The organism is Ruegeria sp. SAZA006 (genome assembly GCF_059613465.1).
The window spans coordinates 112,008-167,766 of record NZ_JBXWSO010000016.1; the positions used below are offsets into that span (position 1 = coordinate 112,008).

55 protein-coding genes, 2 tRNA genes and 1 riboswitch (2 of these 58 only partly in view) are annotated in these 55,759 nt (G+C 61.8%); of the genes, 22 read left to right on the plus strand and 35 right to left on the minus strand.

Features of this window, described 5'->3' with window-relative positions:
- A protein-coding gene (locus tag AC2FNZ_RS15680; RefSeq protein WP_496841196.1) for a leucyl aminopeptidase family protein crosses the window boundary here: on the minus strand, positions 1–237 show its beginning. It extends 1,146 nt beyond the left edge of the window; only the first 237 of its 1,383 coding nucleotides appear in the window; its start codon is at positions 235–237; its stop codon lies off the left edge, out of view.
- A gap of 61 nt (positions 238–298) precedes the next feature.
- On the minus strand, positions 299–688 hold the full coding sequence (locus tag AC2FNZ_RS15685; RefSeq protein ID WP_496841197.1) for a hypothetical protein: 390 nt from the start codon (positions 686–688) through the stop codon (positions 299–301).
- Positions 689–830: 142 nt separating this feature from the next.
- Here AC2FNZ_RS15685 and AC2FNZ_RS15690 point away from each other — a divergent pair, with 142 nt between their 5' ends.
- From AC2FNZ_RS15690 to AC2FNZ_RS15710, 5 genes are all read left to right on the plus strand, one after another.
- Positions 831–1,481 (plus strand): carbonic anhydrase, encoded by a 651-nt coding sequence (locus AC2FNZ_RS15690; RefSeq protein WP_093963954.1) that lies wholly within the window; start codon positions 831–833, stop codon positions 1,479–1,481.
- Between the two features lie 61 nt (positions 1,482–1,542).
- Entirely contained in the window at positions 1,543–2,520 is a 978-nt protein-coding gene (locus AC2FNZ_RS15695; RefSeq protein ID WP_170340783.1) for a sodium-dependent bicarbonate transport family permease, read from the plus strand.
- A gap of 4 nt (positions 2,521–2,524) precedes the next feature.
- Positions 2,525–2,836 carry a P-II family nitrogen regulator gene (locus tag AC2FNZ_RS15700; protein WP_093963956.1) on the plus strand — a complete coding sequence of 104 codons (312 nt, stop codon included), beginning with the start codon at positions 2,525–2,527 and terminating at the stop codon, positions 2,834–2,836.
- 144 nt (positions 2,837–2,980) lie between these two features.
- A complete protein-coding gene (locus AC2FNZ_RS15705) occupies positions 2,981–5,080 on the plus strand; it encodes an acyltransferase family protein (protein WP_496841198.1) in 2,100 nt (699 codons plus the stop codon).
- Positions 5,081–5,242: 162 nt separating this feature from the next.
- A complete protein-coding gene (locus AC2FNZ_RS15710; RefSeq protein ID WP_496841199.1) occupies positions 5,243–7,162 on the plus strand; it encodes a DUF3604 domain-containing protein in 1,920 nt (639 codons plus the stop codon).
- 52 nt (positions 7,163–7,214) lie between these two features.
- Here the strand turns inward: AC2FNZ_RS15710 and AC2FNZ_RS15715 are convergent, their stop codons facing one another.
- The 4 genes from AC2FNZ_RS15715 to AC2FNZ_RS15730 all read right to left on the minus strand — a co-directional run bounded on the left by AC2FNZ_RS15715 (position 7,215) and on the right by AC2FNZ_RS15730 (position 11,476).
- Positions 7,215–7,637, minus strand: coding sequence for a hypothetical protein (locus AC2FNZ_RS15715; RefSeq protein WP_496841200.1), 423 nt, complete (start codon positions 7,635–7,637; stop codon positions 7,215–7,217).
- 488 nt (positions 7,638–8,125) lie between these two features.
- A complete protein-coding gene (locus tag AC2FNZ_RS15720; RefSeq protein WP_496841201.1) occupies positions 8,126–9,148 on the minus strand; it encodes an aspartate-semialdehyde dehydrogenase in 1,023 nt (340 codons plus the stop codon).
- 103 nt (positions 9,149–9,251) lie between these two features.
- The gene (locus tag AC2FNZ_RS15725; protein ID WP_496841202.1) at positions 9,252–10,283 is read right to left on the minus strand and encodes a glycosyltransferase family 4 protein; all 1,032 of its coding nucleotides are present in this window, start codon (positions 10,281–10,283) and stop codon (positions 9,252–9,254) included.
- A gap of 20 nt (positions 10,284–10,303) precedes the next feature.
- Positions 10,304–11,476, minus strand: a complete 1,173-nt coding sequence (locus AC2FNZ_RS15730) for an MFS transporter (protein WP_496841203.1) — start codon at positions 11,474–11,476, stop codon at positions 10,304–10,306.
- A gap of 147 nt (positions 11,477–11,623) precedes the next feature.
- On the opposite strand from AC2FNZ_RS15730, the gene AC2FNZ_RS15735 reads away from it, so the two are divergent.
- Positions 11,624–12,766: a DUF3095 domain-containing protein gene (locus AC2FNZ_RS15735; protein WP_496841204.1), complete on the plus strand. Its 1,143-nt coding sequence runs from the start codon at positions 11,624–11,626 to the stop codon at positions 12,764–12,766.
- A 7-nt stretch (positions 12,767–12,773) separates the two neighbouring features.
- Here AC2FNZ_RS15735 and AC2FNZ_RS15740 read toward each other — a convergent pair whose 3' ends face one another.
- Positions 12,774–13,541: an HpcH/HpaI aldolase family protein gene (locus AC2FNZ_RS15740; RefSeq protein ID WP_496841205.1), complete on the minus strand. Its 768-nt coding sequence runs from the start codon at positions 13,539–13,541 to the stop codon at positions 12,774–12,776.
- Entirely contained in the window at positions 13,541–14,974 is a 1,434-nt protein-coding gene (locus AC2FNZ_RS15745) for a pyridoxal phosphate-dependent decarboxylase family protein (RefSeq protein ID WP_496841206.1), read from the minus strand. The genes AC2FNZ_RS15740 and AC2FNZ_RS15745 overlap by 1 nt, the downstream gene beginning before the upstream one ends.
- 776 nt (positions 14,975–15,750) lie before the next feature.
- On the opposite strand from AC2FNZ_RS15745, the gene AC2FNZ_RS15750 reads away from it, so the two are divergent.
- Complete coding sequence (locus AC2FNZ_RS15750; RefSeq protein WP_170370348.1) at positions 15,751–16,449, plus strand: fumarylacetoacetate hydrolase family protein; 699 nt, start codon at positions 15,751–15,753, stop codon at positions 16,447–16,449.
- A 25-nt stretch (positions 16,450–16,474) separates the two neighbouring features.
- Here the strand turns inward: AC2FNZ_RS15750 and AC2FNZ_RS15755 are convergent, their stop codons facing one another.
- Together AC2FNZ_RS15755 and AC2FNZ_RS15760 are read right to left on the minus strand one after the other, a co-directional pair.
- On the minus strand, positions 16,475–17,719 hold the full coding sequence (locus AC2FNZ_RS15755; protein ID WP_496841207.1) for a winged helix-turn-helix domain-containing protein: 1,245 nt from the start codon (positions 17,717–17,719) through the stop codon (positions 16,475–16,477).
- Positions 17,694–18,719 carry a LacI family DNA-binding transcriptional regulator gene (locus AC2FNZ_RS15760; protein WP_170342776.1) on the minus strand — a complete coding sequence of 342 codons (1,026 nt, stop codon included), beginning with the start codon at positions 18,717–18,719 and terminating at the stop codon, positions 17,694–17,696. Before AC2FNZ_RS15760 ends, AC2FNZ_RS15755 begins: the two co-directional genes overlap by 26 nt.
- 114 nt (positions 18,720–18,833) lie before the next feature.
- Between AC2FNZ_RS15760 and AC2FNZ_RS15765 the strand changes: the two genes are divergently transcribed.
- A tRNA-Arg gene (locus AC2FNZ_RS15765) sits at positions 18,834–18,910 on the plus strand.
- 586 nt (positions 18,911–19,496) lie between these two features.
- Here the strand turns inward: AC2FNZ_RS15765 and AC2FNZ_RS15770 are convergent.
- Both AC2FNZ_RS15770 and AC2FNZ_RS15775 read right to left on the minus strand, forming a co-directional pair.
- Positions 19,497–20,882 carry a peptidase M16 family protein gene (locus AC2FNZ_RS15770; protein WP_496841208.1) on the minus strand — a complete coding sequence of 462 codons (1,386 nt, stop codon included), beginning with the start codon at positions 20,880–20,882 and terminating at the stop codon, positions 19,497–19,499.
- A gap of 1 nt (position 20,883) precedes the next feature.
- Entirely contained in the window at positions 20,884–22,173 is a 1,290-nt protein-coding gene (locus tag AC2FNZ_RS15775) for a M16 family metallopeptidase (protein ID WP_496841209.1), read from the minus strand.
- 317 nt (positions 22,174–22,490) lie between these two features.
- On the opposite strand from AC2FNZ_RS15775, the gene AC2FNZ_RS15780 reads away from it, so the two are divergent.
- Together AC2FNZ_RS15780 and AC2FNZ_RS15785 are read left to right on the plus strand one after the other, a co-directional pair.
- A complete protein-coding gene (locus AC2FNZ_RS15780) occupies positions 22,491–23,816 on the plus strand; it encodes a sensor histidine kinase (RefSeq protein WP_496841210.1) in 1,326 nt (441 codons plus the stop codon).
- Positions 23,813–24,475: a response regulator gene (locus tag AC2FNZ_RS15785; protein ID WP_496841211.1), complete on the plus strand. Its 663-nt coding sequence runs from the start codon at positions 23,813–23,815 to the stop codon at positions 24,473–24,475. Before AC2FNZ_RS15780 ends, AC2FNZ_RS15785 begins: the two co-directional genes overlap by 4 nt.
- Before the next feature lie 54 nt (positions 24,476–24,529).
- Here AC2FNZ_RS15785 and AC2FNZ_RS15790 read toward each other — a convergent pair whose 3' ends face one another.
- From AC2FNZ_RS15790 to AC2FNZ_RS15800, 3 genes are all read right to left on the minus strand, one after another.
- Positions 24,530–25,270, minus strand: a complete 741-nt coding sequence (locus AC2FNZ_RS15790) for a hypothetical protein (protein ID WP_496841212.1) — start codon at positions 25,268–25,270, stop codon at positions 24,530–24,532.
- 201 nt (positions 25,271–25,471) lie between these two features.
- Positions 25,472–26,380, minus strand: coding sequence for a c-type cytochrome (locus AC2FNZ_RS15795; RefSeq protein ID WP_496841213.1), 909 nt, complete (start codon positions 26,378–26,380; stop codon positions 25,472–25,474).
- 13 nt (positions 26,381–26,393) lie between these two features.
- Positions 26,394–26,861: a c-type cytochrome gene (locus AC2FNZ_RS15800; protein WP_170370342.1), complete on the minus strand. Its 468-nt coding sequence runs from the start codon at positions 26,859–26,861 to the stop codon at positions 26,394–26,396.
- An 86-nt stretch (positions 26,862–26,947) separates the two neighbouring features.
- Between AC2FNZ_RS15800 and AC2FNZ_RS15805 the strand changes: the two genes are divergently transcribed.
- Complete coding sequence (locus AC2FNZ_RS15805; RefSeq protein ID WP_170582329.1) at positions 26,948–27,793, plus strand: LysR family transcriptional regulator; 846 nt, start codon at positions 26,948–26,950, stop codon at positions 27,791–27,793.
- Between the two features lie 2 nt (positions 27,794–27,795).
- Here AC2FNZ_RS15805 and urtE read toward each other — a convergent pair whose 3' ends face one another.
- The 6 genes from urtE to AC2FNZ_RS15835 form a co-directional block, all read right to left on the minus strand.
- Positions 27,796–28,503, minus strand: a complete 708-nt coding sequence (urtE, locus tag AC2FNZ_RS15810) for an urea ABC transporter ATP-binding subunit UrtE (RefSeq protein ID WP_496841214.1) — start codon at positions 28,501–28,503, stop codon at positions 27,796–27,798.
- On the minus strand, positions 28,493–29,233 hold the full coding sequence (gene urtD, locus AC2FNZ_RS15815) for an urea ABC transporter ATP-binding protein UrtD (protein WP_093964004.1): 741 nt from the start codon (positions 29,231–29,233) through the stop codon (positions 28,493–28,495). Before urtD ends, urtE begins: the two co-directional genes overlap by 11 nt.
- Entirely contained in the window at positions 29,230–30,483 is a 1,254-nt protein-coding gene (gene urtC / locus AC2FNZ_RS15820; RefSeq protein ID WP_437342538.1) for an urea ABC transporter permease subunit UrtC, read from the minus strand. The genes urtD and urtC overlap by 4 nt, the downstream gene beginning before the upstream one ends.
- Positions 30,484–30,493: 10 nt before the next feature.
- Positions 30,494–32,449, minus strand: a complete 1,956-nt coding sequence (gene urtB, locus AC2FNZ_RS15825) for an urea ABC transporter permease subunit UrtB (protein WP_496841215.1) — start codon at positions 32,447–32,449, stop codon at positions 30,494–30,496.
- Between the two features lie 67 nt (positions 32,450–32,516).
- Entirely contained in the window at positions 32,517–33,791 is a 1,275-nt protein-coding gene (gene urtA, locus AC2FNZ_RS15830) for an urea ABC transporter substrate-binding protein (protein ID WP_093964383.1), read from the minus strand.
- Positions 33,792–34,078: 287 nt separating this feature from the next.
- Positions 34,079–34,387, minus strand: coding sequence for a hypothetical protein (locus AC2FNZ_RS15835; RefSeq protein WP_170340832.1), 309 nt, complete (start codon positions 34,385–34,387; stop codon positions 34,079–34,081).
- A gap of 289 nt (positions 34,388–34,676) precedes the next feature.
- On the opposite strand from AC2FNZ_RS15835, the gene AC2FNZ_RS15840 reads away from it, so the two are divergent.
- A complete protein-coding gene (locus AC2FNZ_RS15840) occupies positions 34,677–36,188 on the plus strand; it encodes an FAD-binding domain-containing protein (RefSeq protein WP_496841216.1) in 1,512 nt (503 codons plus the stop codon).
- Positions 36,189–36,194: 6 nt separating this feature from the next.
- Positions 36,195–36,347 carry a DUF2256 domain-containing protein gene (locus AC2FNZ_RS15845; RefSeq protein WP_496841444.1) on the plus strand — a complete coding sequence of 51 codons (153 nt, stop codon included), beginning with the start codon at positions 36,195–36,197 and terminating at the stop codon, positions 36,345–36,347.
- Here the strand turns inward: AC2FNZ_RS15845 and AC2FNZ_RS15850 are convergent.
- From AC2FNZ_RS15850 to AC2FNZ_RS15885, 8 genes are all read right to left on the minus strand, one after another.
- Complete coding sequence (locus AC2FNZ_RS15850) at positions 36,344–37,888, minus strand: cryptochrome/photolyase family protein (RefSeq protein ID WP_496841217.1); 1,545 nt, start codon at positions 37,886–37,888, stop codon at positions 36,344–36,346. The two genes, AC2FNZ_RS15845 and AC2FNZ_RS15850, sit on opposite strands and share 4 nt — an antisense overlap.
- 135 nt (positions 37,889–38,023) lie before the next feature.
- Positions 38,024–38,099 (minus strand) — tRNA-Thr (locus AC2FNZ_RS15855).
- A gap of 196 nt (positions 38,100–38,295) precedes the next feature.
- Positions 38,296–40,224, minus strand: a complete 1,929-nt coding sequence (gene dxs, locus AC2FNZ_RS15860) for a 1-deoxy-D-xylulose-5-phosphate synthase (protein ID WP_496841218.1) — start codon at positions 40,222–40,224, stop codon at positions 38,296–38,298.
- Positions 40,225–40,239: 15 nt separating this feature from the next.
- Positions 40,240–41,106 carry a polyprenyl synthetase family protein gene (locus AC2FNZ_RS15865; RefSeq protein ID WP_093964011.1) on the minus strand — a complete coding sequence of 289 codons (867 nt, stop codon included), beginning with the start codon at positions 41,104–41,106 and terminating at the stop codon, positions 40,240–40,242.
- Complete coding sequence (locus AC2FNZ_RS15870; RefSeq protein WP_005979588.1) at positions 41,106–41,348, minus strand: exodeoxyribonuclease VII small subunit; 243 nt, start codon at positions 41,346–41,348, stop codon at positions 41,106–41,108. The genes AC2FNZ_RS15865 and AC2FNZ_RS15870 overlap by 1 nt, the downstream gene beginning before the upstream one ends.
- Complete coding sequence (locus AC2FNZ_RS15875; RefSeq protein WP_170588259.1) at positions 41,345–42,271, minus strand: histone deacetylase family protein; 927 nt, start codon at positions 42,269–42,271, stop codon at positions 41,345–41,347. Before AC2FNZ_RS15875 ends, AC2FNZ_RS15870 begins: the two co-directional genes overlap by 4 nt.
- Positions 42,272–42,341: 70 nt before the next feature.
- Positions 42,342–43,043: a response regulator gene (locus tag AC2FNZ_RS15880; protein WP_093964013.1), complete on the minus strand. Its 702-nt coding sequence runs from the start codon at positions 43,041–43,043 to the stop codon at positions 42,342–42,344.
- Positions 43,040–43,552, minus strand: a complete 513-nt coding sequence (locus AC2FNZ_RS15885; protein WP_093964014.1) for a MarR family winged helix-turn-helix transcriptional regulator — start codon at positions 43,550–43,552, stop codon at positions 43,040–43,042. The genes AC2FNZ_RS15880 and AC2FNZ_RS15885 overlap by 4 nt, the downstream gene beginning before the upstream one ends.
- A 158-nt stretch (positions 43,553–43,710) precedes the next feature.
- On the opposite strand from AC2FNZ_RS15885, the gene AC2FNZ_RS15890 reads away from it, so the two are divergent.
- From AC2FNZ_RS15890 to AC2FNZ_RS15900, 3 genes are all read left to right on the plus strand, one after another.
- Positions 43,711–44,577 (plus strand): branched-chain amino acid aminotransferase, encoded by an 867-nt coding sequence (locus AC2FNZ_RS15890; protein WP_170340845.1) that lies wholly within the window; start codon positions 43,711–43,713, stop codon positions 44,575–44,577.
- Between the two features lie 108 nt (positions 44,578–44,685).
- Positions 44,686–45,636: an AraC family transcriptional regulator gene (locus AC2FNZ_RS15895; RefSeq protein ID WP_496841219.1), complete on the plus strand. Its 951-nt coding sequence runs from the start codon at positions 44,686–44,688 to the stop codon at positions 45,634–45,636.
- Between the two features lie 109 nt (positions 45,637–45,745).
- Positions 45,746–46,111: a hypothetical protein gene (locus AC2FNZ_RS15900; RefSeq protein ID WP_170340849.1), complete on the plus strand. Its 366-nt coding sequence runs from the start codon at positions 45,746–45,748 to the stop codon at positions 46,109–46,111.
- Between the two features lie 397 nt (positions 46,112–46,508).
- On the opposite strand, the gene cobO is transcribed toward AC2FNZ_RS15900, so the two are convergent.
- The 5 genes from cobO to AC2FNZ_RS15925 all read right to left on the minus strand — a co-directional run bounded on the left by cobO (position 46,509) and on the right by AC2FNZ_RS15925 (position 50,426).
- Positions 46,509–47,108: a cob(I)yrinic acid a,c-diamide adenosyltransferase gene (cobO, locus tag AC2FNZ_RS15905; RefSeq protein ID WP_496841220.1), complete on the minus strand. Its 600-nt coding sequence runs from the start codon at positions 47,106–47,108 to the stop codon at positions 46,509–46,511.
- A 56-nt stretch (positions 47,109–47,164) separates the two neighbouring features.
- Positions 47,165–48,100 carry a DMT family transporter gene (locus tag AC2FNZ_RS15910; RefSeq protein ID WP_496841221.1) on the minus strand — a complete coding sequence of 312 codons (936 nt, stop codon included), beginning with the start codon at positions 48,098–48,100 and terminating at the stop codon, positions 47,165–47,167.
- A 32-nt stretch (positions 48,101–48,132) separates the two neighbouring features.
- Positions 48,133–48,807: an HD domain-containing protein gene (locus tag AC2FNZ_RS15915; RefSeq protein ID WP_496841222.1), complete on the minus strand. Its 675-nt coding sequence runs from the start codon at positions 48,805–48,807 to the stop codon at positions 48,133–48,135.
- On the minus strand, positions 48,791–49,891 hold the full coding sequence (gene aroC / locus AC2FNZ_RS15920; protein WP_496841223.1) for a chorismate synthase: 1,101 nt from the start codon (positions 49,889–49,891) through the stop codon (positions 48,791–48,793). The genes AC2FNZ_RS15915 and aroC overlap by 17 nt, the downstream gene beginning before the upstream one ends.
- Before the next feature lie 94 nt (positions 49,892–49,985).
- A complete protein-coding gene (locus AC2FNZ_RS15925) occupies positions 49,986–50,426 on the minus strand; it encodes a 6,7-dimethyl-8-ribityllumazine synthase (protein WP_093964022.1) in 441 nt (146 codons plus the stop codon).
- 117 nt (positions 50,427–50,543) lie between these two features.
- Positions 50,544–50,698, minus strand: a riboswitch (FMN riboswitch).
- Positions 50,699–50,752: 54 nt separating this feature from the next.
- Between AC2FNZ_RS15925 and AC2FNZ_RS15930 the strand changes: the two genes are divergently transcribed.
- Positions 50,753–51,367: an FMN-binding negative transcriptional regulator gene (locus AC2FNZ_RS15930; protein WP_496841224.1), complete on the plus strand. Its 615-nt coding sequence runs from the start codon at positions 50,753–50,755 to the stop codon at positions 51,365–51,367.
- Between the two features lie 17 nt (positions 51,368–51,384).
- On the opposite strand, the gene AC2FNZ_RS15935 is transcribed toward AC2FNZ_RS15930, so the two are convergent.
- Positions 51,385–51,828 (minus strand): c-type cytochrome, encoded by a 444-nt coding sequence (locus AC2FNZ_RS15935; protein WP_170340860.1) that lies wholly within the window; start codon positions 51,826–51,828, stop codon positions 51,385–51,387.
- Positions 51,829–52,289: 461 nt separating this feature from the next.
- Between AC2FNZ_RS15935 and petA the strand changes: the two genes are divergently transcribed.
- From petA to AC2FNZ_RS15960, 5 genes are all read left to right on the plus strand, one after another.
- On the plus strand, positions 52,290–52,850 hold the full coding sequence (petA, locus tag AC2FNZ_RS15940) for a ubiquinol-cytochrome c reductase iron-sulfur subunit (RefSeq protein ID WP_093964025.1): 561 nt from the start codon (positions 52,290–52,292) through the stop codon (positions 52,848–52,850).
- A 12-nt stretch (positions 52,851–52,862) separates the two neighbouring features.
- Positions 52,863–54,194 carry a cytochrome b gene (gene petB / locus AC2FNZ_RS15945; protein ID WP_093964026.1) on the plus strand — a complete coding sequence of 444 codons (1,332 nt, stop codon included), beginning with the start codon at positions 52,863–52,865 and terminating at the stop codon, positions 54,192–54,194.
- A gap of 18 nt (positions 54,195–54,212) precedes the next feature.
- A complete protein-coding gene (locus AC2FNZ_RS15950) occupies positions 54,213–54,998 on the plus strand; it encodes a cytochrome c1 (RefSeq protein WP_093964027.1) in 786 nt (261 codons plus the stop codon).
- Positions 54,999–55,205: 207 nt separating this feature from the next.
- Positions 55,206–55,457 carry a PepSY domain-containing protein gene (locus AC2FNZ_RS15955; RefSeq protein ID WP_496841225.1) on the plus strand — a complete coding sequence of 84 codons (252 nt, stop codon included), beginning with the start codon at positions 55,206–55,208 and terminating at the stop codon, positions 55,455–55,457.
- A 6-nt stretch (positions 55,458–55,463) separates the two neighbouring features.
- A protein-coding gene (locus AC2FNZ_RS15960) for a cytochrome b/b6 domain-containing protein (RefSeq protein WP_496841226.1) crosses the window boundary here: on the plus strand, positions 55,464–55,759 show its 5' portion. 280 nt of this gene lie beyond the right edge of the window; the window shows 296 of its 576 coding nt (coding positions 1–296); the start codon lies at positions 55,464–55,466; its stop codon lies beyond the right edge, outside the window.

Here is a 55,759-nt window from a genome sequence, read left to right on the forward strand (position 1 = left end):
CGGAAAGCGTACCCGAGCGCGCCGGGTGTCGGTTCCATAGCCTGCCAGCGCGAATTGCGGCGCGCCCGTCGGTCCGGGAACCAGCAGAACCTGCCCGATTGCGCCGGTGAATCCGCTCGCGGCTACCCAGGCCTGTGTCTCATCGGGCTGAGACTTCAGCCAAGGCTCGAGCCCGTCCTGCGCAAGAACATGCAGATCAATGGCAGGGGCATCGGAAGGTGCAAAAGACAGGGACATGGGCGCCTCGGACTGTTCTGGTGCCGCCTACACTAGCCGCCTGTTGTTCGCCCGCAACCCGTCATATCGAAAGATTCTGTTGATCCCAAACGGCGGTCAGCGACCGCTCGCCCACCCGGATCAGTCGGCTGAGCGTGGCTCCGGTCGCCACTGCATCGCCGGCATCTACCGTCCGGGCCACGTCGCCGGCGACCCGGGCCAGCGCCGTCATGCCGACCTGTTCGGATATTGCGACCAGAGACTTGGCGCATTTGCGAAGCCCCGCCCAGTCACGTTGACGCCAGAGCCGTTCACAATTCGACAGGCGTACTGCCAGCTCCTCGACCGTTCGGCACAGAACGTCGACCGCGTTCGTGTCACCCAATTGCCGATACAGCCCGTTCAACCGGTCCGGATCCAGGCTCACGGACTCCTTCTGTTCAAGCGAGACGATCTTGTCCACCTCATTCACCCCAATCTTTCTGCCCCCACGGCATCTGCGAACCTGTCACAAAAGACCTTTGCAATTCCTTTCGGCCAATCGGGATAATGTCTCGAATTTTGTTCGAACTTGCGTTAGATCGGCGGTCGAACCGCAAATTTGGGAAAACGCGATGCACCACGCCAAACCTCTGCCGAGCTATCTGGTCAAACGGTACCACGGTTGGAAAGCCACGTCCTATTCCGAGAACCAGGCCTGGTACCGCCGGCTGGCGACCGAGGGGCAGCGTCCGCGTGCGATGGTGATTTCCTGCTGTGACAGCCGGGTCCATGTCACCTCGATTTTCGGGGCCGACCAGGGCGAGTTTTTTATCCACCGCAATATTGCCAACCTGGTACCGCCCTACGAACCGGACGGCGAGCGCCACGGTACCAGCGCAACCATCGAGTATGCGGTGACGGCATTGAAAGTGGCGCATCTGATCGTGCTGGGACATTCGCAATGCGGCGGGGTGCAGGGCTGTATCGACATGTGCAAAGGCGAAGCGCCGCAACTGGAAGCCAAAGAGAGTTTTGTCGGACGCTGGATGGACATCCTCAAACCGAAATTCGATCTGGTCTCCGATGTCGAAGATCCCGCGGAACAGGCGCGCCAGTTCGAGCGTCAGGCGGTTGTCGCGTCGCTCGAAAACCTGATGACCTTCCCGTTCGTGGCCGAGGCCGTACAGAACGGCTCGATATCGCTGCACGGCTTGTGGACCGATATCGGCGAAGGTGGTCTGGAGTATTATGATCCGTCAGGAAAAAAATTCCTGCCGGTTTAGTCTTTAAATCGGAGAAACGCACCCTAATTGAACGCTAGTTCAATTAGGGTGCGGTGACTGTATGGAAAACCTGTTGTCTCTGGCGGCCGACAATCTGGTCTCGCCGATCATTCTCAGTTTTGTGCTTGGTCTGTCAGCGGCATTGGCCCGATCTGACCTGACCATTCCCGAGGCCATCGCCAAGGCGATGTCGATCTATCTGCTGTTTGCGATCGGCTTCAAGGGTGGGGTCAGTGTTGCCGCACACGGGATCGACGCCACGCTTGGCTTGTCCCTCATTGCAGGTGTCATTCTGTCCGCACTGCTGCCGCTGGTGGCGTTTGGCCTGTTGCGGGTGCTGACCAACTTGGACCATGTCAACGCCGGAGCGGTCGCAGCACATTACGGCTCAATCTCGATCGTCACATTCGTGGCCGGTACATCGGTTCTGGAAAGTCAGGGCCTGATGTACGAGGGCTATATGGTGGCTGTTGCGGCCGCGATGGAAGCGCCGGCGATCCTGTCCGCTCTGTGGCTGATCTCCCGCGGTGGCGGAGCTCGCCGGATGGACTCGGATCTCTGGCGCGAGATCGCCCTCAATGGTTCGATCGTTCTGCTTGTCGGGTCGTTTGCAATCGGCTGGATCACGGGCGAGGACGGTCTGGCCGAAATCAGCAGCTTCGTGGTCGCACCGTTCAAGGGGGTCCTGTGCCTGTTCCTGCTGGACATGGGTATCGTCGCGGGGCGCGGGTTGCGTGCCGGGCGCGGGCTGATCACGATGGGTCTGCTTGGCTTCGGCGTGCTGATGCCGCTGATCGGGGCTGGTGCCGGGTTGGTGGCCGCGCTCCTGTTGGGTCTGTCCACCGGTGGAGCGGTGTTGCTGATGGTGTTGGGCGCCTCCGCCTCGTACATCGCGGTTCCTGCGGCGATGCGCGTGGCCGTGCCCGAGGCGAACCCGTCCATCTATCTGACCCTGTCTTTGGGCGTCACATTCCCATTCAACCTGGCGCTGGGCCTGCCGATCTACGTCTCGGTCGCCCGGGCCGTTACCGGAGGATAAGACGATGCAGACACATGACGCCAAACGGGTCGAGATCACCATCGAAGCCATCGTGAAATCCCGTCTGACGGATGCTCTGGTCGATCAAGGTGTGACCGGGTTCACGATCCTGCCGGTGCTCGGCGGATCGGGACGATCGGGTGAATGGAGCCGATCGGGTCAGGTCAGCCGCGCCAGCGGAATGGTTCAGGTCATCTGCATCATTCGCCCCGATCGCTTGGACGGGCTGCTGAGCGCGATCCTTCCCGTGCTTGATCGCCATATCGGGGTTGTAAGCGTCACCGACTGCCAAGTTCTGCGGGCCGAGCGTTTCTGACCCGGCACGCTTGGGATCCGATGCGCGCCTAACCTCGGGAGTCATGGCGTGGACCCATGCACGATGTGCGGAGCGAACAGGCAAACCCCTGTTCGCAAAACCACACATTTTCCTTCAGAGCGGGCTGACTGACAAACATCGTTGATGGCAACCGGGACGGGCGCTAGCATTTCAGCCAGCATCTTGAGGTTGGCCGTTTTGAGCATCGCCTACAGAAGGGAAATTGACGGCCTTCGGGCAATAGCTGTGTTGCCAGTGGTCTTCTACCACGCCGGATTGTCATGGCTGTCCGGCGGGTTTCTGGGTGTTGATGTCTTTTTCGTCATCAGCGGCTACTTGATCACCTCGCTTCTGATCGGGGATATTCAACGCGGACGGTTGTCCATCGTCGATTTCTACGAAAGGCGAGCCAGGCGGATTCTTCCGGCCCTTTTCGTGGTTCTGGCCGTGACAACCTGCCTGGCGTGGATCTGGATGCTGCCGGCCGATCTCAGGGTCTATTCGCGAAGCCTGTCATCCGTCGCGGTATTCCTGTCGAACGTCTTCTTCTTCCGGAACAAGGACTATTTCGCGGATGAATTCGACATGCATCCGCTGCTCCACACATGGAGCCTTGCGGTGGAAGAACAGTTCTACCTGCTGTTTCCGCTGCTGCTGCTGTTTCTGTTTCGAAGAGGGACCCGGACCTGCATCCTTGGCCTGTCGGTGATGCTTTTGGCCAGTCTGTTGCTGGCGCAGTGGACATCGGAAAACGAACCCAGGGCAGGGTTCTACCTGATCTATACCCGCGCGTGGGAGCTTTTGGCCGGCGCGATATGCGCCTTCGTTCCGCGGCAGGACAAGGGGCGGTTCTCGACGGTGCTGCCGCTGCTGGGCATGGTCGGGCTGCTGGTGTCCTACGTGATGTTTGACCGGTACACGCCGCACCCGTCATTCCTGACGGTCGTGCCCGTTTTGGGAACCGTTCTGGTCATCGTTTTCGCCAGCCAACGAGACCCGATAGGGGCGCTGTTGTCGTCGCGGATCATGGTCTGGATCGGCCTGATCAGCTACAGCCTTTACCTGTGGCACTACCCGTTGTTGGTCTTTGCTAAGATCCGGAGTGTTCCGGCGCCAACACCGCTGACCATCGCCAGCCTTGTCGTGCTGGCCTTTGTGCTGTCAGCCTTGACATGGCGCTTCGTCGAGCAACCCTTTCGCCGTCATAGGGAAGGTCTATTCAGCCGCCGGGGGATCTTCATCGGAAGCGCCGCGATATCGGCTTTGGTGTTCTCGGTCGGGGTGGCGATCTTCGCAACCGATGGCGCGCCCGATCGTAAGGCGCTGCGCAATATCGATCTGCCGAGACTGACCGAAAGCCTGGCTCCGAACCGGGGTTTGAGCAATGCGTGCAACGGTCGAATGCCGGTGCCTGACAGCTGCGCGACTTCCGAGTCCCCCAAGGTTGCGGTTTGGGGGGACAGTTTCGCCATGCATCTGGTGGTCGGCCTGACCACGGCCTACCCCGAGCTTGGGGTCGTTCAGCTGACCAAGTCGCTCTGCGCGCCGATCGCCGGTATCGCCTTTGCCGATCGCGGCCGGACCGGAGAATCCCCGCAGGCCTGTCTGGATTTCAGCGACCGGGTGCTGGATTATGTCACTTCGACCGACAGCATTGACTATGTCATCGTCTCATCGCCGTTCTACTATTTGTTCGAGCCGGGCGGACTCGCGGCCGTTGACGGCGCAATGGACCCCGAAGGCCCGCAGAGCACAGTTCTGCGGAATCTGGAAAAAACGCTCGAACGGCTTGTGTCTGCCGGTAAAACCCCGATCGTCGTGTCTCCGCCCCCCTCGAATGGCCAAAACCTGGGCTATTGCGTGGTGAATGCCGAACTCCGAGGCGCTGACCCGCATCTGTGCGACTATCCGTTCGCGGACATACAGCCGGAGCTTCTTGAGGTTGGTGAGATGCTGCACCAGCTCGAGGGCCGCCACAAAGTCGTCTGGCTGGATCGGATACTCTGCGATGCCGACGGCATGTGCCGCGCCAGCGACGGCTCGACGGCATACTATCGGGATGGTCGCCATCTCTCGAAAGAAGGTTCGCGCGAACTTGGGTGCCGCACCGGTGGATGGTTCCTGTTCGGGGACGAACCTAATGGGCCAGCCGACACTGGTGCTGTGGGTCCTGCTAATGACCGTACCTGCAGCCAGTTTCAACAGAACGCCGACCTGGCCCAGAGAGACTCGAACGGAGAGTGATTCCTCAGCCTTGCATTGGTCTGCCGCCCGCGCGCTGAACCACTGCAGCGCGAGGTCCGGGTTGTGTCGATAGTAAATTTTATTCGAATATCCAAATCCGTGATAGGCTACCGTCATTTCCGGAACCAACCGAATGGAAATGACACACCTGGGAGGGATTTCATGACCAAGTCTTTCGCAATCGTTTTACAACGTCCTTTGTGGACGTTGGCCTGTCTGGTCGCGCTGACCGCCACATCCGTGTCCACGCAGGAGTTCCAGACCGAGCAGGGCAGCACGGATGTCGTATTGGCGCCTGATGATTTCTCACCCTATGCGGGGCGGAACTTTCCCCAGCGGCCGCTGTGGGGAGACTCGCATCTGCATACTTCGGTTTCGGTAGACGCCGGCACGATGACCCGGCTGACCCAGGAACAGGCGTTTCGCTTTGCCCGCGGCGAAGAGGTCACGACAACCCACGGCCTTCGGGCCAAGCTGTCCCGTCCGCTCGATTGGCTGGTCGTCTCGGACCATGCCGAGATGTACGGGCTGATGCCGCAACTGCTGGCCGGAGACGCCGAGGTTCTGGCGACACCCCAGGGCAAGGCCTGGTACGAGGCGCTGACGGCGGGTGACAGCCAGCTTGCGTTTGACACGGCAATGGAGATCGTCGCCTCGTTGTCGGATGACGTCCCGCCCATCGACAACCCGAAGGCCATCAAGCATGCGTGGGAGGCGTACACGGCCCTCGCCGACAGCTTCAACGAGCCGGGAGTCTTTTCAGCCATCATCGGCTATGAATACACAACCGAGGGCGCCAACAACCTGCACCGGAACGTGCTGTTCCGCGATGGGCGCGACCGGGCCAACCAGACCCGCCCGTTCTCGCAATACGACAGCAAGAACCCCGAGGACCTGTGGGCCTTTCTGGCCGAATATGAGGAAAGGACAGGCGGCGAGGTCCTGGCCATCGCGCACAACGGCAACCTGTCGAACGGGCGGATGTTCTCTCTGAACGCCTACGATGGATCCGCACTGACCCAGGAGATCGCAAGCCTGCGCGCCCGGTTCGAGCCGCTGTACGAACCGACGCAGATCAAGGGCGACGGTGAGGCGCATCCGTTCCTCAGCCCCGATGACGAGTTCGCAGATTTCGACACATGGGACGCGGCCAATCTGAACGGAACCGAGTTGAAGCAACCCGAGATGCTGGCCGGTGAATACGCGCGCGAGGCTTTGAAGCGCGGGCTCAAGATCGAACAGGAGCTGGGTGTTAACCCGTTCAAGTTCGGGATGGTCGGCGCGACGGATTCGCATACCGGTATGGCAACGGCGCAGGAAGACAACTTTTTCGGCAAACATTCCGGGGTCGAGCCCGGGCCGAACCGTTGGGAACACCTGGTAATCGAAGCACCCGACCCAGAGCTGTCGATCTATGGCTGGAAACAGGCCGCTGGTGGACTGGGTGCGGTCTGGGCGACGGAAAACACCCGCGAGGCGATCTTTGACGCGATGCAGCGCAGGGAGACCTACGCGACCACGGGGTCGCGTATGGGGGTTCGGTTTTTCGGCGGTTATGACTTCACCGATGAGGATGCCGCAAGCCGTGTTCCTGCGGATGCGGGTTACAAAAAAGGCGTACCGATGGGGGGCAACTTGCAGGCGTCTCCCGATGGGCGGGCTCCGAACTTCCTTGTTTTTGCATTGAAGGACCCGATTTCCGGCAACCTGGATCGCATTCAGATCGTCAAGGGCTGGGTCGATGCCGACGGGGCCTTGCAGGAGAAAGTCTACAATGTCGTCTGGGCCGGCGATCGCCAGCTGGACGAGAACGGCAAGCTGCCCGAAGTCGGCAACACCGTCGATGTCGAAAACGCCACCTGGACCAACACCATCGGGGCAAGTGAGTTGATCACCACGTGGCAGGATCCGGATTTCGACCCCAACCTGTCTGCGTTCTACTATGCCCGTGTGATCGAGATCCCGACCCCCCGCTGGACCGCCTACGAGGCCAAACGGTTCGGGATCGAGATGCCGGACTATGTTCCGATGATCACGACCGAACGGGCCTATACGTCGCCGATCTGGTACACCCCGGGATAAACGGTCGTTCCGTTGAGCGAAGCCCCGCCTCGCGCAGGCGGGGCGGTCTTGTTCATTCGGCCGGGCTGGGATTGCCGGCCACCGGCCTGCGGTTGTCCGCGTCTGTCGCTCCAAGACCGTGACGCAGCAGGATGAACACGAACAGGACCATGGTCAGAACTGCCAAAAGCGATCCGATCTGGGCAAGGGTTTCGCCCCTTTCGGTAATTGCCAGCACGATCCCGGGAACGAGCACCAGCACCGTTGCCACGGACAGCCCATAGTGCAGCTTCGCCAGACCGCTGCGCGCCGCCTCGGGGGTCAGAGCGTAGTAGAATCCGAACACTGCCAGCGCAACGAACCCGATCAGGTTCAAGTGGCCATGTGCCGGAGACAGCGTGTGATCATGGCTGGCGGACATCTGGATTCCCCACAACATGCCCAAAACGGCAAATATGGCTGCGGTGGTCAGAAAAAAGATGGGCAATCTGGTCATAACGGTCTCCTTTGAATATTCGATGAGCCGCACGGGGCGTTGAAAACTGGGTTTGCCGGAAAAAGGTGTGTTCTGACGCGGGCATCCGAACCACGCTGCCCAACCTGGTCCGAACCGTCTGGCAGTGCGGCGTTGAGCACTGAAGGCCAGAAAAACATCGGCCTAGTCAGCGGTTCCAGAGCAGGTGGGATCCCGCGGTGTTGAACCCCGGTTCCTGCGACAGGTCAGGCTCTGTTTGGTCAATCATGGCTCGTTTCCTCTCGGCTGAGATTGAAACGAAGGCGCCTTCAATGGGCGAAAAAATACCAGTAGCTGTGAAATATGAAAAATTGATTATGTGAATAATAGCTATTCACCTGGCGAATTTACTTCTGCTTGGGCAGAACCTGCGGTGATACCCGCCGCACCTTCCGTCTCGCATTGCCAAAAAATGAAAAACCCCGCAGTCCATGCCGCGGGGTTTTCAGATGTCTGACTGGTTCGCTGTATCAGCCCTTTTTCAGGACCTCGCGGCCCAGCAGCTCGGCGATTTGCACTGCATTCAGGGCCGCGCCTTTGCGCAGGTTGTCCGAGACACACCACAGGTTCAGGCCGTTTTCCACGGTCGAGTCCTGACGGATCCGGCTGATGAAAGTGGCGAAATCGCCGACGCATTCAACCGGCGTGACATAGCCACCGGCCTCGCGCTTGTCGATCACCATCACGCCCGGAGCTTCGCGCAGGATGTCGCGGGCCTCGTCCTCGTCCAGGAATTCCTCGAACTCGATGTTCACCGACTCCGAATGTCCGACAAAAACCGGCACCCGCACACAGGTCGCGGTGACCTTGATCGACGGGTCGACGATCTTCTTGGTCTCGACGACCATCTTCCACTCTTCCTTGGTCGATCCGTCCTCCATGAACACGTCGATATGCGGAATGACGTTGAAGGCGATCTGCTTCTGGAACTTCTTCGGCGCAACCTCGTTGATCGGGTTGTAGACGGCCTTGGTCTGGTCCCACAGCTCGTCCATGCCTTCCTTGCCTGCGCCCGACACCGACTGATAGGTCGAGACCACGACGCGCTTGATCTTGGCGCGGTCATGCAGCGGCTTCAGCGCCACCACCATCTGCGCGGTCGAGCAGTTGGGGTTGGCGATGATGTTTTTGTTCTTGTAGCCGTGGATCGCCTGCGGGTTGCACTCGGGCACGATCAGCGGGATCTCGGGGTCGTAGCGATAGAGCGACGAGTTGTCGATCACCACGCAGCCGGCCGCTGCCGCCTTGGGGGCGTAATCCTTGGTCGCGGCGGACCCCACGGCGAACAGCGCCATGTCCCAGCCGGTGAAATCGAAAGTGTCCAGATCCTGGGTCTTGAGTGTCTTGTCGCCAAAGCTGACTTCGGTGCCCAGCGAACGACGGCTTGCCAGAACGGCAATTTCGTCCACGGGGAACTGGCGTTCAGCCAGGATGTTCAGCATTTCGCGGCCCACGTTACCCGTGGCGCCGACGACAACGACGCGATAGCCCATGTCTAGTCTCCTGAATTAAGGACGCGCGTTCATAGCCGCGTTGCAGAAAATAAAAAAGGGCCTTCGCGGCGGAATTGACCGAATGACGCAGTTTTGCGGCGACTCAGGCCTTCAGCAGCCGCTGATAGAGCGCAACGAGCGCCTGCGCCTCGCCGTTGATGTCGAAATTCCGTTCCACATGGGCGCGGGCGGCCTGGCCTGCGCTGGCCAGGGAATCACGGTCCGCCAGCATCTCGGCCGCGGCCGCGACCAGCGCCGGAATGTCGCCCGGGGGCACCACCCGACCCAACGCGGGGTCGGTCACGATCTCGGAAAACGCGCCCACATCGGTGGCCACTACGGGCACACCGCAGGCCATCGCTTCCAGCGGCGTCAGTCCGAACCCCTCCCAGCGTTGGGGGGCGATGAACAGATCCAGCACCTGGTACCATTGGGCGATCTTGTCCACTGTGACCTCGGGCTTGAACAGGATGCGGTCGGACAGGCCGGCCCGGGCCACCTTGTCCTTCAGTTCGGTCAGGAAAGCGCTGTGTTTCTCGGTCGCGCGGCCCATGACGATGCCATGCACGTCGGGGACCTGCCCGCACAGGTCGATCATCGCATCGACAAAAGCGTCGGTGCCCTTCTGGTGGCGGATGCGCCCGTAACAACCCAGCAACAGCCCGTCGGGCAGCCCCATCTGCGCGCGCAGCGCTGCCTTGTCCTGCGGAGGGGTGAAATCCTGCAGATTGATCCCGTGCATGATCACCTGCGCGTCCCGCTCAAGGTACCCGGCCGTCTTGCGCGAGGTCGCCACCACCGCGTCCATCTTGCCGATCAGCCACTTGGTATAGCCCGTATGCGCCCGCTGCGAGGCGCTGGTGAACAGCAGTTTCAGCCGCAGCCGCAGCAGGTCGCGCAGGATCAGGCCCAGCAGCATCTCGGTGTTGCGGCGGGCGTGCCAGACCCGCAGCGTCTTGCGCGACAGAAAGGGCAGGCGGCCCAGCGGGATGTGCGGGATGTCTTCAGGCAGGCCCGGGCCGGTGGCGGCAATGTCGATCCACTGCGCCTGCAACGGCACCAGCCGCGCGATCGTGGCGGTCACGCCGGACAGGCGGCGTTTGAGGTTTGGGGCAAGGACAACGGGGTCGTTCACGGCGCGCGCTCCTGCGGGTCTCACTCCATGCTGTCACGGCTGAACAGGTAGATCACGCAGCCGATCGTCAGCGTGACGGCAAAGAAGGCGAATATCGCTGTGTAGGGTGCGGTTGGCCCCATGTCCACCGTCGCCGCATGGATGCGGCCGGTGGCGAATTGTGCCAGCCCCACGCCGCCGATCCCGAACAGGTTCAGTAGGGTCACGCCGCGCCCCACCAGGTGCGCCGGGATGAAGGCGCGCCCATGCGCCATGATCACCGGGAAGGATGCCCCCAGAAACCCGATCAGCGCCATCAGCAGAACCGACAGCCAGACGGCGTCCGCGACCCACAGCCCCAACAGCCCCAGCGCCAGCACCGCCAGCGCGTTGCCGCCGAAGATCACCCATTTGCGGGTGTTCAGAAGCCGGTCCAGCGGCCCATAGGCAAAGGTGCCCGCGATCATCGCGGCGCCCATGACCAGCGTAGCCTGCCCGATCTGGGTGGCGCTCAGCCCGAACACGTCCAGCAGATAGGGGCCGGCCCACAGCCCCCGCAGCGCGGCAGAGGGCGCATAGGCCACCAGCATCAAGGGCAAAATCGCCCACAAAGCAGGTTCGCGCAGCAGGTCCAGAACCGACCCTTTCTGCTCGGACACCACCCGCGCGGGGTCTTTTACCGTGACCCAGATACCTACAGCCACCGCGCCCGAGATCGCGGCCAGCCCCGCCAGCGTCGCGCGCCAGCCCATCAGCTCGAGCGCCAGCGCCGTGGGATACGAGGCCACGAGGTTGCCAACCGACCCCACACCCAGCATCACCGCCGCCAGGGTCGCGAATTTCGCGGGCGGATATTCGCGGGCAAAGATGAAATACGAGGCCATCAGAACCGGCGAACACCCGACCCCGATCAACGCCATCGCCACCGCTACATGCAGGGGCGTCGTGGCCATCGCGAACACCGCAGCCCCACCCGCGCCGCCGATCAGCAGCAGAACCGCCGCCGTCTGCCGCGGGCCAACCCGGTCCAGCGCCCATCCCACCGGGATCTGCATCGCCGCAAAGACCAGAAACCACAGGCCCGAGGCCCAGGCCAGATCCTCGGGCGTGGCACCGATGTCGCGGGCCAGATCGGCGGTCAGAACCGCAAGGAACGCGCGGAAGAACTGGCTGAGAACATAGGCCAGACACAAGATCACCAAACCTGCCTGCATGTCGGTCTCCCTGCCGTCCGCCTCACCGGGATGCTTGGCACGTCCCGATGCCATGCACAAGCGCGTGTGATATGTTGCAGTATCGGGAAACGCCCCCGCACTACGCTATCATTGCGGCCAGCAAACGGGAGGGACACGGGAGGGACAATGAAAACCGCCGATATCGGATTCTATGGCCGCGTACCCATTACACGCGATTTTCTCGCCCTGTCGGATCCGGAACAATTCACTCCGGTCCCGGATGACTGGATCGTGGGCGTCGCCGATATCGTGGACTCGACCGGCGAAATCGCGCGCGGCCGCTACAAGACGGTGAACATGGTGGGCGCGGCGGTGATCTCAGGCATGATCAACGCGCTGGGCGGGCGGGTTTTTCCCTATGTTTTTGGTGGCGACGGTGCCGGATTTGCCATCCCGAAGGACGATGCCGACATGGCGCGCGACACCTTGGCCGCGCTGCGCAGTTGGGCGGAAACCGAGTTCGGCATCGCGCTACGTGCGGCTTTGGTTCCTGTGTCCGACGTGCGTGCGGAGGGGCACGACTTGCGGGTAGCGCGCTATGCGCCGTCCTCGGGGGTGGATTACGCCATGTTCACCGGTGGCGGACTGGCCTGGGCCGAGGCGCAGATGAAGGCTGGCCAGTGCGAGGTTCCGCCCGCCGGGGCCGACGCGCAGCCCGACCTGACGGGACTGTCCTGCCGCTGGTCCAACAGCCCTGCGCGGCATGGGCAGATCGTTTCACTTGTCATCCAGCCCACTGCGCAGGCGACAGAACGCGACTTTGCTGATCTGGCGCAATCAGTTCTGTCCGCATCTGAGGCTCTGGAGCGCGCGGGCCATCCCGTGCCGGCCGGCGGCCCTCCGATCAAGTGGCCACCTCCGGGGCTTTCACTGGATGCCCATGTTTCGCGCGCTGGGCGCAATCTGGCCGTGCGCAAGGCTGCGCTGCTTGTGCAGAACCTGCTGATCTGGCTGCTGTTCAAATCAGGCAAGCGTTTGGGCGAGTTCGAGCCGGGCCACTACAAGAACATGGTCAGCCGAAATGCGGATTTCCGCAAATTTGATGACGGGTTGAAGATGACGCTGGATTGCGACGACGAGACCCTGTCGCGCATCGCCCGGACCCTTGAGGATGCGCGCGGACGCGGCAAGATCAGATATGGCATCCATTCCCAGCAAGAGGCGATGATGACCTGCTTCGTGCCCGCCGCCACGCGCGACGATCACGTACATTTCGTAGATGGTGCATCGGGCGGCTATGCGCAGGCCGCCGCCGCAATGCAGGGATGATCCGCCCTCAGCGACGCCATTTCGCGGCCAGCCCGCGGGCGGCCTGAGCCAGCAGCATGACGTCGATACCGACCGCCAGGAACTGCGCGCCCATGTCCCGATACGCTTGAACCGCTTCATCATTGGTGCCCAGAATACCCGGCGCCTTGCCTGCTGCCCGGATCCGTTTCAAAGCATCGGCGATGGCGGTGCGGACCTCTGGCACCGTGCTGTCGCCTTTGCAACCCATGTCGGTGGACAGATCGGCCGGGCCGATGAACACGCCGTCCACGCCCTCGACCTGCAGGATGTCGTCCAGCGCGGCCATGCCCGCAAGGTTTTCCACCTGAACCAGCAAACAGATCTCGGGGTCGGCCGTGGCCACGTAATCGGGGATCGTGCCGTACATTGTCGCCCGTGTTGCGGCGGCCCCAACACCCCGCACACCTCTGGGCGGGTACTGGCAGGCCCGAACCAGTTCGCGTGCCTGATCCGCGCTTTCGACCATCGGTACCAGAATGGTCTGGGCGCCGGCGTCCAGCACGGTCTTGATCATCCAGGTCTCGCCGACCGGCAGCCGCACCACCGCGTGCGAAGGGCTGTTGGCCAGCGCAATCAGCTGATCGCGGATCGAACGGATGTCATTCGGCGCATGTTCGCCATCGATCACCAGCCAGTCGAAACCGGCGGTTCCCATGATTTCCGCGGTGATGGCTTCGGCAAAGCTCATCCAGCAGCCGATTTGCATTTCGCCCTTTGTCAGAGCCTGTTTGAACGGGTTTTTTGGGGCGGGCATCAGCGGTCCTCCTGCGGGGGTGTGGGCAAGGTGCGGGCAATCTGGGTGATCACGTCAAAGGCCATCCGGACGTCCTCCTCGGTGGTTTCGAACTGGCCGGCCTGGAAACGGATGACTATGTCGCCATCGACCCGGGTCTGGGTCAGATAGATTCGCCCGTCATCATTGATGGCGTTGACCAGCCGCAGGTTCAGGTCGTCCAGATCCGCAGCATCGGCCGGTTCATAGCGGAAGGTCCACAGGGACCACATAGGCGGGGTGACGATCCGAAAATCCGGCTCGGCCGCCAGTCGGTCATGCAGGTCGCGCGACCAGTTGACGTGGTTGCGCAGCCGCGCGCGCAGCCCTTCCAGCCCGTAGGCGCGGATCACGAACCACAGTTTCAGCGCCCGGAACCGGCGGCCCAGCGGCACGGACCATTCCGAAAAGTTGATGATCCCGTCCTGACCATGGGTTTTCAGATATTCGGGGCTGATCGCCAGCGTCTGCACCAGATCGTCGGGGTTCTTCAGGAAATGCGCGCAGCAGTCGAACTGAACCCCCAACCATTTGTGCGGGTTGAAGACGATGCTGTCGGCCTGGTCGATCCCCGGCCAATAGTGGCGGTATTCGGGGCAGATCATCGCCGACCCGGCCCAGGCCGCATCCACATGCGTATACAGACCGTATTTCTGCGCGACTTTCAGACACTCGTCCACCGGATCGGTCGCGCCGGTTCCGGTGCCGCCGACGCACAGGATCACCCCCGCGGGGTGAAGGCCGGCGTCCCGATCGGCCCGGATCGCGGCCTCGAGCGCAGCGGGATCCATCCCGCGCCAGTCACCCTTGATCGGGACGCGCACCAGGTTGTCCTGCCCGATCCCGGCCACCCAGATGGCGCGGTCGACCGATGTGTGCACCTCGGACGAGCAATAGACGCGCAAGGGTGTCTGCCCGAACAGGCCCTGACGGTTGCCCTGCCAGTTCAGCGCCTTTTCCCGCATGGTCAGAACGGCGGCCAGCGTGGCCGACGAGGCTGAGTCCTGGATCACCCCTGCAAAGCCTTCGGGCAGGTCCAGCGCCTGCCGCAGCCAGTCCATCATCCGGGTTTCCATCTCGGTCGCCGCGGGCGAGGTCTGCCACAGCATGCATTGCGGCGCGATCGCGCTGGCCAGAAACTCGGCCAGCACGGACGGCGCCGAGGCGTTCGAGTTGAAATAGGCGAAGAAGCGAGGGTGCTGCCAATGGGTGATGCCGGGCATCACGACCCGTTCGAAATCCCGAAAAATCCCTTCTATCGGTTCGCCTTGCTCCGGCGCCTTCGCGGGAAGCGCGTTCAGCACCTCGCCGGGCTCGGTCCGGGCGCGCACCGGGTGCTGGCCGACGGTTTGGTGATAATGCTGCGTCCACTCGGAAATGCGTTTGCCCCATTCCGAGAATTCATCCCATCTCATCTGCCTTGCCTTCCGCCTTCGCACCTTTTCGCGGGCAAGTGATGGCGATGCAGGCGGGCAGGTCAATCAAATTCCGGACGACGAGGGCGCTGTGAGGTGCGCCGTGGCGCCAGCTCGATCCAAATTCAGGCTCTAATAAAGAAAAACGCACCGGTTTTGCGGATCGGAGAACCCCGCCGGAGAAACTAGGGGTCGACTCCGGCGGGGCGGCCAGACGGTGTCTGAAGTTATTTGCCTGGCCCGGGGCCGAAGAATCCCTGTGTTGAAGGGCTCCGGCCCTGAATCGGAGAATGTGAGGCGCCTAAATTGCACCCCGACGGCGCAGCCCAAGCACCCAGGGGGATGAGGCCAGAGCGGCGGTTCTCCGAAACCGTAATAATTCCTTGGTATTCGCGACGGTGGCCCGCTGATGCACCATGCTTGGTTGGCTGGGCGCGCCGACTGTCTGTAACAATATCTAGCGTACCTGACCGCGAAACCAAGTCGCAATAAGGTGACGCGGCCCGTGGGCCTGTTGCGCTGCCTTCGAATATCTGCCCGATATGTCCGTTCATGATGCGCGGCCTGTGCGGTTTTTCAAAGAGGGTGGTTCCAAGTTTCCCTAGATTAAAGCCGGATAGTCTGTGCGGATGAAACTGGCTTGCGCCCAGGTCCGCGGCCTTGGCAACTTCGCGCCGAAACGTACAGACGGGCCGGCAATAATCGGCGTGTTTGCCGGGTTGAACAGCGGTGTGTCTCCTTTAGTCTGCGCGGCAATGTGAAGGAAAGGATGCAACATGGCCAAATCTCTGTTTTCCCTGCCGGATGTGGTGCAGATACCAGTAGTTGGAGAGGCCAACACCTATCCGGTGGGGCGCATCTTTTGCGTCGGACGGAACTATGCCGCCCATGCGGCCGAGATGGGAAACGAGGTCGACCGCGAGGCGCCGTTCTATTTCACGAAGTCCCCGCAGAACGCCATTCTGACCGGCCAGACCGTGCCTTACCCGCCGGGCACCGAGAATTATCACCACGAAATGGAACTGGCTCTGGCCATCGGCCGCCCGGTGTTTCAGGCGACGTCGCAGCAGGCTTGGGATGCCGTGTTCGGATATTGCTGCGCGCTGGACATGACCCGGCGCGACCTGCAGATCCGCGAGCGCAACAAGCAGCGCCCATGGGATCTGGGCAAGGATGTGGAAAACGGCGCGGTGTTCGCGCCGCTGACCCGCGCCGCCGATTGGGCGCTGACCGATGACACCCGCATCCATCTGAGCGTGAACGGTGAGGTCCGGCAGGACGCCACCCTGTCCGAACTGATCTGGAAGATCGACGAGATCGTCATGCACCTGTCCCGGTTCTATCACCTGCGGCCCGGCGACCTGATCCTGACCGGAACGCCCGCCGGTGTCGGCCCGGTCGTCGCCGGAGATGTGTTGACCGGCGGTATCGACGGGTTGGACCCCATCCGCCTGACCCTCGGGCCGGCGGAATAGACCCTATGAAAGGGCTTTCAGCCGATCAAACAGGCGCGCGCAGCCAGTCTGCGGCAAAGGCGACCTGTTCCAGTCCGGCAAAACGGCGTACCCGGTCCAACTCGGCCTCGAGCCGACGGGTGCGGGCGTGCGACCACTTGACCCCGCGCTCGGGCCACAGGGCGCGGACCCGCAAGATGCCTTCGTCGCGATGGGCCTTCATGTCGATCCGTCCGATCAGACGGTCTTTCTCGAGCAGTGGAAAGACGTAGTACCCATAGGTCCGCTTGGCCTCGGGCACGAAAACCTCGATCCGATAGTGGAAGCCGAACAGGCGCTGGGCGCGGTTGCGGTCGCGCAGCATCGGGTCGAACGGGCTGAGCACGCGGATTCGCCCCGGCGCGGGGGCAGGGTAGGCAGCCTGGTCCACCAAGCCTGGTGGCGCGAACACGCGGCGCATTCGACCATCGGCACATTCCACCTCGATTTCCTGCAGATCACCCCGTGTCAGAGCCTGTTTGCACCACTCTTTCGCCTCGGCGGCGGTGACCGTGTCCCAAAAGGCGGCCAGTTCGCCCGAGGTGGCAAAGCCCAACCGGTCGAGCGCCGCGTGGCACAGCCAGTCCACCGTCGCTTGATGATCGCACTCCATCACGCCGGGGCATAGATGGGTATCGATCACGCGCTCGGTCAGGTCGTATTGCTTTTGAAACCCTCGGCGCCCTACCACCGTCAGCGCGCCCGAGCGCCAAAGGTATTCCAGTGCCGTTTTCGAGGGATGCCAATCCCACCACCCGCCCGAGCCCTTTTTCTCATCCTGCCCCAGATCGGCCGAGCACACCGGGCCGTGGTCGCGGATGTGCCGCAGCACGGTTTCGAACTGCTGTTCGAACCCGTCGCGCCGCCAGTTGCGCCAGCGGGCCCGCAGCATCTCGGCGTCGCGCTGGAAGCGCAGATGCCAATGCGGGTAGAACGCCATCGGGATCACGGCGGCGTCGTGGGTCCAGTGTTCGAACAGGCTGCGGTCGCGCTCGTACAAGCGTTTGAGGTCGTTCGGCCGATAGGACGGGCGTCGCGAGAACAGGATCATGTCATGGGCGCGCGCCACGGTGTTGATGCTGTCGAGCTGCACGAAACCAAGCCGGTGGATCAGATGCAGCAGATCGGGCCCTTTGGCCGGGCCTGCGGGCTGTTCCGCCAGCGCGTGGCGGTCCATGAACAACGCACGGGCGGTTCGGTTGTCGAGTTGTTGCAGCTTGCCCCGTTCAGCGCCGCTTGAGCGTGTCGCCATAGCTGATCTTGGGGGTTAAAGTGATGCGAGTTTCGATCTCGGTATTCGGGTCAGCCAGTTGGGCGGCGATGATTTCTGCCGCCTTGCGACCGATTTCAAGCCGGCAGGCGTCCATGGTGGCCAGCTTGCGCGGCAGACCCTGCAGCAGCTCGACGTTGTTGAATCCCGCAAGGCCGATCTGTCCGGGCACGTCGATACCCTGCTCAAGCAGGTACAGCAGCCCGCCCGCGCCGATCATGTCGTTGGAATAATACAGGAAATCCAACTCTGGGGAGCGTTCTAGCATGGCTTTGGTCATCTCGCGCCCCTTGGCCAGAGCCGAGCCGCCGGAATAGAACTCCCGGTCCTCGATTTCGATCCCGTGCTTGCCCAGAACTTCGGTGAAGCCCTCGAACCGTTTGCGCGCGCGGTGGTCCAGCGGCATCTTGGTACCCATGAAGCCGATATGCTGATACCCGGCCTTCAGGATCGCCTGCGCCATCTCGCGCCCGGCCCGGCGGTGCGAAATGCCCACCATCGCGTCCACTGGCTTTCCGTCCGTATCCATGATCTCGACCACCGGAATGCCCGCCGAATCCAGCATGGCCCGCGCGGCCTCGGTGTGTTCCAGCCCGGCGATGATCACGCCCGACGGACGCCACGAGAGCATCTCGTACAGAACCTTTTCCTCTTTTTCCGGCAGATAATCGGTAACGCCGACCACCGGCTGCAGCTCGGTATCCTCAAGCACCTGGTTGATGCCGGTCAGCACCTCGGGGAAAACCATGTTCGACAGCGACGGGATAATCACCGCCACCAGGTTCACCCGGCTCGAGGCCAGCGCGCCGGCGATCTTGTTGGGCACGTATCCCAGCTCTTTCGCGGCGGCCAGAACCCGGGTGCGGGTCGCGTCCGACACATCGCCCCGATTGCGCAGGACCCGGCTGACCGTCATTTCCGACACACCGGACGCTTCTGAGACATCACGGAGGGTAAGCGGGCGTTTCGTTTCTGTTGTCACCGGGGATACCTGCATTGTTGTTTCCCCGATGCTAGCGCGAACAGGGCGATCTGTTCAACTGTTGTGCAAAGGTCATGACAAGCCGAAAAAACCCGGCTACAGAAGGCGCCGCGCGGCCCCGTGGCTCAACTGGATAGAGCAGCCCCCTCCTAAGGGGCAGGTTGCAGGTTCGAATCCTGCCGGGGTCGCCAGCAACTCAGCGCGAGTCGGGTTGCGGGTTCGTTTTCACCGCTCAACCGCGATGGCGAGGTCACTTCGTGCAAGCGGTTCTGGCGATCCTGTTTGCGGTGCATACACTTCTTTTGGTGCAGTCGCCCTGAGAGTTTCTGCCTCTCTCAAATCTGCATTCTGGTGCGGTTATGGACCAACCTCGGCTCGTTGTGCATTTGGTATTCCCAGTGCATTGCGCGCCACCGCAGGTTTTCGGCTGCCATTTTCGGTAGGATTCGTATGAGCGCCACCCCTCCGGGCATGCTCCGCCCGCGAACGCGCAAGCGGTCTTTCCCTTGATCGTGACGGTTTTTCCTCCCGCGCTATTGCACTCTGCTGCCGTTGGGGCCGCACTTCCGGGAAGTGGCGATACCAACACCAAACACAGACCAACCAAAGATAGTATTTCAAGAACACGCATAGCGTTCTCCTTGCTGCGCGACCGGCAAATCCAAGCTTACGTGACCGACGGACAATCCCAAAGGGTCAATCCCACGGTGCCTTCGAGACGATGTATCGCGGGGATCATCTGCTCTTTGAAGCGTCGCAGCAATGGCCCGCGGACAGTCAGTATTCCGCGTTTGACAGCTTATTCAGGCAGTGGCTGATTGGTGTGCCTTTGGGCAGGGCACAGTACCCATCCGACCGCATGTTTGGTGGCGGGGAAACACCTCCTCCGATCAAGATCACCAGGAACTCCTCAATCGGTGGCAACAGCGTATCGGCGTTCTCAATCGTCTCTTCGGTCGAGACTGTCCGGAATGCCTCAAACAGTGGAAGGGTGATTTCGCCTTCTACGCCGTCGGGATGTTCGTCCAGAAGCTGGCGCGCGCCCCAGTCGGGATCTGTGAAGAATCTGTGATAGTAGGTGCGGTCCAACCGATCTTTCTGGATTTCCAGGCTTTCCGGGACAACACCCCCGTCGCGGACGCCCTGATAGATTTCCATGATCTTGCCGTGGACCTCGGGCCATGCGCTGGCTTCGACGGTCGCGCTCAGCGCGATCACGGCCTTGTTCTTGCCCACGACCACAAAGTCCGAACGTGGATCGTAGGATGCACGCATGGACTGGCGGATGACACGAAACATCTCCGAGCCCTGGTTGGCGCCGATGTAGTCAACAAGAAGGTTCGACCCAAGCTGGTCCTGTGCATTCGAAAACGTCTTTGCATTGGCAAACAGGATCAACATTTCGGATGCGTCGGGATCGGCGAGATGCACAATACCTTTGGGCAGGGCAAAGGGCGCCCCGTTCGCGCCGTTCCACCCTTCGGCCCATTTGCTCAGGGCGCGCCCCAGCCGGAACCGCGCGCCCGGCAGCGAATTGATCAATCGGACGGTGCGGCGCGTTACCTCTTCGTCCTCTGATCTGAGGATGACCTGATCTGGTCGTCCGAACTGAAAGTCGGTTTCAAGGGTTTCTTCGCCCGTAGCGGCAGGGTCGAATTCCAGATAATTGGTAATCTCGTTCAACACATCCGACGGCTGTCTGGTTCTGGTCGAGATGATTGGGCGAAACGCCTCAAGCTCTCGTGCGTACCAGTCTGGTGTGTATCGGGGCTCGAGCAATACGTTCTCGAGGTGCACCAGGACTTCCGGGAAGACGTCGCTTGGCGCCGAGACGGTGAGCGTCAGGTTCTTGCCGCTTCTGCCGATTTTCTGTTCGACACCTTTCAGCTTCAGGAACGAACTGACTTCGTAGGATGAGCGGGTCGATGTCCCGCCTGTCACCACGCTCGCAATGGCGGCGGACATGGCGGCAGTGCGGTCCAGCGTCGGGTGGTCAATCGTCCACACCAGGGTCAGTGCGGACGTTCCGTTCTCGAGCGGAGAGAGCTCGACCAGTTTCGTTTCGCCTGCAGTCGCAATCAGTTCCGCCTGTGCCCGCTCACCCGGCAGCAAGGTAAGCGCAACAAAGAGAACTGTGAGAAGCCCGCCCTTGAAAACGCTCATGTCAGTCAGCTTTCTCTGCAAGAACAAAAGACGTCGCCGAGGGCTGCAAGACTTTTTCCGCAAAATCGATAACTTCCTGATCTGTGGTGTCGCTCAGTGTTTCGGCAAAGACCGACGGGCTGATGGGCGGGAATCCGTCGGCGGCGACGTTCTGTAGAAACCACAGAAAGGCCGAAGGACGGCGGGCCATGTTCTGAGACCAGACCACCTCCTTTTGACGGAGCTCATGAATTTCGTATTTGCTGATCGGCTCGTCCAGCAAGCCAGCCAAGGTTTCGGTCAGCAGATCCTTGGCTTCATCCACGCTGAAGCCAGGCATGAGTTGCAGGTCGATCACCAGTTCAACATCGGCATTCTTCGCAAAATACCAGTTGACGCCATGGTTGAGTATCCGCGTGTCCTCGTGCCGCAGGACCTTGGCGATCCGTTCGTTCAGAATCCCGCTTGCGATGAAGAACGCGCCTTGCATGTCGATGCTCGTGGAGCGGTCTTCGAATTCCACGAATTTTGCAAACAGCACGGTGTCGCGTTGCAGACGATCCGACTGCAGACGCACTACGGACTGTTTCCCCGGATCCGGCTTGTGATCCAACCACGGTTTATTCGGAGCGTCAGATGGTTCGGTGTCGCCAAACACCCGCGCCACCAGTTCTTGGGCCCGGGCTGGATCAATGTTTCCGGAGACGATCAACGTCACGTTGGACGGCACATAGTGTTCTTTGTGAAACTGATAGGCCTTTTCGAGGCTCAGCTTGGGCAGATCCTCGACGGTGTTGTCTGCCCGGCCGCGCAAAGTGCCGTAGAGGTTTTGAAGTGCCATTCGGCTGAGCCAGCGAAACGGATATTGCCGTTCACGCAGCAAGGTTTCCCGCTGGACGATAGCGACTTCGCTCTCCGCAAATTGCGTGGATACGGATGGCGTGTCCAGAACGGCCCGGGAAAGCCGCAACAGCATCTCCGCCTCGGATGGCAGTCCGGAATTCGTGTACACTGTCGCGACATTGTGCGTGGTGGCGTAGATGTCGCGCTCGCGCGGTTTTCTGAGAATGGTGGCGTCGGCCGAGAACGCGGCGAGATGCTCGGTCAGATGGGCTGTGCCGGACGGGTCCGGGTCGTCATACGACCCCGAAAGAACAATCAACTGAACATCCACGCGGTCGAAGTCGTTCACGGGAACCACATATGCCGCGTGCAGCCCGCCTTTTTGGGCAAGCGGAATGACGCTCTGTGCCTGGGCGGATCCGGAAAAACCCAAAAAGACGATCGACAAGAAAAATACGGCGGCGCGCATCAAAATCCTTTGAACTATTTGATTTTCGCTGAAACGCCGGTCAGCCGACGCTCAACCAAAGGGGCAACGGTTGTATCAATGCTTGCGGCGTGCGGGGTGTTTTTCAAGTCGCAAAAGGCATTGCAAATCGGGGTGTGCTTCTGAGGCTGCGGTCGGGGCTTGCTGGGGCGAACATCTGGATCATGTCAGACCAAGGTCTGTGGTGCGATTTTTGATTGTGGGTCATAGTCGGGGCCAAGATGAGGACAAAAGTTGCTGAGCCGACGATTGGGAACTGGTCGTTGTCGCGAGTATTTCTTGCGGCAAGCATCCTTGTGATGGGATCTGCAACCGCGATCGTCGGCGTATGGGTTTCAAATCGAATCCAGAATGCGGTCGTGCAGAACTCGGCCAATTCGGCGGCGCTGTATATGGAAAGCATCGTCTCACCTCTCAGCCAGGAACTGGCGTTGGGTGACCGCCTGTCCGAGCAGGCGAGGCGGGCGCTGGACGAGATATTCATGACCCAGCCGATGCGCGACCGTATCGTTTCGTACAAGTTCTGGAAGCAGGGTGGTGTCGTCGTACACGCTTCGGACACGAGTATCATCGGAAACCGTTTCGAGCCGACGGGTGACCTTCAGCGCGCCTGGATCGGCGGAATCTCGGGCTCGTTCGAGGAACTGGATCACGATGAAAGCGCTGCCGAAGCGGCCTTGGGGATACCGCTGCTCGAGGTCTACAGCCCCATTCGTGAACTGTGGTCCGGTGAAATCATTGCCGTGGCCGAGTTCTATGAAAGGGCCGACCAATTGGAGATGGATCTGGCAAAAGCCAAGCGCACAAGCTGGTTGGTCGTCGGTTCGGCCTTTCTGGCAAGCACGGTTGTCCTGTTTTGCATCGTTGCGATCGGGGACAACACCATCCGGCGGCAGGCGCGCCTATTGAAGAAACGTCTGGCGGAAAGTGAAAGGATGGCGGCGCAGAATGCGATGCTGCGGTCACGGGTGGTCGAGGCCTCGGGTCGGTATGCGACGCAGACGGACCGGTTTCTGAAGAAACTCGGCGCCGAACTTCATGACGGCCCGGCGCAGTACCTGTCGCTTGCCGCCCTTCGGTTGGAGGCCGCGTTTTCGGACAGATCCCCAAAACCGAAGGAGGCTGAAGAAATCCAGCAGTCGCTGCAGAAGTCCTTGACCGAAATCCGCGCGCTGTCCCGGGGACTTTCCGCACCCGATATCGACAACCTGACCTTGGTTGATGTCGTGAAAAGAGCGGTCGAGGACCACGCAGAGCACAGCCCGTTGCGGCCTGAAATCTCGTTTCATGGCAGTGATATGCCGAATTTGTCGGTGTCGGACAAACTGTGCGTTTTCCGCTTTCTTCAGGAAACACTCTCGAATTCCGCGCGATATGCTCCGCAGTCCCGCTGCAGCGTCACCTGCCATGTTCGCGACGATTGCATTGTCATTCAGGTCAAGGACGATGGACCCGGCTTTGATCCTATGGACGGCACTGTTCTTTGCGATGATGGCGGCCAGGGGCTGTTGGGGCTGCGCGATCGGGTCGAGAGCATCGGCGGCAAGTTTCAGGTCTTGTCCAGCCCCGGCCAGGGCACCACCGTCGAAATGACCCTGTTTCCCAACAAAACAAGCTCACCATGACCAAGACACTTGTCATAGCAGATGATCATCCGATTTTCCGGGATGGGCTGCGGCGGACCTTGGATGAGGCAGAAGGGTTCGAAGTTCTCGCGGCCGGATCCAGCGCTGACGAGGCGGTTGCGCTTGTCGCTCAGCACCAGCCCGACATCGCAATTCTCGATCTCTCGATGCCCGGCGGTGGGATCAACGCGACACGCCGGATCGCCGCAATGGAAAAACCGCCCTGCATCGCGATTCTGACGGTTTCGGAGAACAGCAGCGATGTTGCCGATGCACTCGAGGCCGGAGCAATTGGGTACATTGTCAAAGGCGTAACCGCGAGCGAACTGACCGCGTCCCTGCACAGCATCGCCGCGGGGGAGGGGTTCGTTTCGCCGGGGCTGGCTTCGCGGGTACTTCTTCAGATCAACAACGACGCAAACCCTGCGAACAACAGCGATGTCCTGGATGATCTTACGCATCGCGAAGAGGAGATACTCAGGCGCGTGGCCAAGGGTTTGAGCAATCGCGAGATCGCCGTGGAACTGGATCTTCAGGAAAAGACCGTGAAACACTATATGACGGCGATCCTGTCCAAGCTGCACGCGCGGAACCGGGTCGAGGCCGCACTTATCGCGCACGACGCGTGGGGCAAGAAACACAAGCCGCATAGCCTGTAATCGCCGAAACGGCCTCTCTGACCGAGAGACCGTCCGGGAAATTCGCGCTGTTCGTCAGTTCGCGACCGATTGCAGCCTCCGGATGTCTGCGGCCGTGGCTGTTCTTTCCACAACGGTCCGGTTGAAGGGGTCTTTCAGCTCGTAGCGCCCGAACTCGATCTCTTCTTTCCAGCCGTTGGCGTAGTTGACTTCGATGTTGTTTCCCTGACGTTCGATCTTTGTGGGGCGGCTTCCGGCCACACCACCTTGCCCGGATGCGCTTACATTCTTGATCGAAATGCCGTTCGCCAGAGAGCGAAGCCTTGAGATATCGGCACCTGTGGCTGGCCGTTCCTCAACGGTCCGGTTCTGAGCATTCTTTCTCTCGTACCGGCCGTTTTCGATTTCTTCCTTTGTTCCGTCGGCATAGCGAACTTCGATCCCGTTTGCAGTTGTCTCGACCTTGGTTATGCCGGCCGACCCGGTCGGGGTGCTTCCGGATTGCGACGATCCCTTTTTGCTGCCGCTGCGACTTGACCGATCGTCGTCATCATCATCGTCGTCATCATCGTCCCGATCATCATCGTCGTCATCATCGTCCCGATCGTCGTCGTCATCATCGTCCCGATCGTCGTCGTCATCATCGTCGTCCCGACCGCTGCCACCCTTGCCTTTGCCGCTTTTGGCAAACGCGTAAGCGGGCTCAAGCTGCAAGCCGCCCTCGGTGCTGAACTTGGGAGTATATGGCGCCGCCGAAATCAACGTCGCCAGTGCCACAGTGCTGAGAAGTTGTCCCAGTTTCCGGTTTGCAATCATTTCAGCCTCCTTTGCTGTTCGACAAATGTCTGGTTGTCGTAGGGAGGCTAAGCCGGGTTGGATCAGTCCACATCGGGCTTAGGTCTGACGAATTTCCAACCAAACGTCCGAAAGGGGAAGCGAAAAGGCCCAAGGTGCCAAGATCAAGTCGACTGGCGAATCGCCAGGGCTCATGGGTTGCAGGGGAATGTGGGCGTCGGCTCAGTCTGTTGTGGCGTCGTTGGTCGGGACCGGAACAACCTTGAGATATGCGGCGATCGCCAACCGGTCGTCATCGGACAGACGGGAAGTGTTCTCGATGACCTCGACCATCTCTCCGCCGGCGCTGTCATAGTCCGGAGTGAAACCGGACTTAAGGTATTCGGCGATGTCGGCTTTGGACCAATCCAGGTGGTTGGTGGTCAGGCCGGGAATGCGCCCTTTTCCGCTGGGATTTGGCGCACCCGCCAGCCATTGATCCCGGTTCAAGCCGCCAAGGCCATCTCTGGGCGTGTGGCACTCGGCGCAATGGCCCAGAGCTTCGACGAGGTAACGCCCGCGCTGCTGCTGCGCATCGAGATCACCGTCCACCACCCACCCTGGTTCAAGGTAGAGAAGCTTCCAGCCGCCCAAACTTCGCCGGATGTTGAAGGGAAAACCGACCTCATGCGCGCTGCTTTCCTGTGAAGCGGCCGGCAGGGTGCCAAGGAATGCGTGCAGCGACACGACATCCTCCGGCGTCATGTTCGTATAGGTCGTGTAAGGGAAGGCCGGATAGTAGTGCTGCCCGGCCGGCCCGGTTCCGTAGATCAGGGCATCCGCCAGTTCCAGCGCCGACCATGACCCAATCCCGGCTTCTGGGTCGCTGGATATGTTCGGAGCTATGAAGGTACCGAAATCCGTCTCGAACCGGCGTCCGCCCGCCAGCACCAGCTTTTCCTCACCCTCGGAGTTCGGCGCTGAATGGCACGAGGCGCATCCGGCCGCAAAGAACACGGTCTCGCCCCTGACAAGATCAGGGGCAATCCCGTCCAACTCGGCCGGATCGACGTGTTGCGGTCGGGTCAGAACCAGACCGGTCAGCCCGGCCACGACCGCGACGCCCGCGGCAATCGACAGAAGCCGCCGCACCGTCAGGGCCTTGTCAGTTCTTTGGGGCTCTGTATGCCTTGTGACATGCCGAACAGGCTCCACCCAATGGTCCCATCGCTGCTTTCAGCGCTTCGACATCTTGCCCGGCGGCGGCCTGCATCGCAACCGCGGCTTCAGCCATTGCCTGACCCTTGGCGCTGACATCCGGGAAGTTCTCCCAGATCGCCGGAAGCGCCCTAGAAGATGGGTCGGAGACATTGTCGGACCCGGCTGGCCACATCGCCGACTGATCGATCTGCGTCACGGCAACCAGGTTGTTGGCCGCGCGTGTCGCGGCCTCGGCGTTGTATTCCACTTCGCCTTTGGCCATGCCGCCAAGCGTGCCCAGATTGAACGCATACAACTGCATGACGGCCTTCCGCGCCTTGACGGCCGGGTTTTCGCTTTCCTGGGCTACGGCCGTGCCAATAACGGCCACAGAAATCAAACTCGCCGCAAGGATTGAGAATTTCTTGATCATGGTATCTCTCCCACATGAATGTGCCGAATGGTAGCTTGATCGAAATTTCTTGTAATTGTTTATTTCTCTGCGTTTCTTGTTAACTTATGAACAATCAAAACTGGGATGACATCCGATACGCCCTCGCCGTAAGCCGGCACGGCTCGTTGAACGCAGCGGCCACAGCGCTGGGCGTGACCCATGCAACGGTGCTGCGCAGGGTGGCCGCGTTTGAACGACGCCATGGGTGCGTGATCTTCCAAAAGAACCCGTCGGGCTACAGCGCGCTGCCCGAGGCCCGGGCCATTCTTTCGGCCATGGAAAATGTCGAGGACGCGGTGCTTTCGGTCGAACGGGCAATCGTGGGCGCGGACCGTTCGCCGACCGGGCGGGTGCGGATTGCCTCGACCGACAGCCTTTGCCAGCTTGTACTGCCCGGGATACTGAACCGCATTTCTACGCTTTATCCGGGTTTGGAACTAAGTCTGCTGAGCGGGAACAATCACCATGACCTGTCGCGGCTGACAGCGGACATTGCCGTGCGTCCATCAATCCGCTTGGGCGAAGACTTGGTGGGCGAGCGCGCTGGCGCGTTGGCCTTCGGGGTCTACGACGATGGGTCCTCCTACCGAAAATGGATGCGTTTGGATGGGGCGCTGAGCGGTTCGGTCCCGGCCAGATGGATGGCCGAACATGTGCGGGATGAAGACACCACCATCGGCGCGGACAGTTTCCTTGTGCTCCAGCAGATGGCTGCGACAGGCGTCGGCAAGGCGTTTCTGCCGACGTTCATCGGTGATGCGGACCCGCGGTTGCGGCGGGCGCCGGACATGGATCCGGAAATCGAGGTTCCTCTGTGGGTGGCCACGCTTGAAGAGATTGCGCGGACGCCGCGGTTTGCCGTCGTGCAGCGGGCCTTGGTGGAATACCTGCCCGAAGCACTGGGCCGGTAAGGTTAAACCGAAACGGCCGCCCTGAGCTGCTGCTGACCAAGTTCGGATTTTGACCCTTTCAGGAATGGCGACCCGCGTTCCAGCACCAGAAAACTGTCGCCCAGGGAATACGCGAAATCAAAATACTGCTCGACCAGGACAATCGCCATCTCACCTTGATCGCGCAGCAGGCGGATGACTTCGCCGATCTGCTTGATGATGTTGGGCTGGATGCCCTCGGTTGGTTCATCCAGCAAAAGCAGCCTGGGTTTCGTGATCAAGGCCCGCGCAATTGCGAGCTGCTGCTGCTGACCGCCTGACAGATCACCACCGCGCCGCGACAGGAACTCTTTGAGAATCGGGAACAGTTCGAAGATGTAGTCAGGTATCCTGTGTTCGCTGCGGGGCAGGCAGGCAAAACCGGTTTCCAGGTTCTCGCGGACCGTCAGAAACGGAAAGATTTCTCGTCCTTGCGGAACATAGGCCACACCTTTTCGAGCCAGCTCATAGGATGTGGCCTTGCCGATCTCCTCGCTGCCAAGCCGGTATTCACCGCCGCTGCGGGGGTGCGTTCCGGAGATGGCTTTCAACAGGCTGGTTTTGCCGACGCCGTTGGTGCCCATCACGCAGGTGACCTGACCCTGACGCGCGGTGATGTCGATCCCGCTCAGGATCTGGCTGCCGCCGTAGTGCAGGGACAGGTCCGAGATTTCCAGAAGCTCAGCGGCCAAGATACACCTCAATCACTTTGTCATTATTGGTGACGTGGTCCAGCGACCCTTCGGCCAGAACCGACCCCTCGTGAAGCACCGTGACCTTGCAGTTCAGGCGGCGGACGAACTCCATGTCATGTTCAACCACCACCACGGCGCGGGATTTTGCGGCCGCGACAAGAATGTCAGTCGTGTGCTCGCGCTCGGCGGGGGTCATTCCGGCGGCCGGCTCATCGACCAGCAGCAACTGCGGATCCTGCGCCAGCAGCATGCCGATCTCAAGCCACTGCTTCTGTCCGTGGCTCAGTTCGCCCGCCTTGCGGTTCAAGGCATTCTGCAGTCCGATTTCCTCGGCCAGGTCAGCGACCTTCTGATGATCCGCCTGTCCGGCCCGGAACCGCAGGACCGCCAGCGGGCCGCGTTTGTTCCTGAGGGCCAGCATCAGGTTCTCGCGAACGCTCTGGTCCTCGAAGACGGTGGGGCGCTGGAACTTTCGGCCGATGCCGGCCTGGGCAATCTGGCTTTCGCTCATCGACAGGAGCGAGACGGATTTGTCGCCCCACAGGACATGGCCGTCATCCGGTTTGGTCTTGCCGGTAATGATGTCCATGAACGTCGTCTTGCCCGCCCCGTTCGGGCCGATGACCGCGCGCATTTCGGCTGGGCCAATCTGGAATGTCAGGTTGTTGATGGCTTTGAAGCCGTCGAAGGTTACGGACACGCCGGAGACTTCAAGCAACGTACTCATTCGTCGGCCTCCTTTTCGCGCAGCGACCCAAGGTCCGGCCCCAGATCGGCGCCGTGGCGGTCCGGGGCGCGCCGTTCGGCAAACCTGTCGATCAGACCGCCGATGCCCCGAGGCGCAAACAGCGTGACCGCGACAAATGACAACCCAAGCAGGATGGTCCACCAGTCGACCCATTGGATCGTGTAGAATCCCAGCGAGATGTCGGGGGCCTGACCACCCGTGAACCAGGTGGACAGCAGAGAAACGAATGCCGCGCCGATCACCGCTCCGTACAGACGGCCCCGTCCGCCGATGGCCACCCAGACGGCCAGGTAGATTGATGCAATGGGCGCGATCTCGGCTGGATTGATGATGCCGGCTTGAGGGTAGTACAGGGCGCCCGCGATGCCGCAGATCACGGCGGTGAAGGTGAAGATGAACAGCTTGTAGGCTTCGACCGAATATCCAAGAAACCGAACCCGGCTTTCGTCGTCCCGGATGGCGCGAATGACCGATCCGAACTTGCCGGACACCATCCAGGCGCAGACCAGATAACCCAGCCCCAGCGCCAGGGCCGACGCCCAGAAGAACAGGATCGAAACCGTCGATTGCGGCACCGAATCCAGACCCGGCAAATTCTGCAGACCCGACAGTCCGTTGTTCCCGCGCAGCCCGCTGTCGTTCTGAAACAGGTACAGGGACAGCGCCAGCGTCATCGCCTGCGTCAGGATCGACAGGTAGACCCCGGTCACGCGGCTGCGGAAGGCGAGCCACCCGAACACAAGGGCCAGCAAGCCGGGCACCAGTACGACCGCGGCCAGTTGCAAGGGCAGCGAATGCGCAACGGCCCAGATCGGTGGGAACTCGGATGCGCCGACGACGCCGAAGATCTGGGTGGCGATTCCGTCAGAAATTTCCTGGGCCGTTGGCGGCAGGGCCGAGGACGCGAGGCTTTCGATCACGATGATCTCGGTCCGCGCATACATCAGCCACATGCCGATGGCGTATCCGCCGATACCGAAGAAGGCCATATGCCCCAAGGACAGGATGCCCGTGTAGCCCCACACCAGGTCCATCGCCAGGGCCGCAAGGCACAGGCAGAGGGTCTTGCCCAATGTCTTGACGAAGCTGGTGGATATCAGGCCGATCCCGAACCCTTCGCCCAGCACTGTTATGGTCGCCGTGAACAGCGCCAGAATGATCAGAAAGATCGCGACCGAGGGATAGCGCAGCACAAATGGCTTTCGCATCGGGCCGGCTGTGGATGTCATGTCAACCATATCACGCTTCCGCCGCCCGACCCTTGAGCGCGATGATGCCGCGCGGCCGGAATTGAATGAACAGGATGATGAACAGGATCATGTAGGTCTGTGCCGCCAGGGTATTTGACGGGTTGAACCATTCGATCCCCTTCTGCAGCGTGCCGACCATCGTCGCCCCCAGCAGCGTCCCCCAGATGTTGCCCACACCGCCCACGACCACTGTCATGAAGCTTTGCACGATATAGTCCGAACCCATCTCGGACGTGACCTTGGCGTAAAGTCCGATCGCCACGCCGGCAATGCCCGCGATGCCCGAGCCAAAGCCGAAGGTCAGCATGTTGATCCGGTCGGGATTGATACCCATCGAGGACGCCATGCGCGGGTTCTGCGTCACGGCGCGTACCTCAAGCCCCAGTCGGGTCCGGTTCATGACAATGAGGAAAAGCGCGAGGAACAGCAGCGCCAGAACAAAGATCGCGATGCGGATATAACTGATGGAGACGATATCGTTCAGCACCATCGAACCGTCCAGCCACGCCGGAGCGGTCAGGGGGCGGGCCTGGGTTCCAAAGATATTCTTGGCCAGTTGCTGCAGCGCGATGGAAACCCCGAAGGTCGCAAGCAGAGTCTCCAGCGGACGGTGATACAGCCAGCGAATGACCAGACGTTCCAGCAGAACACCGGCGCCGAAGGTCACCAGGAATGCGCAGGGAATGGCGACTATGATCGACAGCGTTAGGTCCGGAATGAACAGTTGAACCACATATCCGGTATAGGCGCCCATCATGATGAACTCACCATGCGCCATGTTGATGACGCCCATGACGCCGAAAGTGATGGCAAGGCCGATGGCGGCAAGGAAATAGATCGAGGCGAGAGACAGCGCATCCAGAACCAGATCCGCCGTCTGGTTGAGAGCGACTTGTGTCTCGATATTGTCCAGCACGGCCTGCGCCGCCAGCGCCACGGGCAACGGTGCCGAAGTGTAGACCCGATAGAACTTGTACTGTTGCACGGCCTCGGCGATGTCGTCCTGCGTCACCAGTGGAGCGGCGAGCCCCTGATCGGCCAGCAGCTGGTATGCCGCTTGTCGTGCCGCATCTTCGTCCAGACTTGCCACCTGTACGCCTGCGACCCTGTCACCGTCGATATTCGAAATCAGGGTCTCTTTGATGGTGCCGTCGTCCACCAGGGCCGGTGCCAACCCGTTCTCAACCAACAGGTCATAGGCCTGTTTCTGTGTTAGTTCGTCGGACCCGGCCTCGATGGTCACAGCGCCATCCGGAACCGTGTCGGACACCTTGATTTCAGATGCAACAAGGGGATTGAGCGTTGCGCGCACGTCAACGCCCAGATCGCCGGCGAAGCTGTCGATTGCAGCCAGCCTTGCGGCCGCGTCATCATCAAACCGGATCGTCAACAGACGCTCGAGCCGGTCCTTGCGGGCCCGCAGATCCGCGTCCTGCTCTCCGGCAATGGCGTCGCGCAGAGCGGATAGGTGCGAGGGTTCCGCGTCCCGCTCGATCGCCGTCAGCGCTGCGCTTCGGTTCAGCGGGTCGGGGTCGTTCAATTGAAACTGCACCAGCGCCGAAGCGATCAACCCGCGAATGCCCGAGTTCGGCTTGAGTTGTTTGTAGTTCTTCTTGTCGACGACACCGATCTCGGCCCCATCCGAGATGTCGAAAACCCGCAAACCGCCCTCGGCTTTGGACGCAAAAACGAAAAGGCCCGTATCCCGGTTGAACCACATGTCCTTGGCCTGCCACCGCTCCAGGACGGTTTGTGCCTCGGGCAATCCACTCTGCGCCAGGGCGTCAATCGCCGGGCCGATCGTCTTGCGAGAGGATTTTTGAATGACCTCCGCATGGGCCTGCAAAAGCTTCTGGACCGGCGCGTCGGAGGATTGGGCTTGCAAAAGACCAGGGGCCACGAACAGCAGCAGGGCAAGCAAAGCCCGGCAAATCGAAAGCGTCATTTGGGGAGACCTCGGTATTGGGCCCCGGGGCACACGTGACGCGCCCCGAGGTGTTCCGGTTCAGATCTTAGTAGTTCGATTTGATCTGTACGCAGCTTTTCGTTTCGGTGTTGTACATACCGCAACCCAGCTCTTTCCAATCCGAGACCAGAACCGCGGATTCGGGCAGGTAGTCCGTCCAGGCATCGCCCGGAACCTCTTCGGTCTGGCTGATGATGTCGAATTGACCGTCTTCCTGGATTTCACCGATCAGAACCGGCTTGGCGAGGTGGTGGTTCGGCAGCATGACGGCCGTGCCGCCCGTCAGGTTCGGGAATTCCTGGCCGTACATGGCTGCGCGCACGGCATCGACATCCGTCGAGCCCGCCTCAGTTGCGGCGTTCACCCACATGTTGAAGCCGATGTAATGCGCTTCCATAGGATCGTTGGTCACTCGATCTTCGCCCATGCGGGCTTTCCAGGCGGCAACCCAGGCCTCGTTCGCTTCGCTCTCTGCCGACTGGAAGTAGTTCCACGCGGCCAGATGTCCGACAAGGTTGGTCGTGTCCAGGCCGGCCAATTCTTCCTCGCCGACCGAGAAGGCAACAACCGGAATGTCATCGGCCGAGATACCTGCGGCGGCCAGTTCCTTGTAGAAGCCCACATTCGCGTCGCCGTTGATGGTCGAGATGACGCCGACTTTCTTGCCGTCCGCGCCCAGCGCAACGACATCCGCCACGATCTTGGACCAGTCGGAATGGCCAAAGGGCGTGTAGTTCACGAAGATGTCCTCTTCGGCGATGCCTTTCTGCTTCAGATAACTTTCGAGGATGTTGTTCGTCGTGCGCGGATACACGTAGTCGGTGCCCAACAGGGCGAATTTCTCGACCCCCAGTTCCTCAAGGAAGTAGTCCGTTGCGGGGATCGCCTGCTGGTTCGGTGCGGCGCCGGTGTAGAAGACGTTCTTCGAGCTTTCTTCGCCTTCGTACTGAACCGGATAGAACAGCAAACCGTTGAGCTCTTCGATGACCGGCAATACGGATTTGCGGGACACCGATGTCCAGTTGCCAAAGATCACGTCAACTTCGTGTACGGTCAGCAGTTCGCGCGCTTTCTCGGCAAACAGCGGCCAGTCCGAGGCGGGGTCGACAACTACGGCTTCCAGCTCGCAGCCCAGCAGGCCACCAGCTTCGTTCTGCTGTTCGACCAGCATCTCCATCGTGTCTTTTAGCGTGGTCTCGGAGATGGCCATCGTGCCGGACAATGAGTGCAGAACGCCCACTTTGATCGGGCAATCGGCCAGCGCGGGCAGGGCGGTTGCGAACAATACAGCAGCAGTAGTGTTGAGTAGTTTGGAGTGCATCAGCGTTTCCTTTTGTGCGATGCGCAGCAGGCTTGTCCGGAACGTCGAAACATCCCATATACCCCCCACGCTTAATTGCGGTGTGCGAGGGCGTCATCAGGTTCCTAGGCCGGGCACCTTCGCACATTTTCCAAGCCGTCTTTCGGCGCACCACATTGCTAGGTCAGCTTTTGCCGGGGCTCAGAGTCCGGTGGCGTGAGTTTTTGGATTGATTCAGCGTGTTGCCCAAATTTGCGGCGGTGCCGCATGGTTCGCCCAAAAATGCGGCGCTGCAGCGAAGAGTGGTCTTAGACGCCGCCCAGTATCAGCAGGCTGCACTGATCGAGAAGGTCGCTGGCCGTTTGCCGCGCGGCGCTGGCCGCCGTGATGTCCGAGCCAAAGGTTGCCGTATGGAGCAAGCGCGCATGGGCGTGTTTTGAGTTCACCCGGTGGCTCAGGACCAGTTCGGCCTCCTCTGCCGTCACGGTCGCCTCAAGCAAGGACACGAAGCCGCCGCGAAGCAACTCATAGTCCTGCGCCTTGGGGTCGTTCAGAAGCCAGGCATGCTCCATCTCGGCCGAAAAACGCCCGGCGCAGCCGGCAAACGATTTGACCATGTCGGTTTCAGCATGAAGCAATCCGATGGATGAGAAAGTGCATAGTGCTGAAACGAAAATAGTTTTCAAAGCGCCCATGTTTTGATCATTGCAACCGAAAAAGCGCCCGTCAAGGCAGCGCTTTGTGAACTGGCCTGCCCATTTCCCGACAGGCTTCGGTCGCACCGGGCCATGACGGAACCGGTTCCGCGCGGTTTTTGCGTCCCGGCCCTGCCGGGGCGCATTGAACCCGGTTGAGGGCTGGCCGGACCAGACTAGCTATTGCCCAGATTTGGTTCGGAGAACGGTTTTGCAGATCGTCTGGTTCAAGCGGGATCTCAGGGTGCAGGACAATCGTGCCCTGGCTCAGGCGGCACAGCGGGGGGCGCTGTTGCCGCTTTACGTGGTTGAACCCGATCTTTGGCGTCAACCCGACATGTCCGCTCGCCAATGGGCGTTCATCCACGAAACCCTGGTCGAGCTGCGCAGGCAGCTTGCGGAACTTGGCCAGCCCCTGATCGTACGGACGGGCGAGATGCTGTCGGTCCTGGACGATCTTGCGCAAAGTTTCGACCTCACGGCCCTGTGGTCGCATGAAGAAACGGGAAACGACTGGACCTTTCAGCGGGACAAACGCGTGGCGTCCTGGTGCCGAACCCAGGGTATTCCCTGGCACCAGCCGCGCAATCACGGGGTTCGCCGCCGTCTGGCTTCGCGCGATGGCTGGGCCAAAGAGTGGGATCGCTTCATGAACGAACCGATCACGCCCGCACCCATATTGCGGCCCATCCCGATGGACCCGGGTGTGATCCCGTCCAGCAGGGAACTGGGGTTGCACCCGGACCCATGTCCACGGCGGCAGTCGGGCGGCCACACGGCGGCGTCGGATCGGTTGACCACATTCCTGAGCACGCGCGGCCGGACCTATCGCAGCGCGATGTCCTCACCTCAGCTGGGGGAACATGCGTGTTCGCGCCTGTCCCCGCATCTGGCATGGGGAACGCTGTCGATGCGCGAGGTGATGCAGGCCACATGGGCGCGGCAAAAAGCGCTGAGCCACACCTCCGACAAACAGTGGCGGGGGGCGATGTCCTCGTTCGAAGGCCGGCTGCATTGGCACTGCCACTTTATCCAGAAACTGGAGGATGACCCCCGGATCGAGTTCCAGAACGTGCATCGCGCCTATGACGGGATCCGCCCCTCGGTCCCGGATTCGCATCGGCTGGAGGCCTGGGCCAACGGTGAGACCGGCCTGCCATTTGTTGACGCATGCATGCGGTACTTGCGGGCAACGGGGTGGCTCAACTTTCGAATGCGCGCGATGGTGATGGCGACGGCCAGCTATCACCTGTGGCTTGACTGGCGCGCACCCGGTGAGGTTCTCGCCCGCCTGTTCACCGATTACGAACCGGGCATCCACTGGAGCCAGGTGCAGATGCAGGCCGGCACCACAGGTATCAACGCGTTGAGGATCTACAACCCGGTGAAACAGGGCCATGATCAGGACCCGACCGGGACCTTTACCCGCCGTTGGTTGCCGGAACTGGCAGATATCCCGGATCGCCATCTGCAAGAGCCGTGGAAGGCCGAGAACGCAGGTGCCGTGCTGGGCAAACGCTACCCGATGCCCATCGTCGATCACGTCGCGGCGGCCCGGTTCGCCCGGGATCGGATCTGGGAGGTGCGGCGCGGGGAAGGATTCCGGTACGAGGCTGCGAAGGTCTTGGCCCGGCATGGCAGACGCAAGGGGCGCTTGCGGAAAGGAAACAGCCGTGCGGTCACCCGCAACCCGGCGCAATTGTTATTGGACTTGAGGGACTAGATGCGGATGCGGAAAAAGTCGGATCTTCCGACAAAAACCTGCACCACATGCGGGCGTCCTTTCACATGGCGGCGAAAATGGGCCAAGGTTTGGGACGAGATGCGCTACTGCTCGCAGCGTTGCCGCCGAACCCGGTCATCTTCGACCGGCCAAGGCTAGAGGCTTTCGAGTATCTCGCGCGCGCTGTCGCGGTATTGGGCCTGTTTTTCGGGGTCCATCCGGTCCCAGGTTCGGTAGGCATGACCCAATCGGGGATTGCCACGCAGCTTGTCGGCGTTGCGTGCGAGGAAATCCCAATACAATGGATTGAAAGGGCAGGCATTCGCACCGAACTTGCGCTTCACGTCATAGCGGCAATGCGAGCAGTGATCCGACATTTTGTTGATGTAATTGCCGCTTGCTGCGTAGGGTTTTGACCCAAGCAATCCGCCATCAGCGAATTGGCTCATTCCGATCACGTTGGGGGCCTCGACCCATTCATACGCATCGGCGTAAACCGCCAGGTACCACTCGTGGACTTCGTGCGGATCGACCCCGGCCAGCATCGCGAAATTGCCAGTCACCATCAGGCGCTGGATATGGTGGGCATAGGCTTGGTCGCGCGTCTGCCCGATTGCGGCCGCCATGCAGGCCATTTCCGTTTTGGCCGTCCAGTAGAAGTCCGGCAGCGGGCGGGTTGCCCCGAAGTGGTTGCGTTCCGTGTACCCGGGCATGTTCAGCCAGTAGAGGCCCCGAACATATTCTCGCCAGCCGATGATCTGACGGATAAAGCCCTCGACAGCATTCAAAGGCGCGCGGCCTTCATAATAGGCACGCTCGACCTGCCGGCAGATCTCCATCGGCCCCAGCAGACCCGCGTTCAGGTAATGCGACAGGACCGAGTGATAGAGGAATGGTTCTGCCTGTAGCATCGCGTCCTGATGGTCCCCGAACAGAGGCAGAGCGTGTTCCACGAAATGGTCCAGCGCCTCGAGCGCGCCGTCGCGGGTCACCGCAAACCAGAACGGGCGCAGCTGTCCGAAATTGCCGCCAAACCGGGTTTCGACAAGGCTCAGAACCTCGGTGGTAATGTCATCCGGGTCGAATCGGGGCGGTTGGGGCATGAACAGATCGGCAGTGGCGGGCTTGCGGTTTTCCGCATCAAAGTTCCAGCGTCCGCCTTCGGGTTGGTCGCCGTTCATCAACAGCCCCGTTTTGCGCCGCATCTCGCGATAGAAATATTCCATCCGCAACTGCTTGCGTCCGTCCGCCCAATTGCGGAACTCCTGATGCGTGGCGACAAACCGGTCATCTTCCAGCATATGTAGATCGGTTTGGCTTTGGTCCGCCCACTCAAGCAAGGCGGCTTTCAGCCGGTATTCGCCGGGCTCGGTCACCTGAACGTTCGCAATAGACAGATCCCCGATGGCCCGCGCGATCTCGCCTGTGATGGAGCCGGTATTGTCAGGGTCATTCAGCCTGACATAACGAACCTGCCACCCCGCCGCACCGAGCTCATCTGCGAAATGGCGCATCGCCGAAAAGACAAACGCGATCTTCTTTTTGTGATGCGGAACATATCCCGCCTCGTCCGCGACTTCGGCCATCAACACCGTGTCGCGCGCCTTCTCGGCCTGACTCAAGGCGCTCAAGTTTTGGCTCAATTGGTCGCCGAGAACCAGGATCAGCCGGCTGGAGGAGCGTTCGTTTGTCTGCGTCATTTCCGTCGAGTTAGGGCCGCCTCGCGGATGAGCAACCTAAACTTCTGGAAAGGTTGCGCTTCAAACAAATTGGAAAACCGAAGCAACAGACGAGAAAACTTGCGGCAAACCATAGAAGTTTGTTCCAAGAAGCTATGGTGCCGCTGAAGGGACTCGAACCCCCGACCCCATCATTACGAATGACGTGCTCTACCAGCTGAGCTACAGCGGCCCATTTTTTGACGCGCACCCGTGCCCGTGGGGGCGCGGTATGCGGTGCGAAGGATCGTTTAAACCGTCCCACGGGCGTAGGCAAGACCGGTTGTTGACCCCAATGTGAGGTTTTCTTGGAGGGCGAATGGCCTTGTTCACCCGTCGTTCGACCCGAATGCCGCTCTGGCTGAGGGCAACCGACGATCCGGTCGGAATCAGGCGCGCTTTTCTCCGATTGATGCGATGCCCAGAACAGCAAGCACCTTGGCTTCGATCTGTTCGGCGTTCATGCCCGCGACCGCGTACATGTCGGCGGGGCTGGCCTGGTCGATAAAAATGTCCGGCAGCACCATCGAGCGGTATTTCAGGCCGCGGTCGAACACGCCCTCATCCGCCAGCAGCTGCGCCACGTGGCTGCCGAACCCGCCGATGGCGCCTTCCTCGATGGTGATCAGCGCCTCGTGGTTGGCGGCCAGGTCCAGGATCAGTTCGCGGTCCAGCGGCTTGGCGAACCGTGCGTCGGCGATGGTCGGGGTGATGCCGCGTGCGGCCAGCGATTCGGCGGCCTTCTGCACTTCGGCCAGCCGCGTGCCGAAAGACAGGAGCGCAACGCGTGCCCCCGACTGGATCAGGCGGCCCTTGCCGATTTCCAGAACCTGCCCGCGTTCGGGCAGATCGACGCCCACGCCTTCGCCCCGCGGATAGCGGAATGCGATGGGGCCGTCGTTATGGGCGGCGGCGGTGGCGACCATGTGCACAAGCTCGGCCTCGTCGGCGGCGGCCATCACCACCATGCCCGGCAGGTTGGACAGGTAGGCGATGTCGAACGACCCGGCATGGGTCGCGCCATCGGCACCCACCAGCCCCGCGCGGTCGATGGCAAAGCGCACCGGCAGGCGCTGGATCGCCACGTCGTGCACCACCTGGTCATAGCCGCGCTGCAAAAACGTTGAATACATCGCGCAGAACGGTTTCAGCCCGCCCGCCGCCAGCGCGGCCGAGAATGTGACCCCGTGCTGCTCGGCAATCGCTACGTCGAAACAGCGCGACGGGTAGCGTTCGGCGAACAGGTTCAGCCCGGTGCCGTCGGGCATCGCCGCGGTCACCGCCACGATCTTATCGTCGCGGCTGGCCTCGTCCACCAGGGTCTTGCCGAAGACCGAGGTATAGGACGGTGCGTTCGACGGCGCCTTCTGCTGCTTGCCGGTGACCACGTCGAACTTGGCGGTGGCATGGCCCTTGTCGCGGGCCTGCTCGGCCGGGGCATAGCCCTTGCCCTTTTTTGTCAGCGCGTGGATCAGAATCGGCCCGGTCGCCCGCGCCTTGACGGTGCGAAGCACCGGCAGCAGCTGGTCCAGGTCATGCCCGTCGATCGGGCCGACATAGGAGAATCCCAGCTCTTCGAAAAGCGTGCCGCCCACCGCCATGCCCTTGAGCATCTCCTTGGCGCGCTTGGCGCCTTCGCGGAACGGTTCGGGCAGCAGCGACACCGCCCCCTTGGCGGCGGCTTTCAGATCGTGGAACGGCTCTTCGGCATAGATGCGCGAAAGATAGTTTGACAGCGCACCCACGGGCGGGGCGATGCTCATCTCGTTGTCGTTCAGGATCACGATCAGGCGTTTTTTCAGGTGGCCGGCGTTGTTCATCGCCTCGAAGGCCATGCCGGCCGACATCGACCCGTCGCCGATCACCGCGATCGCGTCGCCCAGCCCCTCGGGCGTGACCCCGCCCAGGTCCCGGGCCACGGCAAAGCCCAGCGCCGCGCTGATCGAGGTCGAACTGTGCGCCGCGCCGAACGGGTCATAGGGGCTTTCGCTGCGCTTGGTGAACCCGCTGAGGCCGCCTTTCTGGCGCAGGGTGCGGATGCGGTCGCGCCGCTCGGTCAGGATCTTGTGGGGATAGCACTGGTGCCCGACATCCCAGATGATCTTGTCGCGCGGCGTGTCGAACACCGCGTGCAGGGCCACGGTCAGCTCGACCACGCCCAGCCCCGCGCCCAGATGCCCGCCGGTCACCGAAACGGCCGAGATCGTCTCGGCCCGCAGCTCGTGCGCCAGCTGATGCAACTGCGCGTCCGAAAACTGCTTGAGATCCGCCGGGCGGTTCACAAGGTCCAGAAGCGGGGTGTTCGGACGGTCTGACATGGCATCCCTTACGGTTCAGCTTTCACGCGCAATAACGAAGCGGGCGGCGTCCTTCAAGGTTTCGGCCCGCGGTCCGTAGGCGTCCAACGCGGCGCAGGCCTGCTCGACCAGCTCGGCAGCGCGCGCCTTCGCTGCATCCAGACCCAGCAGCGAAACGAAAGTTGCCTTGCCCGCCTGTGCGTCCTTCTGCAGTCGTTTGCCCGCCTTTTCGCTGTCACCTTCCACATCAAGGATGTCGTCGGCGATCTGAAAGGCAAGACCCAGCGCACGGGCATATTGGCGCAATGGGGTCGGATCAGCCTCCGACAGAACAGCACCGGCGCACGCCGACCATTCGATCAGCGCCCCGGTCTTGCCAGCCTGAAGATGCGTGATTTCCGGCAGGGTCAATGGCTGTTCGGCAGACTCGGCAGCGATGTCCAACGCTTGACCCAGAACCATGCCTTGGGCGCCGCTGGCCCGGGCGAGGGTCAGCGCCAGTTCGGCCCGAACGCCTGCAGATCCGACCTCGGGCCGGGTGCAAAGTTCAAATGCCAGCGACTGCAAAGCGTCGCCAGCCAGAACCGCGATGCCGTCGTTCCATTGCTTGTGCACGGTCGGACGGCCGCGACGCAGATCGTCATCGTCCATGCAGGGCAGATCGTCATGCACCAGGCTGTAGGCGTGCAGCGCCTCGATCCCGGTCGCGGGCCAGATCGCGCAAGTCTCATCCATTCCGTGCAGCCGGGCGCTTTCCAGCACCAGAAATCCGCGCAGCCGCTTGCCGCCCTGCGTGGCATAGGCCATCGCGCGGGTCACATCGACATCGTCCAGCGCGCCCAGAACCAGATCGAACTGCGCCTGGATCAGCGCAGCATCCTGCACCAGCCTTCCGGAAAACATTACAGGCCTTCGACAGGAGTCGTCCCGGTGGGTTGACCATCGGCATCCAGCGTGATGGCGGCTACTTTCTCCTCGGCGCGCTTCAGCTCGTCCTCGCAGCGTTTCTTCAGCTTGGCGCCGCGCTCGTACAGGGCGATCGACTGGTCCAACGCCACGTCTCCGCGCTCCAGTTGGCCGACCACGGCCTCCAGCTCTTTCATCGCCTGTTCGAATGTCATCTGTTCAACGGGGGTCTCGGTCATCGGGCTGCCTTCATCAGTTCTTCAACATGGGCGCGTGTGGCCTTGGCCAGTGCGTTCAGATCATACCCGCCTTCCAGAGTCGAGACGATACGGCCCCCACACAGCTCATCGGCGATCCGGCACAGCTGCGCGGTGATCCAGGCGAAATCGTCGGTGGACCAGTTCAGATTGGCCAGCGGATCGTCCTGATGGGCGTCGAACCCGGCCGAGATGATGATCAGCTCGGGCTTGAACGCGCGCAGCCGAGGAAAGGCCTGCGCCTCGTAGGCCGCGCGCATCTCGGCCCCGCCGGTGCCGGGGGCCAACGGGATGTTCACGATGGTGTCATGCGCACCGGTTTCATTCGGTCGCCCCGAGCCCGGCCACAGCGGCATCTGCTGGCTGGTGATCACCAGCGCCCGGGTCTCGTCCCACAGCAGATCCTGCGTGCCATTGCCGTGATGCACGTCAAAATCCACCACCGCGACCCGATCCCGCCCGTGATGATCCAGCGCATGCTTCGCTGCCAGAGCAGCGTTGCCGAACAGGCAGAACCCCATGGCGGTTTCCCGTTCGGCATGATGGCCCGGCGGCCGAATGGCGCAGAACGCATTCGGCGCCTCACCGCCCAGCACCATGTCCACCGCCCGCACCACGGCCCCCGCCGCCCGATAGGCTGCATCGACCGAGCCGGGTGACATGAACGTATCCCCGTCGATCTGGCGGAACCCCTCAGTCGGGCGGCTGTCACGGATTTCGCGGATGAAACTCTCGGGATGGATGCGCAGCAGATCATCGTCCGCCGCCAGCGGTGCGGTCACCCGCTGCAGGTCCAGCGGCTCAAGCGCATGCAGGATATGTTCCAGCCGGGCCACCCGTTCGGGGTGCCCCTCGGGGGTGACATGACCCAGACAGTCGGCATGCGTCAAAACAGCGGTCTTCATGAAACTCCCCCACTTCATCTGGCCCACAATATCCTCGCCGAAGGCAAGAAAACGCCGCGCAGCGGCAAAATCAATCGGGCGCCAGCATATATCCCGCGCCCCGCACCGTCTGCAGATAGCGCGGCTGCTTGGGGTCCTGCTCGATCTTGCGGCGCAAGCGCGTGATCTGCACGTCCACCGCGCGTTCCTGCGCCTGCCCCTTGTCGCGCCCCAGATCTTCGACCAGCTTCGACCGGCTGATCGGCTCGCCCGGCTGGGCCGAGAAGATCTTCATCAACTGGCTTTCAGTGGCGGTCAGCCGCACCGGCTCTTCGCCCTGCCACATCTCGCCGCGTTCAATGTCATAGCGGATCGGCCCCAGATGCAGGATCTTGGCGGCCGTATCCTGCGCCGTGGTTTCCGGCATCCGCCGCAGGATGGCGTTGATCCGCAACAGCAGTTCCTTGGGCTCGAACGGCTTGGCCAGGTAATCGTCGGCCCCGGCTTCCAACCCGGCGATCCGGTGCTCGGTCTCGCCGCGTGCGGTCAGAAGAAGGATCGGCGTGTCGTGTGTCTCGCGCAGGGCTCGGGTCAGGCTGACGCCATCCTCACCCGGCATCATCACATCCATCACGATCAGGTCGAAATCCAGCCCCGACAGGACCCGTCGCGCATGGGCGGCATCACGCGCCGCCGTCACCAGAAATCCGCTGCGCATCAAGAACTTCTTGAGTAGATCGCGGATGCGTTCATCGTCATCGACGATCAGAAGGTGGGCGTCCACATCGCTCATGAAGTTGAATCCCGCAGTTTCACATAGGCTCGACGCATATCAGCATCCATCATCGCTTCAAGAACTTTGCGGAACCCGGCAACCGCCTCGGGGCCGGCATCCTTGTAGGCCGCGCGCATACGGGCGCGCTGGGCGTCCGACAGCTGTGACTCGAGCGCCTTGCCCTTTTCGGTCAGGTACAGATGGCGTTCGCGCTTGTCGACGGTGCCGACCCGGCTCTCGACCAGGCCGTCATCGATCAGCGTGCGCAGCACCCGGTTCAGCGACTGCTTGGTCACCCCCAGGATCGCCAGCAGATTGTTCACCGTGGTGCCAGGCGCGCGGTTGATGAAATGGATCGCCCGGTGATGCGCGCGGCCATAGGCCATTTCGCTTAAGATGCGGTCGGGATCGGCGGTAAAGCCGCGATAGGCAAAGAACATCGCCTCGATCCCCTGCCGAAGCTGTTCATCTGTCAGAAACAACAGGCTTTCTCCGCCAAAGACCGGGGCGGGGCGGATCTCGGACATATCGGGCCTCATTCGTTACACGCCCCAACTTTAAGTCAGCGTTATTGACATTCCAAGGGCGGACAGGTATCGAATCGCAGTTTTTGCGCAATTTTGTGTCCGGGTCGGACCTAAGTGGCGCAACAATCGGAAATGTGGCCCGGGTCAGGAGGTTTCGGATGGCGGGATATGACGATCGTGACGGTGTCATCTGGATGGATGGCGAATTTGTGCCCTGGCGCGATGCCAAGGTGCATGTCCTGACCCATGCGATGCACTATGCCAGCTCGGTCTTCGAGGGCGAGCGCGCCTATAACGGCAAGATCTTCAAAAGCCGGGAACATTCCGAGCGGTTGATCAAATCGGCCGAGGCTCTGGACATGCCGATGCCTTACACGGTCGATCAGATCGAGGCGGCCAAGGCCGAAACGCTCGAGAAAAGCGGCCTCAAGGACGCATATGTGCGCGCGCTGGTCTGGCGCGGCTCGGGCGAAGACATGGGCGTGGCCTCGGCGCGCAACCCGGTCCGCATGGCCATCGCGGTCTGGCCCTGGGGCGCCTATTACGGCGATGCCAAGATGCAGGGCGCCAAGCTGGACATTGCCGAGTGGAAGCGGCCCAGCCCGGAAACGATCCCGGTCCATGCCAAGGCGGCGGGGCTGTACATGATCTGCACCATCTCCAAGCACAAGGCCGAGGCCAAGGGCTGTTCGGATGCCTTGTTCATGGATTACCGCGGCTATGTGGCCGAGGCGACCGGTGCCAACGTATTCTTCGTCAAGGATGGCGAAGTGCATACGCCGCTGGCCGACTGCTTCCTGAACGGCATCACCCGGCAGACGGTGATCCAGATGCTGAAAGACAAGGGCATCACCGTACACGAACGCCACATCCTGCCCGAGGAGATGGCCGATTTCGAACAGTGCTGGCTGACCGGTACCGCGGCCGAGGTCACGCCGGTGGGCCAGATCGGCGAGTATACCTTCGAGGTCGGTGACCTGACCCGCGAGATCGCCAACGACTACGAACAGCTGGTCCGCAGCTGATCCGACATCCGCGCGGGCGGTGGCCGACTGGCCTTGCCGCCCGTCCGGGGTTTTTTGCAGATCGTCCGCTGCGCTGGACGGTCGGGTGCGAATCCGTATCCTTGGCGCATGTTGGACCTGCTCAGCGATATCCTGACGCGCCTGTCTTTGCGGGGCACCCTGTATTTCCGGACCTCGTTCACGCCGCCTTTCGGCGTGCAGGTGCCTGCGTTCGAAAACGTCGCCCGGTTTCACTTCGTCCAGCGCGGAGAGCTGAAGGTGCATGTGTCCACCACCGGCGAGACCCTGCGGTTGCGTCAGGGGGATCTGATCCTGATCCCGCACGGGGCCGCACATGCGCTGCTGTGCAACGAGGTCCGGCCCGTGGATGCCTTGCCGCTGGAGCAGGTCCTGGACCGGGCCGGCTACAAAGGTGACGGTGTGTTGGTCTATGGCGGAGCCGAGCAGGACCGTGACACCCAACTGATCTGCGGGCATTTCTCGTTTGCCGGTCCGGCCGGGCGGCGGGGCACCGGGCACATGCTGATCGATCGCCTGCCGCCCTATTTCCTGATCGAGAACTACGGCGAATCCGCTGGGGCCTGGATCGAGGCCACGCTGCGGATGATCGAATCCGAAGTTGCGGGAGCCCGGATCGGCGGTGACCTGATCGCGCTGAAACTGTCTGAGGTTCTGTTCGCCCAGGCAATCCGCGCCTATCTGGAACATCAAAGCCCCACCGATGCGGCCCTGTCGGGCTTCGCCGATCCACGTATATCACGCGCGCTGGGCGCCTTTCACCGCGACCCGGCCCGCGAGTGGAGCGTGGCATCGCTGGCGCGTGAAGCCGGCATGTCGCGCACGACCTTCGCGCAGCTGTTCACCCAGAAGATGGGCGCCACGCCCATGCAATACCTGACCGACTGGCGTATGCAGATCGCCTGCCACGGACTGATCGAAAGCCGCTGGAACGTGGCCGACGCGGCGGCTCAGGTCGGCTATGCCTCCGAGGCGGCGTTTTCGCGGGTGTTCAAGAAGCAGATCGGTCTGTCTCCGGCCGCGTACAGGGCGATGCACTGATCCGGCGATTCGACGGACGATCTGCAAGATATCCCAAACGATCTGGGCTGCTGCGTTCGAGTTGGCGAGCCTATCCTTGATCCATCGTCAATCAAGGAAAGGAAATATCATGTCTCTGCGTTTTGTTACTCGCACCATTCATGCCTATCTGGACTACCCGGTGGCACTGGCCCTGATTGGGCTGCCTTTTGCCCTGGGACTGGGCGCGTCGAACCCGATTGCGCTGTGGCTGTCGGTGGCCACCGGCGTGGCGGCTTTCGTGTTGACGGCGCTGACGGATCATCACCTGGGTGTTTGGCGCGTGCTGCCCTACAGGTTTCACCTGGCCGTCGATCTGCTGGTGGGGCTCACCTTCCTGTTCGCGCCCAGCCTGTTCGGCTTCACCGGTCTGGATGCGGTCTACTACTGGCTGAATGGCGCCGCTGTGGTGGCCGTAGTCTCGCTCAGCGCGCCCGACCAGACAGCCACCGCCTGACCCCTTGCTCCGGCCATTTGGGCGGGGCGAATTTTGGTCTTGAAAAATCCGACAGAAATTGTCAGTTTTAGCCCAACGCCAGATACCCCGGTATCAAGCCTTTGATTCCGAGACGGCCTGCGCGCCAAGCCGAACACCTGCGAGGGCGCGCCACCGTCTCGGAAACGATTTCGGAAAGGCCACGCGATGCGCGACCCGATACTTGAACTTCTGTCCAGTTCAGACCTGCCCCTTGGCAGCGGGTGTTGCGCCGATGGCGACCTGGTGGCCTACCTGGACTGCAAGTGCCAGGACGGACGCTGTGATCGGGCGGCCGGGGTCGCGGACGCCCGGATCGCCACTGTCCCCCAGAGCACGCCGGCGGCACCGGCAAGTGGTGCCGTCCCGCGTTGACCGATCAGAAATCGACGCCGCGCTGGGCCTTGATGCCGGCCTGAAACGGGTGCTTTTCCTCGGTCATTTCGGTGACCAGATCGGCATATTCGCGCAGCGCCTGCGGCGCGTCGCGCCCGGTCAGGAACACGCTGGTCCGGTCCGAGCGGGCCTTCAGCCCCTCGATCACCGCGTCCACCGACAGGTATTCATAGCGCAGGGCGATGTTGATCTCGTCCAGCACCACAAGGTCATAGTCGCCGCTGGCCATCAGGTCGCGCGCCTTGTCGAAGGCATCGGTGGCGGCGGCGATGTCGCGGTCGCGGTCCTGGGTGTCCCAGGTGAAGCCTTCGCCCATCGTGTGCCAGGTGACCAGATCGCGTTCTTCGAAGAACCGCCGCTCGCCGGTCTTCCATTTGCCCTTGATGAACTGCACCACGGCGACTTTCTGGCCCCAGCCCAATGCGCGGATCACCACGCCGAAGGCGGCCGAGGATTTGCCCTTGCCCTTGCCGGTGTTGATCAACACCAGCCCCCGGCCGGGATCCACGGCCTCGGACACTTTCTTGCGGTGCTGGGCCTGCACCTGTTGCATCTTCTGTTTGTGGTCCTGTGCGTCGCTCATGGCAAAACCTCGTTGATTGTCCGCGCCAACCTAGGCGATGGGCGCGAAAGGTAAAGTCAGGGTTTGTGATCGGTCAGTGACCGCGCTTTGCCGCGCTCCAGACCCAGCTGGTGTTCGCGCCAGATCACAACCGCATTGCCGGCGATCACCAGCGCCGCCCCCAGCAGGATCGCCAGGGTCGGCAGCTCGTCAAACCAGACATAGCCGATGAAGATCGCAAACAGCATCGACGTATAATCATAGGGCGCCAGCATCGAGGCCTGCCCGAACCGGTAGGACGAGGTCACCAGAATCTGCGCGACGCCGCCGATCAGGCCCATCGTGATCAGGATCAGCAGCTGGTCCAGGGTGGGCACGGTCCAGCCCCAGAACACGGTCAGCGCCGACAGCAGCGTGGCGGTCATCGAAAAATAGAAGACGATCGCGGCGGGGTGGTCGACCTGCACCAATTGCCGGATGTGGATCTGCACGAAGCCTCGGGCCACGGTCGCGCCCAGCACGCACAGCGCGCCGATCGTGGCACCGGTGCCCAGATCGGCCGAGCCCAGCCGCGGCCAGATCATGATCAGCACGCCCAAGAGCCCGATCGCCACCGCGCCGATGCGGATCAGGCGGATGCGCTCGCCCAGCAGCAGCGCCGCCAGGATCAGGGTGAAGATCGGGGTGGCATAGCCAATGGCCGTAACCTCGGGCAGGGGCAGCAGGCTGAGTCCGGTGAAGGTCAGGCCCATGGCGGTGGTGCCCAGCACCCCGCGCCAGAAATGGCCCATGGGTTTCTTGACGACAAAGCCCTGCGCCAGTTCCCCGCGCGAGATCAGCCAGGCCACGATCACCGGCACCGCGAAAAGCGAACGGAAAAACACCATCTGGCCCGGCGGGAAATCCGCCGACAGCGCCTTGACCAGCGCCGACATCGCCGTGAACAGGAACAGCGCGCTGAGTTTCAGCGTCACGGCCAGCAAAGGGCGATTAGAGGTCATGGATTGGGCCATCGGCGCGACCCTGCCCCCTTGCGCGGCAAAGATCAACGGGTCGGATTGGGGCGTGTCCAGCTGTCGGGCAGCGGGCTGCCGATCTCTTCGGCAAACTCGGTCAGAAACCGAATCATGCGCCGGACCCGTTGCAGCGCAATCTGCCGTCCGGCCTCGGTCAGCATGTCGTCGGGCAGGGCCAGCAGCTTCACCTTCCAGTGGTCGATCGAATAGTGCAGATCGTCCAGCGGACGGTGCGATGCGAACGGATCGGCCGGATCATAGAGCGTCCGCCCCAAAGCGCCGGAAACCGAGAAATTCCGCGCGATGCCGATGGCGCCCAGCGCATCCAGCCGGTCGGCATCGCGCAGGATGCGCGCCTCGGGCGTCTCGGGCGGGATGTTGGCGGAAAAACTGTGCGCCTCGATCGCGTGACGGGTGGCGTCGATCTGGGCCTCGCTCAGGCCCAGATCCCGCAGAACAGGCTCGGATTCCGCAGCCGACTGGCGCGAGGCCAGGTGTCGGTCGGGGTCGTTCTTGGGCAGGTTGACCAGATCGTGCAGATAGCAGGCCGCCAGCAGCACGGTCCTGTCGGTCTGCGCATCGGCGATGGCGCGGGCATTGACCCAGACACGGTCCAGATGGGCCAGGTCGTGGGCCGGGTCGGTGATCATCCGCTGCGCGACGACCGTGCGCAGGCGGTCGCGCATCTCAGCCAATCCGTCCACGGTTCTCACCGATCTGGCCGCGATGCAGCAGAAGGTGGTCCAGGATCACGCAGGCCATCATCGCCTCACCCACCGGAACGGCGCGGATGCCAACGCAGGGGTCGTGGCGGCCCTTGGTGATGATCTCGGTCTCTTCACCCGATTTGGTGATGGTCTTGCGCGTGGTCAGGATCGACGAAGTGGGCTTGACCGCGAAACGCACCACGATGTCCTGCCCGGTCGAGATGCCGCCCAGGATGCCGCCCGCGTGGTTCGAGCTGTATTGCGGGCCGTCCTGACCCATGAAGATCTCGTCGGCATTGGCCTCGCCTGTCAGTTCGGCGGCGGCCATGCCTTCGCCGATTTCGACACCTTTGACCGCGTTGATCGACATCATCGCCGCGGCCAGATCGGTGTCGAGCTTGCCATAGACCGGCGCGCCCAGGCCCGCGGGGACGCCGCGCGCCACCACTTCGACCACCGCGCCGACCGAATTGCCGGATTTGCGCAGATCGTCCAGATAGGCCGCCCAGTCCTCGGCGGCTTGTGCATCCGGGGTCCAGAACGGATTCTGTTCGATCTGCGCCCACTCAAAGTTGGCGCGGTCGATCCGGTGCGGGCCGATCTGGGTCATGTAGCCGGTGATCTGGACGTTGGGCGCGATCTGCTTGATCGCCTCGCGCGCCAGCCCGCCCGCGGCCACACGCGCCGCCGTTTCGCGGGCCGAGCTGCGCCCGCCGCCGCGATAGTCTCGGATGCCGTATTTCTGCCAATAGGTAATGTCGGCATGGCCGGGGCGGAACTTGTCCATGATGTCCCCGTAATCCTTCGAGCGTTGATCGGTGTTCTCGATCATCAGTTGGACGGGGGTGCCGGTTGTCTGGCCCTCGAACACGCCCGACAGGATTTTCACCTGATCGGGCTCGCGGCGCTGGGTGGTGAACTTGTTCTGGCCCGGTTTGCGCTTGTCCAGCCAGTGCTGGATCATGCCTTCGTCGATCGGGACGCCGGGCGGGCAGCCATCCACCGTGGCGCCCAGCGCAGGGCCGTGGCTTTCACCCCAGGTGGTGACGCGGAAAAGATGTCCAAAGCTGTTCATCGACATGGGGCGTGCTCCTTTGAGGGTTGTGATTAACGGCGAGAGCCTGCCGCCTCAAGCGGATTTGCGGTTGGGGCATCGCTGCCCCAACCCAGTGTGCTTAGGCAGCACGGGTCAGTGCGGCGCGGGTTTCGACGATTTTCAGCGCCGCCCGGGCCGCCTCGCGCCCTTTTTCCACGAAATGCGCGCGGTAGATGGCGGTGTGATGGTCGGTTTCCTGGTACTGGTGCGGCGTCAGCGACACCGACAGGACCGGCACGCCGGTTTCCAGCCCCGCGCGCATCAGCCCGTCAACGACGGCCTGCGCCACGAAATCGTGCCGGTAGATGCCGCCATCGACGACAAAGGCCGCGCAGGCTACGGCGGCATAGCGGCCCGTCTGGGCCAGGTCGCGGGCCAGCAGGGGCATTTCGAACGCGCCCGGCACGTCGAATACATCGACCTGATCGGCGGGGATCAGCTCCAGAAAACCGTCCAGCGCGCGGTCAACGATATCGGCATGCCAGTTGGCTTTGACGAAAGCATAGCGGGTGTGTGTCATCGTGATCTCCTTTCAGCTTGGTGGCCTGCTGGCGGGGGCAAACGGTTTCGCGGCCAGCGCGGCATGACACGTCACCCAAGGCGATCACGGACAGACGCGCCCTTGGCGAGGCGCGCTGCTCGTTCTCTTCCATCCGGACTTTAACCGTCGGCTCTGGCCTCTCACCAGATCTGCTGACACTCTGCCGGTTAAATGACAGAGCCGCTCGCGGGCTGGCGGGCCTATGCCCGCATACCGCCGGTGGGGAATTCCGCCCCGCCCTGAGAACGGCGCGACCTTGCCAAGCGTGCGCGCGATCTGCAAGACCTGTCTGCAGGAGGACGGCCATGCACCCCAACCCAGCCTTTCGCGCCGAGGACCGCGCGCGCCATGTGGAGTTTGCCCGCAGCCGGGGGTTCGGCGTACTGGCGCTGTCGGTCGACGGCCCGCCATTGATCAGCCATGTGCCCTTCCTGCTCTCAGAGGATGGCGCGGTGGCCGAGCTGCATCTGGTGCGGTCGAACCCGATCGTGCGGGCGCTGGCCAACCCGCAGGAAGCGCGGATCGCGGTTCAGGGGCCCGACGGGTATGTCTCGCCCGATTGGTATGGCGTCGCGGATCAGGTGCCCACATGGAACTATGTGGCGGTCCACCTGACCGGCCGCCTGGAATTGCAGCCCCAGGACCGTCTGCGCGATCTACTTGATCGGCAATCGGCCTTTTTTGAAGAGCGGCTCCAGCCCAAGCCGCCCTGGCGCGCCGACAAGATGGACCCGGCGGCGCTGGAGCGCATGATGCGCATGATCGTGCCCTGCCGCATGCAGATCACCCAGATCGACGGCACCTGGAAACTGAACCAGAACAAGCCCCAGGCGGCGCGGCTGGCCGCGGCCGAGAATGTCGAGCAGTCCGGGATCGGCAACGAGCTTGGTCAACTGGCTGCTTTGATGCGGGACAGTTGACCGGCACCGGGTTGGGTTCAGTCGGTGAACGTGGCCAGATAGGCGGCGATATCCTCGGCACCTTTCTTCAGCTTGACGCTCATGTTCGGGCGGGCGGTGTCGTCGTTGAGGAAGTCCTGGATGAACCCGATCGGGTCGCGGGCATAGGCGGCGATGTTCTCCTGCGTCCAGACCAGACCGTTTTCACCGGCGCGGATCATGTCATCGGTGAACATCCCGATGGGCAGCCGTTCACTGCCGTTCAGATAATCGTTTTCGGTTCCTGCGGTCCTGCCGACCACGCCATAGAGATTCGGGCCGGTGATGCCGCCTTTGATCAGAACCTCGTCATCCTTGATGATGGCGTGACAGGACGAGCAGCGATTGTAGAGTTTCTCACCGCGCGCGGCGTCGCCTTCGGCAGCGGCCTGGTGTGCGGCGGTGAACGCGAGCAGCAGAATGGCGTTTTTTGACAAAGTCATTTGGGTCCTCATTCAGATCGGTCGCGCGCCCGCCGCCTTTGCTTGAAAAACCCCGGGGTCGCAACCGGGAAATTCACCACAAAGAAATCTAAAAAATGATTTTAAAATAGATGTTTACATGAAAAAAAATGACCCGGAACCGCGCGGTCCGGTTGCTGTCGTGTGTGCCACGCGCCGGGCACCCGAGTGAACAGGTGCTCGGCCGGGCCGGGGGCGAAGGGTCAGAGAATCACCTGCGAAGTGATTCGCGCCTTCGAACGGCGTTTTTCGCAACACCCGAGGAAGTTCTTGAAAAATGACCCCTTCATTGTGACATGAATGCCCAGATGCGGCGTAGTGCGCGCCTATGACCGCTGGACGAACCGATTTCCGCCAGCTAGATACCCGCGATGAGACGCCGCTTTGATGCGGTGCTGATGCATGTTTGCCCGTAGCCGGGCGCTGGAATCGGAGAAAACCTCGTGTCCCACGCAGAAGACCACGAAGGCACCCGCAGAGATTTCCTCTACTACGCCGCCGGCGGCGCAGGTGTCGTTGCAACGGGAGCCGCCGTGTGGCCCCTGGTCAACCAAATGAACCCCTCGGCAGACGTTCAGGCGCTGTCCTCGATCCGCGTGGATGTCAGCGGCGTCGAGATCGGCACCCAGATCACGGTCAAGTGGCTGGGCAAGCCCGTCTTCATTCGTCGCCGTACCGAAGAAGAGATCAACTGGGGCCGCGAAGTGCCGCTGGAGGATCTGCCGGATCAGAACGACCGGAACGAAAACAAACCGAACTTGCCCGCGACCGACGAAAACCGGACGCTGGACGAAGCCGGCGAATGGCTGGTGATGATGGGCGTCTGCACCCATCTGGGCTGCGTTCCTCTGGGCGACGGCGCTGGTGATTTCCACGGGTGGTTCTGCCCGTGCCACGGATCGCACTACGATACGGCGGGCCGTATCCGCAAAGGTCCCGCTCCGGAAAACCTGCATATCCCGGTCGCCGAGTTCCTCGACGAAACCACCATCAAGCTGGGTTAAGGAGACGCGCTCATGTCCGGTATCCCGCACGATCACTATGAACCGAAGACCAACGGCGAGAAGTGGCTGAACAGCCGTCTGCCCATTGTCGGTCTTCTATACGACACTTTGATGATCCCCACCCCGAAGAACCTGAACTGGATGTGGATCTGGGGCATCGTCCTGACCTTCTGCCTGGCGTTGCAGATCGTCACCGGCATCGTTCTGGTGATGCACTATACCCCGCATGTCGATCTGGCCTTTGCCAGCGTCGAGCACATCATGCGCAACGTAAACGGCGGCTACATGCTGCGGTACCTGCACATGAACGGCGCGTCGCTGTTCTTCGTGGCGGTCTATATCCACATCTTCCGCGGCCTGTTCTACGGATCGTACAAGGCGCCGCGCGAAGTGACCTGGATCATCGGCATGCTGATCTACCTGATGATGATGGGCACCGCCTTCATGGGCTATGTTCTGCCTTGGGGTCAGATGTCCTTCTGGGGCGCCACCGTGATCACCGGCCTGTTCGGCGCGATCCCCTTCGTGGGCGAAGCGATCCAGACCTGGCTGCTGGGCGGACCGGCCGTCGACAACGCGACGCTGAACCGCTTCTTCTCGCTGCACTATCTGCTGCCCTTCATCATCGCAGGGCTGGTCATCGTGCATATCTGGGCCTTCCACACCACCGGCAACAACAACCCCACGGGTGTTGAAGTTCGCCGCACGTCGAAAGCCGAGGCCGAGAAAGACACGCTGCCGTTCTGGCCCTATTTCGTGATCAAGGACCTGTTCGCGCTGGCCGTCATCCTGGTCGTGTTCTGGGCGATCGTCGGCTTCATGCCGAACTACCTGGGCCACCCGGACAACTACATCGAAGCCAACCCGCTGGTCACGCCCGCGCACATCGTGCCCGAATGGTACTTCCTGCCGTTCTACGCGATCCTGCGTGCCTTCACCAGCGAAGTCTGGGTCGTGCAGTTCGCCAGCTTCATCACCGGTGGCATCATCGACGCCAAGTTCTTTGGTGTTCTGGCGATGTTCGGTGCAATCCTGGCGATGGCGCTGGCGCCGTGGCTGGACACTTCGACCGTGCGTTCGGGCAAGTACCGCCCGATGTTCAAATGGTGGTTCTACCTTCTGGTCATCGACTTCTTTGCCCTAATGTGGCTGGGTGCGATGCCGGCGGAAGAGCCCTATGCGACCTTCTCGCTGATCGCGTCCGCCTACTGGTTCGCCTATTTCTTCGTGATCCTGCCGATCCTGGGTGTCATCGAAAAGCCCGATGCCCAGCCGGAAACCATCGAAGAAGACTTCAACGCGCATTATGGCAAGGCTGACGCCGACGCCACGCCGGCCGAGTAAGAAGAGGGACCGGAAACCATGTTCAAGAAACTTGCAATCGGTGCCGCGTTTGCCATCGCCCTTGCTCCTGCTGCGGTATCCGCAGCGGGGGGCGGCGAGCAGCATATCGAGGACTTCGACTTCTCGTTCGAAGGGCCCTTTGGCGCTTACGATCAGAGCCAGCTTCAGCGCGGCCTGCAGATCTATACCGAGGTTTGCGCGGCCTGCCACGGTCTGAAATACGTTCCGCTGCGCGACCTAACGGCGCTGGGCTACTCGGAAGAAGAAGTCATCGCTTATGCCGCCGGCACGTTCGAGGTGTTCGATCCCGAGCTGGACGATTTCCGTCCGGCCGCGCCGACCGATCACTTCCCGGCCAACGATGCCGTGGGCGCACCTGACCTGAGCCTGATGGCCAAGGCGCGTGCAGGCTTCCACGGCCCCTACGGTCTGGGGATCAACCAGCTGGTCAAAGGCATGGGTGGCGCTGAATACATCGCCTCGTTGCTGGACGGCTATACCGGCAAGGAAAAAGAAGAGGCCGGCACGATCCTGTACGAAAACACCGCTTTCCCGGGCGGCTGGATCTCGATGGGTCCGCCGTTGTCTGACGAACAGGTCGAGTTTGCCGACGGACACGAAAACACCGTCGAGGCCATGTCCCAGGACGTCGCTGCGTTCCTGATGTGGGCCGCCGAACCGAAAATGATGGATCGCAAGGCCTCGGGCTTTGTGGGGGTACTGTTCCTGACCATCATGTCGGTGCTTCTCTACCTGGTGAACAAGCGTCTGTGGGCGCCGGTCAAAGGCAAAAAGTCGGTCTGACCTAAAGGTCACCTGCAATAGCAAGACAACCCCGCGCATGGCGCGGGGTTTTTTCTTTGTACGGTCGGAAACTCGCCGAACTGGGCATCAGCGCGGGCTTATTCACAGCTTTTAAGCGGAATGCGCATGGCGTCGGCGGGGCCGGCTGCTCAGGTTTTCGACAGCGTCAGGCGGTCTGACGCAGGATCGAAACCGAGGAGACCCGACATGAAACTACCCATACTTGCAGCCGCTTTGCTTGTGGCCACTCCCGTTCTGGCTCTGGACCTGGTGCCAAATACGGAACTGGGCAAGACCGAGGCCGAGGTGCGCACCGCTCTGACCGAGCTTGGCTATGACGTGCGCAAGATCGAAATGGAGGACGGTGAAATCGAGGCCTATGTCGTGAAAGACGGACAGATGGCCGAGGTCTATGTGGATCCCGCGTCCGGCAAGATCCAAAAGATCGAGGACAAGTGACCGGCAATGTCTGAGTCAATCCAGCACCAGGGCGGGCGCGAGGGCGCCCGCACCATCCGGGTCTGGGACCCTTTGGTCCGCCTGATCCACTGGTCGGTGGTTCTGGGCATTCTGCTCAACGCCGCTGTGACCGACCCCGAGGGGCTGCTGCATGAATATGTCGGATATGCCGTTCTTGGGCTGGTTCTGGTGCGCCTGGCCTGGGGCGTCCTTGGGCCGGCACCGGCCAGGTTCTCGGCATTCCCGTTCAGCCCAAATGCCGCGGTCCGCCATGTGCGTGAGATCGTACGGGACGACCGGTT

Coding starts and splice junctions, on each gene's coding strand:
- AC2FNZ_RS15955 (WP_496841225.1), top strand. CDS start 55,206: ATGAAACTACCCATACTTGCAGCCGCTTTGCTTGTGGCCACTCCCGTT.
- dxs (WP_496841218.1), bottom strand. CDS start 40,224: ATGTCAGACCGTCCGAACACCCCGCTTCTGGACCTTGTGAACCGCCCG.
- AC2FNZ_RS15900 (WP_170340849.1), top strand. CDS start 45,746: ATGTCTCTGCGTTTTGTTACTCGCACCATTCATGCCTATCTGGACTAC.
- urtC (WP_437342538.1), bottom strand. CDS start 30,483: ATGACATCCACAGCCGGCCCGATGCGAAAGCCATTTGTGCTGCGCTAT.
- urtB (WP_496841215.1), bottom strand. CDS start 32,449: ATGACGCTTTCGATTTGCCGGGCTTTGCTTGCCCTGCTGCTGTTCGTG.
- AC2FNZ_RS15875 (WP_170588259.1), bottom strand. CDS start 42,271: ATGAAGACCGCTGTTTTGACGCATGCCGACTGTCTGGGTCATGTCACC.
- AC2FNZ_RS15865 (WP_093964011.1), bottom strand. CDS start 41,106: ATGTTTTCCGGAAGGCTGGTGCAGGATGCTGCGCTGATCCAGGCGCAG.
- urtA (WP_093964383.1), bottom strand. CDS start 33,791: ATGCACTCCAAACTACTCAACACTACTGCTGCTGTATTGTTCGCAACC.
- AC2FNZ_RS15870 (WP_005979588.1), bottom strand. CDS start 41,348: ATGACCGAGACCCCCGTTGAACAGATGACATTCGAACAGGCGATGAAA.
- AC2FNZ_RS15775 (WP_496841209.1), bottom strand. CDS start 22,173: ATGCGCGCCGCCGTATTTTTCTTGTCGATCGTCTTTTTGGGTTTTTCC.
- AC2FNZ_RS15950 (WP_093964027.1), top strand. CDS start 54,213: ATGTTCAAGAAACTTGCAATCGGTGCCGCGTTTGCCATCGCCCTTGCT.
- AC2FNZ_RS15785 (WP_496841211.1), top strand. CDS start 23,813: ATGACCAAGACACTTGTCATAGCAGATGATCATCCGATTTTCCGGGAT.
- AC2FNZ_RS15805 (WP_170582329.1), top strand. CDS start 26,948: ATGAACAATCAAAACTGGGATGACATCCGATACGCCCTCGCCGTAAGC.
- AC2FNZ_RS15770 (WP_496841208.1), bottom strand. CDS start 20,882: ATGAGCGTTTTCAAGGGCGGGCTTCTCACAGTTCTCTTTGTTGCGCTT.
- AC2FNZ_RS15750 (WP_170370348.1), top strand. CDS start 15,751: ATGGCCAAATCTCTGTTTTCCCTGCCGGATGTGGTGCAGATACCAGTA.
- AC2FNZ_RS15715 (WP_496841200.1), bottom strand. CDS start 7,637: ATGACCAGATTGCCCATCTTTTTTCTGACCACCGCAGCCATATTTGCC.
- urtD (WP_093964004.1), bottom strand. CDS start 29,233: ATGAGTACGTTGCTTGAAGTCTCCGGCGTGTCCGTAACCTTCGACGGC.
- AC2FNZ_RS15880 (WP_093964013.1), bottom strand. CDS start 43,043: ATGAGCGATGTGGACGCCCACCTTCTGATCGTCGATGACGATGAACGC.
- AC2FNZ_RS15780 (WP_496841210.1), top strand. CDS start 22,491: ATGGGATCTGCAACCGCGATCGTCGGCGTATGGGTTTCAAATCGAATC.
- AC2FNZ_RS15850 (WP_496841217.1), bottom strand. CDS start 37,888: ATGACGCAGACAAACGAACGCTCCTCCAGCCGGCTGATCCTGGTTCTC.
- AC2FNZ_RS15700 (WP_093963956.1), top strand. CDS start 2,525: ATGCAGACACATGACGCCAAACGGGTCGAGATCACCATCGAAGCCATC.
- AC2FNZ_RS15695 (WP_170340783.1), top strand. CDS start 1,543: ATGGAAAACCTGTTGTCTCTGGCGGCCGACAATCTGGTCTCGCCGATC.
- AC2FNZ_RS15800 (WP_170370342.1), bottom strand. CDS start 26,861: ATGATCAAGAAATTCTCAATCCTTGCGGCGAGTTTGATTTCTGTGGCC.
- AC2FNZ_RS15895 (WP_496841219.1), top strand. CDS start 44,686: ATGTTGGACCTGCTCAGCGATATCCTGACGCGCCTGTCTTTGCGGGGC.
- AC2FNZ_RS15690 (WP_093963954.1), top strand. CDS start 831: ATGCACCACGCCAAACCTCTGCCGAGCTATCTGGTCAAACGGTACCAC.
- AC2FNZ_RS15705 (WP_496841198.1), top strand. CDS start 2,981: ATGGCAACCGGGACGGGCGCTAGCATTTCAGCCAGCATCTTGAGGTTG.
- AC2FNZ_RS15890 (WP_170340845.1), top strand. CDS start 43,711: ATGGCGGGATATGACGATCGTGACGGTGTCATCTGGATGGATGGCGAA.
- AC2FNZ_RS15790 (WP_496841212.1), bottom strand. CDS start 25,270: ATGATTGCAAACCGGAAACTGGGACAACTTCTCAGCACTGTGGCACTG.
- AC2FNZ_RS15730 (WP_496841203.1), bottom strand. CDS start 11,476: ATGCAGGCAGGTTTGGTGATCTTGTGTCTGGCCTATGTTCTCAGCCAG.
- AC2FNZ_RS15710 (WP_496841199.1), top strand. CDS start 5,243: ATGACCAAGTCTTTCGCAATCGTTTTACAACGTCCTTTGTGGACGTTG.
- AC2FNZ_RS15740 (WP_496841205.1), bottom strand. CDS start 13,541: ATGCCCGCCCCAAAAAACCCGTTCAAACAGGCTCTGACAAAGGGCGAA.
- aroC (WP_496841223.1), bottom strand. CDS start 49,891: ATGTCGATGAACAGCTTTGGACATCTTTTCCGCGTCACCACCTGGGGT.
- AC2FNZ_RS15930 (WP_496841224.1), top strand. CDS start 50,753: ATGCACCCCAACCCAGCCTTTCGCGCCGAGGACCGCGCGCGCCATGTG.
- AC2FNZ_RS15755 (WP_496841207.1), bottom strand. CDS start 17,719: ATGGCGACACGCTCAAGCGGCGCTGAACGGGGCAAGCTGCAACAACTC.
- AC2FNZ_RS15720 (WP_496841201.1), bottom strand. CDS start 9,148: ATGGGCTATCGCGTCGTTGTCGTCGGCGCCACGGGTAACGTGGGCCGC.
- AC2FNZ_RS15925 (WP_093964022.1), bottom strand. CDS start 50,426: ATGACACACACCCGCTATGCTTTCGTCAAAGCCAACTGGCATGCCGAT.
- AC2FNZ_RS15835 (WP_170340832.1), bottom strand. CDS start 34,387: ATGGTCAAATCGTTTGCCGGCTGCGCCGGGCGTTTTTCGGCCGAGATG.
- AC2FNZ_RS15885 (WP_093964014.1), bottom strand. CDS start 43,552: ATGTCCGAGATCCGCCCCGCCCCGGTCTTTGGCGGAGAAAGCCTGTTG.
- AC2FNZ_RS15845 (WP_496841444.1), top strand. CDS start 36,195: ATGCGGAAAAAGTCGGATCTTCCGACAAAAACCTGCACCACATGCGGG.
- petB (WP_093964026.1), top strand. CDS start 52,863: ATGTCCGGTATCCCGCACGATCACTATGAACCGAAGACCAACGGCGAG.
- AC2FNZ_RS15935 (WP_170340860.1), bottom strand. CDS start 51,828: ATGACTTTGTCAAAAAACGCCATTCTGCTGCTCGCGTTCACCGCCGCA.
- cobO (WP_496841220.1), bottom strand. CDS start 47,108: ATGAGCGACGCACAGGACCACAAACAGAAGATGCAACAGGTGCAGGCC.
- AC2FNZ_RS15910 (WP_496841221.1), bottom strand. CDS start 48,100: ATGGCCCAATCCATGACCTCTAATCGCCCTTTGCTGGCCGTGACGCTG.
- AC2FNZ_RS15745 (WP_496841206.1), bottom strand. CDS start 14,974: ATGAGATGGGATGAATTCTCGGAATGGGGCAAACGCATTTCCGAGTGG.
- AC2FNZ_RS15735 (WP_496841204.1), top strand. CDS start 11,624: ATGAAAACCGCCGATATCGGATTCTATGGCCGCGTACCCATTACACGC.